Annotated in this window: 56 protein-coding genes, 1 tRNA gene and 1 pseudogene (1 of these 58 only partly in view); 32 read left to right on the top strand and 26 right to left on the bottom strand. The window is 69.5% G+C overall.

Annotated features, from left to right (window positions below):
• Together QMO76_RS09315 and QMO76_RS09310 are read right to left on the bottom strand one after the other, a co-directional pair.
• Positions 1-484, bottom strand: the start of a protein-coding gene (locus QMO76_RS09315; RefSeq protein WP_372341934.1) for a PH domain-containing protein. 1,148 nt of this gene lie to the left of the window's left edge; the window shows 484 of its 1,632 coding nt (coding positions 1-484); its start codon is at positions 482-484; its stop codon lies off the left edge, out of view.
• A complete protein-coding gene (locus tag QMO76_RS09310; protein ID WP_306360792.1) occupies positions 481-987 on the bottom strand; it encodes a PH domain-containing protein in 507 nt (168 codons plus the stop codon). Before QMO76_RS09310 ends, QMO76_RS09315 begins: the two co-directional genes overlap by 4 nt.
• Before the next feature lie 127 nt (positions 988-1,114).
• On the opposite strand from QMO76_RS09310, the gene QMO76_RS09305 reads away from it, so the two are divergent.
• The 8 genes from QMO76_RS09305 (at position 1,115) to QMO76_RS09270 (ending at position 10,829) form a co-directional block, all read left to right on the top strand.
• Entirely contained in the window at positions 1,115-3,775 is a 2,661-nt protein-coding gene (locus tag QMO76_RS09305) for a bifunctional FO biosynthesis protein CofGH (RefSeq protein ID WP_306360791.1), read from the top strand.
• Between the two features lie 373 nt (positions 3,776-4,148).
• Positions 4,149-4,586, top strand: a complete 438-nt coding sequence (locus QMO76_RS09300; RefSeq protein ID WP_306360790.1) for a MarR family winged helix-turn-helix transcriptional regulator — start codon at positions 4,149-4,151, stop codon at positions 4,584-4,586.
• A gap of 152 nt (positions 4,587-4,738) precedes the next feature.
• Complete coding sequence (gene fdxA / locus QMO76_RS09295; protein WP_306360789.1) at positions 4,739-5,062, top strand: ferredoxin; 324 nt, start codon at positions 4,739-4,741, stop codon at positions 5,060-5,062.
• A 9-nt stretch (positions 5,063-5,071) separates the two neighbouring features.
• Positions 5,072-6,178: a succinyldiaminopimelate transaminase gene (gene dapC, locus QMO76_RS09290; RefSeq protein WP_306360788.1), complete on the top strand. Its 1,107-nt coding sequence runs from the start codon at positions 5,072-5,074 to the stop codon at positions 6,176-6,178.
• Positions 6,179-6,268: 90 nt separating this feature from the next.
• Positions 6,269-6,342, top strand: a tRNA-Asp gene (locus tag QMO76_RS09285).
• A 347-nt stretch (positions 6,343-6,689) separates the two neighbouring features.
• Positions 6,690-8,213 (top strand): GMC oxidoreductase, encoded by a 1,524-nt coding sequence (locus QMO76_RS09280; protein ID WP_306360787.1) that lies wholly within the window; start codon positions 6,690-6,692, stop codon positions 8,211-8,213.
• 40 nt (positions 8,214-8,253) lie between these two features.
• Positions 8,254-9,888 carry an L-glutamate gamma-semialdehyde dehydrogenase gene (gene pruA, locus QMO76_RS09275; RefSeq protein ID WP_306360786.1) on the top strand — a complete coding sequence of 545 codons (1,635 nt, stop codon included), beginning with the start codon at positions 8,254-8,256 and terminating at the stop codon, positions 9,886-9,888.
• Entirely contained in the window at positions 9,888-10,829 is a 942-nt protein-coding gene (locus QMO76_RS09270) for a proline dehydrogenase family protein (RefSeq protein ID WP_306360785.1), read from the top strand. The genes pruA and QMO76_RS09270 overlap by 1 nt, the downstream gene beginning before the upstream one ends.
• Positions 10,830-10,977: 148 nt before the next feature.
• Here the strand turns inward: QMO76_RS09270 and QMO76_RS09265 are convergent, their stop codons facing one another.
• Both QMO76_RS09265 and QMO76_RS09260 read right to left on the bottom strand, forming a co-directional pair.
• Entirely contained in the window at positions 10,978-11,514 is a 537-nt protein-coding gene (locus QMO76_RS09265; RefSeq protein WP_306360784.1) for a hypothetical protein, read from the bottom strand.
• 201 nt (positions 11,515-11,715) lie between these two features.
• Positions 11,716-12,582: an oxygenase MpaB family protein gene (locus tag QMO76_RS09260; RefSeq protein WP_306360783.1), complete on the bottom strand. Its 867-nt coding sequence runs from the start codon at positions 12,580-12,582 to the stop codon at positions 11,716-11,718.
• A 159-nt stretch (positions 12,583-12,741) separates the two neighbouring features.
• Here QMO76_RS09260 and QMO76_RS09255 point away from each other — a divergent pair, with 159 nt between their 5' ends.
• Positions 12,742-13,374, top strand: coding sequence for a TetR/AcrR family transcriptional regulator (locus QMO76_RS09255; RefSeq protein WP_306360782.1), 633 nt, complete (start codon positions 12,742-12,744; stop codon positions 13,372-13,374).
• A gap of 56 nt (positions 13,375-13,430) precedes the next feature.
• On the opposite strand, the gene QMO76_RS09250 is transcribed toward QMO76_RS09255, so the two are convergent.
• The gene (locus QMO76_RS09250; RefSeq protein WP_306360781.1) at positions 13,431-14,282 is read right to left on the bottom strand and encodes an oxygenase MpaB family protein; all 852 of its coding nucleotides are present in this window, start codon (positions 14,280-14,282) and stop codon (positions 13,431-13,433) included.
• 134 nt (positions 14,283-14,416) lie between these two features.
• Between QMO76_RS09250 and QMO76_RS09245 the strand changes: the two genes are divergently transcribed.
• A complete protein-coding gene (locus QMO76_RS09245; protein ID WP_306361132.1) occupies positions 14,417-15,826 on the top strand; it encodes an acyl-CoA synthetase in 1,410 nt (469 codons plus the stop codon).
• Between the two features lie 52 nt (positions 15,827-15,878).
• Entirely contained in the window at positions 15,879-16,250 is a 372-nt protein-coding gene (locus tag QMO76_RS09240) for a PPOX class F420-dependent oxidoreductase (protein ID WP_306360780.1), read from the top strand.
• A gap of 59 nt (positions 16,251-16,309) precedes the next feature.
• Here the strand turns inward: QMO76_RS09240 and QMO76_RS09235 are convergent, their stop codons facing one another.
• Both QMO76_RS09235 and dapD read right to left on the bottom strand, forming a co-directional pair.
• Complete coding sequence (locus QMO76_RS09235) at positions 16,310-16,969, bottom strand: hypothetical protein (protein WP_306360779.1); 660 nt, start codon at positions 16,967-16,969, stop codon at positions 16,310-16,312.
• Positions 16,970-17,027: 58 nt separating this feature from the next.
• Positions 17,028-17,984: a 2,3,4,5-tetrahydropyridine-2,6-dicarboxylate N-succinyltransferase gene (gene dapD, locus QMO76_RS09230; protein WP_306360778.1), complete on the bottom strand. Its 957-nt coding sequence runs from the start codon at positions 17,982-17,984 to the stop codon at positions 17,028-17,030.
• Between the two features lie 365 nt (positions 17,985-18,349).
• On the opposite strand from dapD, the gene dapE reads away from it, so the two are divergent.
• The 6 genes from dapE to QMO76_RS09200 all read left to right on the top strand — a co-directional run bounded on the left by dapE (position 18,350) and on the right by QMO76_RS09200 (position 24,920).
• Entirely contained in the window at positions 18,350-19,453 is a 1,104-nt protein-coding gene (gene dapE / locus QMO76_RS09225; protein WP_306360777.1) for a succinyl-diaminopimelate desuccinylase, read from the top strand.
• Between the two features lie 401 nt (positions 19,454-19,854).
• A complete protein-coding gene (locus QMO76_RS09220; RefSeq protein ID WP_306360776.1) occupies positions 19,855-20,655 on the top strand; it encodes a TIGR00730 family Rossman fold protein in 801 nt (266 codons plus the stop codon).
• Positions 20,649-21,221 carry a TIGR00730 family Rossman fold protein gene (locus tag QMO76_RS09215; protein WP_306360775.1) on the top strand — a complete coding sequence of 191 codons (573 nt, stop codon included), beginning with the start codon at positions 20,649-20,651 and terminating at the stop codon, positions 21,219-21,221. Before QMO76_RS09220 ends, QMO76_RS09215 begins: the two co-directional genes overlap by 7 nt.
• Positions 21,222-21,279: 58 nt before the next feature.
• Positions 21,280-23,049, top strand: a complete 1,770-nt coding sequence (locus QMO76_RS09210) for a long-chain-acyl-CoA synthetase (protein WP_306360774.1) — start codon at positions 21,280-21,282, stop codon at positions 23,047-23,049.
• A gap of 81 nt (positions 23,050-23,130) precedes the next feature.
• The gene (gene folP, locus QMO76_RS09205; RefSeq protein ID WP_306360773.1) at positions 23,131-24,003 is read left to right on the top strand and encodes a dihydropteroate synthase; all 873 of its coding nucleotides are present in this window, start codon (positions 23,131-23,133) and stop codon (positions 24,001-24,003) included.
• Positions 24,000-24,920 (top strand): glucosyl-3-phosphoglycerate synthase, encoded by a 921-nt coding sequence (locus QMO76_RS09200; protein ID WP_306360772.1) that lies wholly within the window; start codon positions 24,000-24,002, stop codon positions 24,918-24,920. Before folP ends, QMO76_RS09200 begins: the two co-directional genes overlap by 4 nt.
• A 300-nt stretch (positions 24,921-25,220) precedes the next feature.
• On the opposite strand, the gene QMO76_RS09195 is transcribed toward QMO76_RS09200, so the two are convergent.
• From QMO76_RS09195 to sigE, 5 genes are all read right to left on the bottom strand, one after another.
• On the bottom strand, positions 25,221-26,057 hold the full coding sequence (locus tag QMO76_RS09195) for a hypothetical protein (RefSeq protein WP_306360771.1): 837 nt from the start codon (positions 26,055-26,057) through the stop codon (positions 25,221-25,223).
• Between the two features lie 59 nt (positions 26,058-26,116).
• Entirely contained in the window at positions 26,117-26,518 is a 402-nt protein-coding gene (gene tatB / locus QMO76_RS09190) for a Sec-independent protein translocase protein TatB (RefSeq protein ID WP_306360770.1), read from the bottom strand.
• A 76-nt stretch (positions 26,519-26,594) separates the two neighbouring features.
• Entirely contained in the window at positions 26,595-28,178 is a 1,584-nt protein-coding gene (locus QMO76_RS09185; RefSeq protein WP_306360769.1) for a S1C family serine protease, read from the bottom strand.
• 10 nt (positions 28,179-28,188) lie between these two features.
• Positions 28,189-28,599, bottom strand: a complete 411-nt coding sequence (locus QMO76_RS09180) for a hypothetical protein (RefSeq protein WP_306360768.1) — start codon at positions 28,597-28,599, stop codon at positions 28,189-28,191.
• Positions 28,600-28,663: 64 nt separating this feature from the next.
• Entirely contained in the window at positions 28,664-29,332 is a 669-nt protein-coding gene (sigE, locus tag QMO76_RS09175; protein WP_306360767.1) for an RNA polymerase sigma factor SigE, read from the bottom strand.
• 235 nt (positions 29,333-29,567) lie between these two features.
• Here sigE and QMO76_RS09170 point away from each other — a divergent pair, with 235 nt between their 5' ends.
• From QMO76_RS09170 to QMO76_RS09145, 6 genes are all read left to right on the top strand, one after another.
• Positions 29,568-30,215, top strand: a complete 648-nt coding sequence (locus QMO76_RS09170) for an O-methyltransferase (RefSeq protein ID WP_306360766.1) — start codon at positions 29,568-29,570, stop codon at positions 30,213-30,215.
• A 212-nt stretch (positions 30,216-30,427) separates the two neighbouring features.
• Positions 30,428-31,156, top strand: a complete 729-nt coding sequence (locus QMO76_RS09165) for a phosphodiesterase (RefSeq protein WP_306360765.1) — start codon at positions 30,428-30,430, stop codon at positions 31,154-31,156.
• A gap of 199 nt (positions 31,157-31,355) precedes the next feature.
• On the top strand, positions 31,356-32,024 hold the full coding sequence (locus tag QMO76_RS09160; protein ID WP_306360764.1) for a TetR/AcrR family transcriptional regulator: 669 nt from the start codon (positions 31,356-31,358) through the stop codon (positions 32,022-32,024).
• Positions 32,025-32,056: 32 nt separating this feature from the next.
• Complete coding sequence (locus QMO76_RS09155) at positions 32,057-32,986, top strand: ABC transporter ATP-binding protein (protein WP_306360763.1); 930 nt, start codon at positions 32,057-32,059, stop codon at positions 32,984-32,986.
• Complete coding sequence (locus tag QMO76_RS09150) at positions 32,983-34,635, top strand: ABC transporter permease (protein ID WP_306360762.1); 1,653 nt, start codon at positions 32,983-32,985, stop codon at positions 34,633-34,635. Before QMO76_RS09155 ends, QMO76_RS09150 begins: the two co-directional genes overlap by 4 nt.
• Positions 34,636-34,859: 224 nt before the next feature.
• Positions 34,860-35,081, top strand: coding sequence for a hypothetical protein (locus QMO76_RS09145; RefSeq protein ID WP_306360761.1), 222 nt, complete (start codon positions 34,860-34,862; stop codon positions 35,079-35,081).
• Between the two features lie 139 nt (positions 35,082-35,220).
• Here the strand turns inward: QMO76_RS09145 and QMO76_RS09140 are convergent, their stop codons facing one another.
• Positions 35,221-36,426 carry a hypothetical protein gene (locus tag QMO76_RS09140; protein ID WP_306360760.1) on the bottom strand — a complete coding sequence of 402 codons (1,206 nt, stop codon included), beginning with the start codon at positions 36,424-36,426 and terminating at the stop codon, positions 35,221-35,223.
• Positions 36,427-36,500: 74 nt separating this feature from the next.
• Entirely contained in the window at positions 36,501-37,715 is a 1,215-nt protein-coding gene (glgC, locus tag QMO76_RS09135; protein WP_306360759.1) for a glucose-1-phosphate adenylyltransferase, read from the bottom strand.
• 302 nt (positions 37,716-38,017) lie between these two features.
• On the opposite strand from glgC, the gene glgA reads away from it, so the two are divergent.
• Together glgA and QMO76_RS09125 are read left to right on the top strand one after the other, a co-directional pair.
• Positions 38,018-39,187, top strand: a complete 1,170-nt coding sequence (glgA, locus tag QMO76_RS09130) for a glycogen synthase (protein ID WP_306361131.1) — start codon at positions 38,018-38,020, stop codon at positions 39,185-39,187.
• 43 nt (positions 39,188-39,230) lie between these two features.
• Positions 39,231-39,353 carry a hypothetical protein gene (locus QMO76_RS09125; RefSeq protein ID WP_306360758.1) on the top strand — a complete coding sequence of 41 codons (123 nt, stop codon included), beginning with the start codon at positions 39,231-39,233 and terminating at the stop codon, positions 39,351-39,353.
• Here the strand turns inward: QMO76_RS09125 and QMO76_RS09120 are convergent.
• The 10 genes and pseudogenes from QMO76_RS09120 to QMO76_RS09075 all read right to left on the bottom strand — a co-directional run bounded on the left by QMO76_RS09120 (position 39,350) and on the right by QMO76_RS09075 (position 49,655).
• Complete coding sequence (locus QMO76_RS09120; protein ID WP_306360757.1) at positions 39,350-39,865, bottom strand: nitroreductase family deazaflavin-dependent oxidoreductase; 516 nt, start codon at positions 39,863-39,865, stop codon at positions 39,350-39,352. The two genes, QMO76_RS09125 and QMO76_RS09120, sit on opposite strands and share 4 nt — an antisense overlap.
• Positions 39,866-40,175: 310 nt before the next feature.
• Positions 40,176-41,321 carry a putative RNA methyltransferase gene (locus QMO76_RS09115; RefSeq protein ID WP_372341930.1) on the bottom strand — a complete coding sequence of 382 codons (1,146 nt, stop codon included), beginning with the start codon at positions 41,319-41,321 and terminating at the stop codon, positions 40,176-40,178.
• Positions 41,322-41,336: 15 nt separating this feature from the next.
• Entirely contained in the window at positions 41,337-41,504 is a 168-nt protein-coding gene (locus QMO76_RS09110) for a DUF3117 domain-containing protein (RefSeq protein WP_306360756.1), read from the bottom strand.
• Positions 41,505-41,677: 173 nt separating this feature from the next.
• A complete protein-coding gene (locus tag QMO76_RS09105; protein ID WP_306360755.1) occupies positions 41,678-42,244 on the bottom strand; it encodes a DNA-3-methyladenine glycosylase I in 567 nt (188 codons plus the stop codon).
• A gap of 866 nt (positions 42,245-43,110) precedes the next feature.
• Positions 43,111-43,407 (bottom strand): annotated as a pseudogene (locus tag QMO76_RS09100) (DivIVA domain-containing protein); the annotation flags it as partial.
• A 581-nt stretch (positions 43,408-43,988) separates the two neighbouring features.
• Positions 43,989-45,125, bottom strand: a complete 1,137-nt coding sequence (locus QMO76_RS09095; protein WP_306360754.1) for an Mrp/NBP35 family ATP-binding protein — start codon at positions 45,123-45,125, stop codon at positions 43,989-43,991.
• Positions 45,126-45,192: 67 nt separating this feature from the next.
• On the bottom strand, positions 45,193-46,065 hold the full coding sequence (locus QMO76_RS09090; protein ID WP_306360753.1) for a lytic transglycosylase domain-containing protein: 873 nt from the start codon (positions 46,063-46,065) through the stop codon (positions 45,193-45,195).
• A gap of 114 nt (positions 46,066-46,179) precedes the next feature.
• Positions 46,180-47,580: a lytic transglycosylase domain-containing protein gene (locus QMO76_RS09085; protein ID WP_306360752.1), complete on the bottom strand. Its 1,401-nt coding sequence runs from the start codon at positions 47,578-47,580 to the stop codon at positions 46,180-46,182.
• A 162-nt stretch (positions 47,581-47,742) separates the two neighbouring features.
• The gene (locus QMO76_RS09080; protein WP_306360751.1) at positions 47,743-48,327 is read right to left on the bottom strand and encodes a DUF1003 domain-containing protein; all 585 of its coding nucleotides are present in this window, start codon (positions 48,325-48,327) and stop codon (positions 47,743-47,745) included.
• Positions 48,324-49,655, bottom strand: coding sequence for a magnesium transporter MgtE N-terminal domain-containing protein (locus QMO76_RS09075; RefSeq protein ID WP_306360750.1), 1,332 nt, complete (start codon positions 49,653-49,655; stop codon positions 48,324-48,326). Before QMO76_RS09075 ends, QMO76_RS09080 begins: the two co-directional genes overlap by 4 nt.
• A gap of 68 nt (positions 49,656-49,723) precedes the next feature.
• Here QMO76_RS09075 and QMO76_RS09070 point away from each other — a divergent pair, with 68 nt between their 5' ends.
• The 3 genes from QMO76_RS09070 to QMO76_RS09060 are packed head-to-tail and all read left to right on the top strand — an operon-like array spanning position 49,724 to position 51,772.
• Complete coding sequence (locus QMO76_RS09070) at positions 49,724-50,680, top strand: CoA ester lyase (RefSeq protein ID WP_306360749.1); 957 nt, start codon at positions 49,724-49,726, stop codon at positions 50,678-50,680.
• Positions 50,681-50,692: 12 nt separating this feature from the next.
• A complete protein-coding gene (locus QMO76_RS09065) occupies positions 50,693-51,193 on the top strand; it encodes a general stress protein (protein ID WP_029931477.1) in 501 nt (166 codons plus the stop codon).
• A gap of 3 nt (positions 51,194-51,196) precedes the next feature.
• On the top strand, positions 51,197-51,772 hold the full coding sequence (locus tag QMO76_RS09060) for a suppressor of fused domain protein (RefSeq protein WP_306360748.1): 576 nt from the start codon (positions 51,197-51,199) through the stop codon (positions 51,770-51,772).
• A gap of 9 nt (positions 51,773-51,781) precedes the next feature.
• On the opposite strand, the gene QMO76_RS09055 is transcribed toward QMO76_RS09060, so the two are convergent.
• Positions 51,782-51,925: a hypothetical protein gene (locus QMO76_RS09055; RefSeq protein WP_306360747.1), complete on the bottom strand. Its 144-nt coding sequence runs from the start codon at positions 51,923-51,925 to the stop codon at positions 51,782-51,784.
• A gap of 96 nt (positions 51,926-52,021) precedes the next feature.
• Here QMO76_RS09055 and QMO76_RS09050 point away from each other — a divergent pair, with 96 nt between their 5' ends.
• Both QMO76_RS09050 and QMO76_RS09045 read left to right on the top strand, forming a co-directional pair.
• Positions 52,022-52,885 carry a PHP domain-containing protein gene (locus QMO76_RS09050; protein ID WP_306360746.1) on the top strand — a complete coding sequence of 288 codons (864 nt, stop codon included), beginning with the start codon at positions 52,022-52,024 and terminating at the stop codon, positions 52,883-52,885.
• Positions 52,882-53,151: a hypothetical protein gene (locus QMO76_RS09045; RefSeq protein WP_306360745.1), complete on the top strand. Its 270-nt coding sequence runs from the start codon at positions 52,882-52,884 to the stop codon at positions 53,149-53,151. The genes QMO76_RS09050 and QMO76_RS09045 overlap by 4 nt, the downstream gene beginning before the upstream one ends.
• 193 nt (positions 53,152-53,344) lie before the next feature.
• On the opposite strand, the gene QMO76_RS09040 is transcribed toward QMO76_RS09045, so the two are convergent.
• A complete protein-coding gene (locus QMO76_RS09040) occupies positions 53,345-53,785 on the bottom strand; it encodes a MarR family winged helix-turn-helix transcriptional regulator (protein ID WP_306360744.1) in 441 nt (146 codons plus the stop codon).
• 51 nt (positions 53,786-53,836) lie between these two features.
• Here QMO76_RS09040 and QMO76_RS09035 point away from each other — a divergent pair, with 51 nt between their 5' ends.
• The gene (locus QMO76_RS09035) at positions 53,837-54,859 is read left to right on the top strand and encodes a hypothetical protein (RefSeq protein ID WP_306360743.1); all 1,023 of its coding nucleotides are present in this window, start codon (positions 53,837-53,839) and stop codon (positions 54,857-54,859) included.
• Between the two features lie 102 nt (positions 54,860-54,961).
• Positions 54,962-56,521, top strand: a complete 1,560-nt coding sequence (locus QMO76_RS09030; RefSeq protein ID WP_306360742.1) for an FAD-binding protein — start codon at positions 54,962-54,964, stop codon at positions 56,519-56,521.
• Positions 56,522-56,636 lie beyond the last annotated feature (115 nt).

Raw genomic sequence — 56,636 nt, 5'->3', positions numbered from 1 at the left:
CGATCTGCAGGACGGCCAGGCCCAGAATCCGGTGCAGCACATCGGCTTCGATATCCACCGAGCGGATCCGCGAGCGCGGCACCGCGAGCTTCTTGCGTTCGATCAGGCCCGTGCGCAGTTCCACATTGTCCGGGCCGATGCGGTAGGTGGTGGTGAACCAGCGGGTGACGGCGATGCCGACGATGAAGGTCAGCGCCAGCAGCGCCCACATCGGATTCTCGCTCTGCGCACTGCCGATCACCGACGCGATGAGCACCGGGATGTATCTCACCGTCTCGGTGAGGGGATGCACCAGCAGCATGCGCTTGTCCAAACGCTGCCACGGGGTTTCGAGCGGGGAAGCCACCACGGCGGATGCGGCTGTGCCCGCCGGACTCTCGCTGCGCTCGGCTGTGCGCGCCGGACTCTCGGCGCGCTCGGCTGTGCTCTGCGAGCCCTCGCCGCGCTCGGCTGTGCCGTCCACCCGCTCGCTGCGTTCACTCATGTCGCGTCCCCGCGATGTCTGGCCGCGATCTCGGTCAGCTTCTCCACCGTCTCCTCGGCGACGGGCAGGTCGAGCGCGTCGATGGTGACCGCGCCCGCCGAGGAGGCCGTGGTGACCGTGACCGTGGCCAGTCCGAGTAGCCGCTCCAGCGGTCCGCGCTGGGTGTCCACCGTCTGGATACGGGTGATCGGCGCGACCCGGCTCTCCTGCGTCAACCACCCGGTACGGGTGTACACGGCCTCGTCGGTGATCTCCCAGCGGTGCACGGTGAACCGCCACAGCGGCACCACCGCGATATTGAAGGCGGCGGCGAGCACGATCACGATCAGCGCCGCCGACTGCCAGCCGCGGCGGTCGGGATCGAGCACCGCCCACACGATCAGGCCGAGCAAGGGGAATGCCCAGCTCAGGGCGGCTGCCAGGGACCACAGGAGTTTCGCACGCGGGCTGGGACGCCACGCGGGGTCGGCCATGACGCCGCCGGTGCGCAGGGGCTGGGACATGTCCGCCATGCTTCCATGTCCGCGTGCGACGGGGGCGGACATCTTTTGTTCGGTGGAATAGTGCGCCGTGGCCCCCGGTTGTCCCCCCGCATAGACACCCGAGTCGGACCACGCGGACGGATGGCGCATGATCGAGGACGTGACGGATCTACCGAACCCGAGTCTCCCCTCGGTACCGCAGGGCTCACCGGCCGCGGGACCCGGCGGTGCCGCAGGATCGTCCCCGGTGGCGCCGAGCGCCTCCGCCATGCGCCGGGCGCTGCGCCGCGCCCGCGACGGGGCGACGCTCAATCTCGACGAGGCCGTGGTGCTGCTGCACGCGCGCGACGCCGACCTCGACGATCTGTGCGCCACCGCGTCGCGGGTCCGGGACGCGGGGCTGCGCGACAGTGGGTACGCGGGCGAGGTCCTGCCGATCACGTACTCGCGCAAGGTGTTCATTCCGCTCACCCGCCTGTGTCGGGACAAATGCCACTACTGCACGTTCGTGACCGTGCCGGGCAAGCTGCGCGCCGCCGGCCACGGCATGTACCTGGAACCCGACGAGGTGCTCGACATCGCCCGTCGTGGGGCCGAATTGGGTTGCAAGGAAGCGCTTTTCACCCTCGGCGACCGTCCGGAGGAGCGCTGGCCGGAAGCGCGGCAGTGGCTGGACGAGCGCGGCTACGACTCCACCCTGGACTACGTGCGCGCCATGTCCATCCGCGTGCTGGAGGAGACCGGCCTGCTGCCGCACCTCAATCCCGGCGTGATGACCTGGGCGGAGCTGTCGCGGCTCAAGCCGGTCGCGCCGTCCATGGGCATGATGCTGGAGACCACCTCCACCCGCCTGTTCACCGAGAAGGGGCAGGCGCACCACGGCAGCCCGGACAAGGATCCGGCGGTGCGGCTGCGCGCGCTCACCGACGCGGGCCGCCTGTCGGTGCCGTTCACCACCGGCATTCTGGTGGGCATCGGCGAGAACCTGACCGAGCGGGCCGAATCCATTCTGGCGATTCGCAAGGCGCACAAGGCATTCGGTCATGTGCAGGAGGTGATCGTGCAGAACTTCCTGGCCAAGTCCGATACCGCCATGCGCGACACCCCCGACGCCGATCTCCAGGAGTTCCGGGCCACCATCGCGGTGACCCGCATTCTGCTCGGACCCAAGATGCGGGTGCAGGCGCCGCCGAATCTGGTCTCGCTGGACGAATGCCGCGCACTGCTGGCCGCCGGGGTGGACGACTGGGGCGGGGTGTCGCCGCTGACCCCCGACCATGTGAATCCGGAGCGGCCGTGGCCGAATCTGGAGGTGCTGGCGCAGGTCACCGCCGACGCCGGGTACGAACTCACCGAGCGCATCACCGCGCATCCGAAGTACGTGCTGGCCGGGCATCCGTGGATCGATCCGCGGGTGTCGGCCCATGTGGCGGCGCTGGCCGATCCGAAGACCGGGCTGGCGCGCCCCGACACCACGCCGACCGGGCTGCCGTGGCAGGAACCCGACCACGACTGGGAGTCGGTGGGCCGCATCGATCTCAACACGGCCATCGACTCCGAGGGCCGCAATACCGAATCCCGCAGTGACTCCGCGCTGTCCGACGACGGGCTGGGGGCGTTCGGCGACTGGGAGACCATTCGCGAGCAGGTGCACGAACTGGCCGCCGTCGCGCCGGAACGCTTCGACGCCGATGTGATGGCGGCGCTGCGGGCGGCCGAGCGCGATCCGGCGGGGCTGACCGACGACCAGTACCTGGCGTTGGCCACGGCCGACGGTGCGGCATTGGAGGCGGTCACCGCCTTCGCCGACCAGTTGCGCCGCGATGCCGTCGGCGACGATGTCACCTACATCGTCAACCGCAATATCAACTTCACCAATATCTGCTACACCGGCTGCCGGTTCTGCGCCTTCGCGCAGCGCAAGGGCGACGCCGACGCCTTCACCCTGAGTTCGGACGAGGTCGCCGACCGCGCCTGGGAGGCGTGGGTGGAGGGCGCGTCCGAGATCTGCATGCAGGGCGGCATCGATCCGGAGCTGCCGGTCACCGGGTACGCGGATCTGGTGCGCGCCATCAAGCGCCGGGTGCCGGAGATGCATGTGCACGCCTTCAGCCCCATGGAGGTGGTCAACGGGGCCTCGCGTGGCGGGCAGAGCATTCACGACTGGCTCGCGGCGCTGAAAGAGGCTGGGCTGGACACGATTCCGGGGACCGCCGCCGAGATCCTGGACGACGAGGTGCGCTGGATTCTCACCAAGGGCAAGCTGCCCACCTCGGCCTGGATCGAGGTGATCACCACCGCGCACCGGCTGGGCATCCGCTCCAGCTCCACCATGATGTACGGGCACGTGGACAATCCGAAGCACTGGGTCGGGCATCTGCGGGTGCTGCGCGGAATCCAGGACGAGACCGGCGGTTTCACCGAATTCGTGCTGCTGCCCTTCGTGCACCAGAGCGCACCGCTGTACCTGGCGGGAGCCTCGCGCCCCGGCCCCACGGTGCGCGACAACCGCGCCGCGCACGCCCTGGCCCGCATCATGCTGCACGGCCGCATCGCCAATATCCAGACCAGCTGGGTGAAGCTCGGCACCACCGGCACTCAGCTGATGCTGAACGGCGGCGCGAACGACCTGGGCGGCACCCTCATGGAGGAGACCATCTCCCGCATGGCCGGTTCCGAGCACGGCTCGGCCAAGACGGTGGCGGAACTCACCGAGATCGCGACGGGCATCGGCCGCCCGGTGCGCGAGCGCACCACCACCTACGGCACCCCGCCGCGCCGCTCCCCGGTGTCCCTGCCGGTGAGCTGACCCGCCGTGCTGATACCGGTTTCGCGGCCGTGCGCCGGTGTCAGCGGCATTCGTTGCGGCAGGACGGATTTCGGTCGGTGGCGGTCCGCGGGACAGTGGGAGATCCGGGTCGGGCCGTGACCAGCTCGGTCCGGTCCCGGTTCCGCAGGTACACCGCGACCCCGACACCCGCCAAGGTGAGGGCCGCGCCGATCAACGGGAGTGCCCGCAGGCCCGGACCGTCGGCGATGACCCAGCCGCCGACGCGTCCGGCGAGGGACGACGAGTGTGAGGGAGAGAACAGGAAGTCGCACAGCCGCCCCAAGTAGTTATAACTCGAATGATTTGAACTAGAACTATCACAGTTCGAATGAATGGCGCTAGACTCGACGGCATGGGTGGGCGAGAGACCGGCGTGGATCGGGAAATCGACCGTGACGTGTGCAAATTGGTGCACTCGTTCGCCCACCGGCTCGACGTTCACGTGCGCCGCGCGGCGGAGGACCTCGGGCTGACTCCCACACAGGTGATCGCCCTGCGGGAGCTGTCCGAACCCGTCACCGCGCGCGAACTGGCCGTTCGAATGTCGTGCGAGCCGTCGAATGTGACCTTCGTGGTGGATAGGCTGGAGGCGCAAGGATTGGTCGAGCGCACCCCGCACCCGACCGACAGGCGAGCCAAACGACTCGAACTCACCGCCGCCGGGCAGCGCAGCCGGAACGCGGTGCTGACACGACTGGAGAGCGGATCGCCACTGACCGGACTCGGCGTCGAGCAGCAGCGGGAATTACGCGAACTGCTGCGACTGTTGGTGGCGTCGGAGGACCCGTGACGAGTACGACCGTGCCGGTCGGCTCACCCGAAGTCGGTGGGATAGCATTCGCGCCAAGTTAGGGCAGGCTGGCCAGTAGTAATGTTGGGGCGCCGGGATACTGTTTCGCGGGCGGAGTATCCCGCATGTGAGGACAGACTAGGAGAACGGCAGTGCCGTACATCATCGCTGAACCGTGCGTTGACGTGAAGGACAAGGCGTGCATTGAGGAATGCCCCGTGGACTGCATCTACGAGGGCGGCCGCATGCTGTACATCCAACCGGACGAGTGCGTGGACTGTGGTGCATGTGAGCCGGTGTGCCCGGTGGAGGCGATCTTCTACGAGGACGACACCCCGGATCAGTGGAGTGGCTACGTCAACGCCAATGTCGAGTTCTTCGACGATCTCGGCTCGCCCGGTGGTGCGACCAAGGTCGGCAAGGTCGACTACGACCCGCCGTTCATCGCCGCGCTACCGCCGATGGCCAACGAGTAGGCAGCCCACTTGAGCGCGCGTGGCCGGGTCAGCTCGCTGCTGCCCGATTTTCCCTGGGACACCATCTCTTCCGCCAAGGCTCGGGCCGCCGAGCATCCCGGCGGCATCGTCGACCTGTCGGTGGGCACGCCCGTCGACCCGGTGGATCCACTGATCCGCGCGGCGTTGTCCTCGGTGGCGGAGATACCGGGTTATCCGACCACGCACGGCACCCCCGAATTGCGTGCGGCCGCCGTCGAGGCGCTGAAGCGGAGGTTCGGCGTCACCGGCGTCGGACCCGCCGCCGTGCTGCCCGTCATCGGCACCAAGGAGCTGATCGCCGGGCTGCCGCGCCTGCTCGGGCTCGGCGCGGCGGACTTGGTGGTGATTCCCGAGGTCGCGTACCCCACCTACGAGGTGGGCGCGCTGCTGTGCGGCACCCGAATCCTGCGCGCGGACGGCGTGACTCGGCTCGGCCCGGAAGCGCCCGCCCTCATCTACGTGAACTCGCCGTCGAATCCGACCGGCAAGGTGCTCGGGGTCGAGCATCTGCGCAAGGTGGTGCGATTCGCGCGGGAACGCGGTGCGATCGTGGCCTCGGACGAGTGCTACCTGGGCCTGGCCTGGGAGGGGCGGGCGGTATCCATCCTCGATCCCGACGTGTGCGATGGCGACCACACCGGCCTGCTGGCCATCCATTCGCTGTCCAAGACCTCTAATCTGGCCAGCTACCGCGCCGGATACGTGACCGGTGACCCGGATCTGGTGGCGGAACTGCTGGAGGTGCGCAAGCACTCCGGCATGATGCTGCCCTACCCGATCCAGGCCGCCATGACCGCCGCGCTGGCCGACGACGAACACGAGGCGCGGCAGCGGGAACGCTACCGGGTGCGCCGCGAGGTGCTGCGAAAGGCTTTGGTGGAGGCGGGATTCCGCATCGACCATTCGGAGGCCGGGCTGTACCTGTGGTGCACGCGCGGGGAGCCGTGCCGGGTCACCCTGGACCGGCTGGCCGAGCGCGGCATTCTGGCCGCTCCGGGAGAGTTCTACGGTCCGCTGGGCGCCGAATACGTGCGCATCGCGCTGACCGCGACCGATGAGCGCGTCGCGGCCGCCGCGGCACGTCTCGTCGAGTAGCGGTCTGGTCTTCCGACCAGCTGATTTCCTCCGGTGTCGGCCGGCGTGATAGCGTTTCCACGCGGTCGGCCCGAGGGTCGGCGCGAGTAAGGCCCTGTGGCGCAGTTGGTTAGCGCGCCGCCCTGTCACGGCGGAGGTCGCGGGTTCGAGTCCCGTCAGGGTCGCTGCGCCGCCTCTCCGCATATTTTGCGGGCGGCAGAGAGCCGCTGCTCGTTCCGCACCCGTGCCTGCGGTCGAATTCACCCCGATTCTGGGCGTGCCCGACGAGTTACCCTCTCCTTCCGAAATCAGGCGTTGCGTCGGAATATTTCCGGTTTGTCCGGATAAGGTCACGCGCCGGTGTTTCGCATCGCTATAACAGGTTCCCATCTACGACTCGATGAGGAGCCTGGGTTTGTCTGTTCGCACCTATGAAATGCCTGTTGGTGGTCGGTTTGGGCGGGGGGTGAGCAGGCGCGGGTTTCTAGCTGCAACGGGTTTCACTGTTGCTGCCGCGCTGGTGGGGAGGTCCATGACGCGGGCGCTGGCCGCGCCGCTGGCGGACGGGGAGACGATTCCCGCGCTCGTCATCGGCAGTGGATACGGGGGAGCGGTGGCCGCGCTGCGGCTGGCGCAGGCGGGAGTGGAGACCACCGTGGTCGAAATGGGGAAGTCCTGGGATACGCCCGGATCCGACGGCAAGATCTTCTGCCCGGTGCTGAAACCCGACGGCCGCTCGTACTGGCTGCGCGACCGCACCGACCAGCCCATCGGCTATTTCGTCGGCGGCGACTACAACAAGGACATCGAAAGGTATACCGGCGTCCTGGATTCCGAGCACTTCGGCGGCATCCGCGTCTACCAGGGCCGGGGTGTGGGCGGCGGCTCGCTGGTCAACGGCGGCATGGCGGTGACGCCCCGGCGGGAGCACTTCGCGGACATCCTGCCCTCGGTGAACGCCGATGAGATGTACAACGTCTACTACCCGCGCGCCAACAGCGGTCTGGGTGTGAACCACATCGACGAGAACTGGTTCTCCTCCGCCGAGTGCTACCAATTCGCACGGGTGGGCCGCAAACACGCGGAGCGCTCCGGCTTCGCCTGGACCTTCGTGCCCAACGTATACGACTTCGAATACATGAAGAAGGAGCAGGCGGGCACCGTCACCCGCTCCGCGCTGGACGGCGAGGTCATCTACGGCAACAACCACGGCAAGCGGTCACTGGACAAGACGTATCTGGCCGCGGCCACCGGCACCGGAAAGGTCCGCATCACCCCCCTGCACGTGGTGACCGCGGTATCCCCGACCGAGGGCGGCTACCGGGTCGAGATGAACCAGATCAACACCTCCGGCGCGACGGTGGCGACCAAAGCCGTTGTGGCGCAGAAGGTGTTCTTCGCGGCGGGCAGCATCGGCACCTCGAAGCTGCTGGTCGCCATGAAGGCGCAGGGGAAGCTGCCCGACCTGCCCGACGCGGTCGGCGAGAAATGGGGCAACAACGGCAATGTCATGGTGGGCCGGGCCAACCACATGTGGGACGGCACCGGGAAACTGCAATCCAGCATGCCGTGCCTTGGCATCGACAACTGGGCCGACACCGGCGGTCCGGCCTTCGCGGAGGTCGCGCCGTTCCCGGCCGGGCTGGAGACCTATGTCAGCCTCTATCTCGCCATCACCAAGAATCCCAACCGCGCCCGGTTCACCTTCAACTCCGGCACCGGCAAGGTCGATCTGAACTGGCAGACCTCGCAGAACCAGTACTCCATCGACGCCGCCAAACGCATCTTCGACAAGATCAACAAAAAGGAGGGGACGATCTACCGGACCGACCTCTTCGGCGTGTACAAGACCTGGGGCGACGATCTCACCTACCACCCGCTGGGCGGTTGCGTGCTCGACGAGGCCACCGACAATTACGGCCGCCTGCCCGGCTACGCCGGTCTCTACGTCATCGACGGATCGCTGATACCGGGAAATACCAGTGTGAATCCCTTCGTCACCATTACCGCACTGGCCGAACGCAATATCGAGAACATCGTCGCGAACGACCTGTGAGTCGGGAGCGTCCACGGCCGGGTTCGCGTTAGCCTGGGATATGGACGCTGTCACGGTTGTCCCCCTGCCCGGTAACGAACCGGTGCACTCCTACGCACCGGGGAGCCGCGAACGCACGCTGCTGCGTGATCGACTGTCCGAGATCTCCGCCGAGACGGTGGACGTGCCGCTGGTGATCGGCGGCAAACACCAGCCCGGCGGCGGCGAGCGGCATCACATCGTGATGCCGCATCGACACCGGCACGTGCTGGGGACCTACACGAACACCACTCACGACGAGGCCGGGGCCGCCGTCGAAGCCGCGACGGCCGCGGCGGCGGACTGGCGGGCGCTGCCCTTCGACGAACGGGCGGCCGTCCTGCTGCGAGCGGCCGATCTGCTGGCCGGGCCGTGGCGGGAGACGGTCGCCGCCGCCACCATGCTGGGCCAATCCAAGACCGCGCAGCAGGCGGAGATCGACGCACCCTGCGAACTGGTGGACTTCTGGCGATTCAACGTGGCCTTCGCCCGCGGCATTCTGGAGCAACAGCCGCAATCCTCGGCGGGGGTCTGGAATCGCATGGACTACCGGCCGCTGGAGGGGTTCGTCTACGCCATCACTCCCTTCAACTTCACCGCCATCGCCGGAAATCTGCCCACCGCGCCCGCTCTCATGGGCAATACGGTGGTGTGGAAGCCGTCGCCCACCCAGACGCTGTCGGCCTACTGCGTCATGAAGCTGCTGGAGGCCGCCGGGATGCCGCCGGGCGTCATCAATATGGTGACCGGTGACGGGGCGCGGCTGTCGGAGGTGGCGCTGGCCGATCCGCGCCTGGCCGGTATCCACTTCACCGGCTCCACCCGCACCTTCCAGCACCTGTGGCAGCAGGTGGGCGCGAATATCGGCAACTACCGGGGCTATCCGCGCCTGGTGGGCGAGACCGGCGGCAAGGACTTCATCGTGGCGCACGCCTCCGCCGATCCGGATGCGTTGCGCACCGGGCTGATTCGCGGAGCCTACGAATACCAGGGGCAGAAGTGCTCGGCGGCCTCACGCGCCTACATCGCCGAATCGGTGTGGCGGCGCATGGGCGACGAATTCCTCGCCGAGGTCGAGGGGCTCGCCTACGGTGATGTGGCCGATCTGTCGAACTTCGGTGGGGCGGTGATCGATCGACGCGCCTACGACAAGAGCGTCTCGGCCATCGAACGTGCGCGAGAGCGCGGGGTCACCATCGCCGCCGGCGGCACCTACGACGACAGCGAGGGGTACTTCATCCGGCCCACGGTGCTGCTCACCGACGATCCGACCGATGAAGCCTTCGCCACCGAGTACTTCGGCCCCATCCTCACGGTGTACGTCTACGACGACGGCAATCCGGACGCCTACGCCGACGTGCTCGCCGAGGTCGATTCCGCCGCGCCCTACGCGCTCACCGGGGCCGTCTTCGCCACCGACCGCCAGGCCGTCGACCAGGCGTCGGCCACACTGCGATTCGCGGCGGGCAACTTCTACGTCAACGACAAGCCCACCGGCGCGGTGGTCGGTCAGCAGCCCTTCGGCGGAGCTCGCGCCTCCGGGACCGACGACAAGGCCGGGTCCTATCTCAACCTGTTGCGCTGGGTCGCGCCGCGCTCACTGAAGGAGACCTTCGTTCCGCCCACCGAGTACCGCTACCCGCATATGGAGGTGTGATGAACCCCCTGCGTCCGGTGATCCTCGCGGCGGCCGGATCGGATCGCCTGCGGCGGACGATCGCCTCGGCTCCCGTCACCTCCGGGGTGGTGCGGCGGTTCGTGGCGGGGGAGACGCGCGCGGAACTGGCCCCGGTGGTGCGCGCACTGCTCGGCGACGACCGCGCCGTCAGCGTCGACTTCCTGGGCGAGTACACCACCGAACGGGCCATGGCGGATGCCGCCGTGGCGGAGTACGTGGCGCTCATCGACGATCTGGCCGCGCTCGGCGGCGGGCAGGAAGCCGTTCCGCGCGTGGAGGTCTCGGTGAAGCTTTCCGCCTTGGGGCAGGCGCTGGGCCAGGACGGGCCCGCCATCGCCATCGAGAATCTGCACAAGCTGTGTGCCAAGGCAGAGCAGTCGCGGGTGTGGGTGACCGTGGACGCGGAGGACCACACCACCACCGAGGAGACCCTGGCGGCGGTGCGTCAGCTGCGGGCGGAATTCCCGTGGCTGGCGGTCGCGGTGCAGACCTATCTGCGGGCGGCCGAGGGCCGCTGCCGGGAGTTGGCGGGGGCGCGTATCCGGCTGTGCAAGGGCGCGTACCAGGAGCCCGCGACGGTGGCGTACCAGAAGCGCGCCGAGGTGGACGCCTCGTATCTGGAATGCCTGGACGTGCTCATGCGCGGCGACGGCTACCCCATGGTGGCCTCGCACGATCCGGCCATGATCGCGGCCGCGCTCACCGAGGCGGCCGAACACGGCCGGGACGCGGGGGATTTCGAGTTCCAGATGCTGTACGGGATTCGCGACGCCGAACAGCGTCGGCTGGTCGAGGAGGGACACACCGTGCGTGTGTACGTGCCCTACGGCGGCCAGTGGTACGGCTACCTGATGCGGCGACTCGCCGAGCGCCCCGCCAATCTGGGCTTCTTCCTGCGGGCGCTCGCCGAACGGAGCTGACGGGCGGATCACCAGGATCGACTCGTGTTCGGCGACGGAGCCAGCATCCGGTGGTGATGCAGCCGTATCTCGATGTCCTCGGAGGTCGTCTCGGCACCGGTTCAGCGGTCACACGGACCACGCGACGCACCCGCGACCTGTCGGGGTGTCACCACCGGTGCGCCACGTCGATCACCACGCGCCCGGGGGATTCCAGGGTGAATACGCGGAATGGCAGCCGGGCCCGCACACCGAGCCCGATCGTGGTCTGCCCCTCGAAACTGCCCGCCCAGGCGACCTGCCGGAAGGTCCGGTAGTTCCGCACGTCCACCAGACAGGTGCGGTCGGCGGGCAGCGAGTACGTGGGGCGGAACTCGCTGTCGTAGGCCGGGGCATGCACGAGGATGCTCAGGAATGCGCCTCCCTGCAGCGGTACCGGCTGTCCGGAACCGTCCGCTGTCACCTGATCCGCGTAGCGCACCGTGTAGCCGGCGGGCGAATGGTTCAGGTCGAGAACGAGGCGGTCGAAGCATTCATGGCGTCCCGACCGGATATCGGTGAGTTCCGTGTATCCCCACCCCGAATCGCTCTCGTCCAGAGACCCCCAGTAGATCCCGCAGTAGGGTTCGGCGGCCGCTCGGGGCGCGAGCAGGAGCAATCCGCTCAGCAGGGCGAATATGGAGAACAGGACGGCCGGGCGGCGCATGGCGAATCCTTCGACACGGTGGGAGCCTTCCCCCCGTTCATCGGGCGAACATGAGCACGCGGTACGCCCCGCACCTGTCGGGGGGCGATTCGAGGCCGAACCGTCGCCTGGCCGGGACCGGATCGCCGTCGTGTGATCCCACGGTGACCAAATCGTGGCCACGCCCATGCCCGGTCGGGTCGGAGCTTCGGACCCGGTCGTCTAGACCAGCGGCAGGCCCAGCCGTCGACGCAGCCGCATATCGGCCAGGTAGAAGTTGAACGGGAACATGCGCAGCGGGACCGGCAGGCGGGTCCACACCGTCGCGATGGCGCGCAGCATGACACCGAAGACGCGCTCGTCGCGGGCGGTCCAGGTCATGTGCATCTCATCGCGCAGGTGCTGGGGCAGCAGGGCCGTCACGATGAAGCGGTGCGGGCGGCCGAAGATCAGCTGGAGCGGGCGCGGCAGCATCTTCAGGTCGGTGAGGTCGTTGAAGTAGCGCCGGGTCGGCTCGTCGATGGTGTGGGTCGGCAGGGTCGCGTCCCAGTAGGCGTAGAACTCCTCGCGGGTGGCGGGCCACATCTCCTGGCGCATCTGCAAGGTGGTGCCCAGGCGGGCGCAGTACTGGTAGAACGTCTCCGCGACATCGGGTTCCATGGGGCCGCGCATCCGGTGGTAGAGGTCGTCCACCCCCCAGTAGAGGCAGGCCGCGACCCACAGCTGGAGTTTCGGATCGAAGGCGTTGTACTTCACCGGGCTGGTCGGCTTGGTGCGGATGGTCCGGTGCGAGCGGTTGACGGCCTCGCGGTAGTCCGCGCGGTCGCGGTCGTCGCCGAGCCAGGCGACGGCGAGGTAGGTGAGCGTGGTGCGCAGCCGCTTGATCGGGTGCACGGTGATCGCGCCGCTGTGCACATCGCTCTCCATGACGCCGTAGGCGACCGGCTTCAGCGACAGCTGCATGATCACGTTGGCCGCGCCGCCGAGGAAGGCCGCCACGCCGTCGATGTGCTCACGCACTGTTTCGGGGGTGAACGATGCGGGTACATCGACCGGTTGGTACTCCGATTTGCGCAGAGGGGCGGTCATCGTTGACTCGTCTCCTTGTCCTCGCTCCCCAGCATCGCAGCCGCGGTGTGGAGAGAGTATGAGAATTATCTCCTCGCACCTTCTCACTCCGAGCGGGCGGTGTCAATGTGCGATGATTTGTGTGTCATCGTGTCGCCGCACCGGAAGGGGATCGGGTACATGGCCAAGCTGGCCAAACTGCTGCCGTTGGTGCGCGGATCGGGGCCCGAGGATCGCAATCAGGCCAAAGTGCTCGATGCCGCCCTGCTGGCCTTTCTGGACTTCGGCATCAAGCGCACCAGCATGGTCGAGGTGGCGCGGCGCGGCGGACTGTCGCTGGCCACCCTGTACCGGCGCTTCGCGGGCAAGAACGACCTCATCCAAGCCGTCGGATTGCGGCAGACCCGGCAGTTCATCGACTCCGTGGACGCCGCCATCGCCAGCGAGATCGAGCGCGACGCCAGCGCCGAGGATCAGATCGTCGCGCTGTTCACCGCCTTCATCGAAGGACTGCGTGGCAACAAGCTGCTGGTGCGGCTGCTCAATACCGAGCCGGAGATGGTGCTGCCGTATCTCACCGTGCAGGGTGCGCCGGTGATCGAACTCGGCCGCGACTACCTGGCCGAGTTCATCACCCGCCTGCAATCGGAAGGCAAACTGCCGCAATATGATCCGATGCCGCTGGCCGAGATGATCGCGCGCACCGCGCTGTCCATGGCGCTCACCCCGCAGACGGTCATACCGCTCGACGATCCGGCGAAGCTGCGCGAATTCGCCGCCGAACACGTGGTTCCCGGGTTCCGGCTGGTCTGACGGGCCGGTGTGCCGGACTCCGCCGGACGTGCCCGCTCGGCGGATACGCGGTCCGCTCAGACGAGCCGCAGGCCCAGGCGGCGGCGCACGCGCATATCCGTCAGGTACAGATTGAGCGGGAAAGTGCGCACGGCCGTGGGCATATGGTCTTCGACCCGGCCCAGCGTCCGCAACATGCGGGCCAGCGCGCGGTCTTGGCGCGGCGACCAGGTCATCCCCATCTCGTCGCGCAGATGCTGCGGCAGCAGGCCGGTGACGAAGAAACGGTGCGTCGGCCCGAAGGCCAGCTGGAACGGGCGCGGCAGCATCTTCAGGTCGATCAGGTCGTCGAAATAGGCGTGCACCGTCGGATCGATGGAGGTGCGGGCCAGATTCTCGGTCCAGTAGCGGTCGAAGTCCGCGCGCGTGGGCGGCCACATCGCCGGGCTCATCTGGAGCGTGGTGCCCAGCCGGGCGGAGTAGTGGTAGAACGCGTCGGCGGTGGCGTCGTCCATGGGGCCGTGCATGCGCTCGTAGAGATCGCGCGCACCCCAGTAGAGGCAGGCCGCCACCCAGAGTTGGAGCTTCGGGTCGAACGCGTTGTACTTCACCGGACTGCCGGGGCGGGAGCGGACCTGGCGATGCGAGGTGTCCACGGCGGCGCGGTAGGCGGCCCGCTCGTCTTCGCTGCCCAGCATGGCCACGGCGAGATAGGTCACGGTGGTGCGCAACCGCTTCACCGGATGCTTGAAGACATTGCCGCTGTCGACCGGACTCTCCACCACGCCGTGGCCGACCGGCGGCTGGGAGAGTTGCATGATCACATTGGCCGCTCCGCCGAGCAGGCCCGCGGCACCGTCGACGAACTGCCGGATGTCGAGCGGCGGCAGGTCCGGTTCGTGCGTGGGCAGGCGCAGGGGACTGGTCATCGTTGACCCCGTTCTCGATGAGAAGGTTGTATACATACCCTCTTACCAACTCAGAGGGGTGTCAACCCTTCCGGCCGAATCGTGATGACCCCGGGCCGGGCAGTACCGTTGGCGGCGTGTCGTATGGGTCGCCGCTGCTGCTGAGCTCGTTGAATCCCGCCGCCGTCGCCGCCGGGGACGATATTCCGAATGCCGTCACCATCGACGGCGTGACGCTGTCGCGCGGCGATCTGCTGGGCGCGGCCACCTCCGTCGCCGAACGGGTGGCGCGGGCGCAGCGGGTGGCGGTACTGGCCGAGCCGACCGTCACCACCGTGCTCGCCGTGGTCGGCTGTCTCATCGCCGGAGTCACCGTGGTGCCGGTGCCGCCGGACGCGGGCACCGCCGAACTGGCGCACATCCTGTCGGATTCGGGGGCGCAGGCATGGCTGGGGAAGGCCCCGGAGGGCAGCGTGCTGCCGGTGGTGCCGGTGCGCAAGCACGCGCGATCCTGGCACACGTACGCCGAACCCGATCCCGGCGCGACGGCTTTCATCCTGTACACCTCCGGCACCACGGGCGCGCCCAAGGGTGTGATGCTGAGCCGCCGGGCCGTGGCCGCCGGGTTGGACGCACTCGCCGAGGCGTGGGGTTGGACGGCGAACGACACACTGGTGCACGGGCTTCCGCTGTTCCACGTGCACGGGCTGATCCTCGGTGTGCTGGGGCCGCTGCGGGTGGGCAGTCCGCTGATCCACACCGGCAAGCCGACCCCCGAGGCGTACGCGCGGGCGCGGGGGACCATGTACTTCGGCGTCCCCACCGTGTGGTCGCGGGTGGTCGAAGCACCCGAGGCGGCACGGGAACTGGCGTCCGCGCGGGTGCTGATCTCCGGGAGTGCGCCGCTGCCGGTGCCGGTGTTCGAGCGGCTGCGTGAACTCACCGGGCACGCGCCGATCGAACGCTACGGCATGAGCGAAACCATGATCACCCTCTCCACCCGGCACGATGGGGAGCGGCGGCCCGGCTGGGTCGGCACCCCGGTCGCCGGGGTGCGGACCCGGCTGCGTGACGAAGCCGGGAACCCGGTACCGCACGACGGGGAAAGCGTTGGCGGCCTCCAGGTCCGCGGACCCATGCTGTTCGACGGCTATCTGAACCGGCCCGAGGTGACCGCCGGGAACTTCACCGCGGACGGCTGGTTCGCCACCGGGGACGTGGCGGTCATCGACCCCGACGGCTTCCACCGGATCGTGGGCCGGGAATCGGTGGACCTCATCAAATCCGGCGGCTACCGAATCGGGGCCGGAGAGATCGAGACCGCGCTGCTGGGGCATCCCGCCGTCGCGGAAACCGCCGTGGTCGGCGTGCCGGACGATGATCTCGGACAGCGCATCGTCGCGTTCGTGGTGTTGCGCGACGGGGACTCCGAGACCATCGGGCAGCGGCTCATCGACCATGTGGCGGGCGAACTCTCGGTGCACAAACGTCCGCGCGAGATCCGGGTGGTCGCATCCCTGCCACGCAATGCCATGGGCAAGGTGCAGAAGAAACTGCTGCTGTGAAATATGGCGCGGGGTTGACCTCGAGCCGGCTCGAGGTTCTACCGTCGGAGTCATGGTCGCACAGTTCACTCCCGCCCAGATCGACTATCTCCGTAGCCAGCGGATCGGTCGCCTGGCCACCATCCGCCCCGACGGCTCCCCACAGAACAATCCGGTGGGCTACCGGTACGACGAGATCCTCGGCGTGATCGACATCGGCGGTAACCGCATGGGATCCAGCCAGAAGTTCCGCAACCTCGGCAAGGAGGAGCGGGTGTCCTTCGTGGTCGACGACATCAAGTCGGTCGACCCGTGGGAGGTTCGCTGCCTCGAAATCCGCGGTACCGCTGTGGCATTGAGCGATGTGGAGCCGTACGGTCCCGGCATGTCTCGGGAAATCATCCGGATTGTTCCCGAACGGGTGCTCGCCTTCGGTATCGACTGATGCTGGTTCATGTGGTTCCGCTGGGATCGAGATGTGAAGTGTGGTGGCGTTGAGAGCCTTCAGCCCACGGGGGTCACGATCAGCCGGTCCTGTAGTAGCGGTAGCAAACCGGGTGGGAGAGAGCAGAATACGGCGATCTCGTCCACCGACAGGAAGCCGCGGCGGCGGTCCCGCTCGCCGATGATCTGAGCTGCCAGTTCGGGGCTCAGTTCGAGTTCTCGGGTGAGTACCCAGCCCGGGACCTGATTGATATCGATCAGGCCGCCGTCATCGAAGGAGCGTTCGGGCAGATCGGGACGGCCGATTCGCAATTCTCTTGCCAGCGAAGGGTTCTCCGACAGCAGCGCCTGCGCCGCACGTCGCTGTTCCATGCGCGCGTAGGCGTCTTCGACGGCGGCCTCGTTTCCGGGGCCGGTCGCTGACAGCGACGGCCCGCCGGAGTGCGGATACAGGGCGCGCGTGAGGGTGAAGGCGTGGCCGGCGCCGATCAGGAAGAGAATTGCGACGGCAACGGCGAACAGCGGGGATTCGTCCCGTTCCGTGGAGGACAGGGCGACGGCGGTCACCAGAGCGAGCGTGTACACCACCGCGCCGATCCGCACATCCGGGCGGCGGGTTCGGAAGGCCGCCCACCAGAACAGCGGTGCGGTGCCGAAACCGGCTGTGGCGAGCGGGATCAGGCCGAGCAGATAGGGCCAGCGCGGGGTAGGGCGAGTCACGGATGTGATCTTGGCACAGGGGCGGCGCGTCGTCGCCCCATTGCCCAGGGTTCCCGTGTCAGTCGTTGGCGTGCAGGGCGGCGTTGAGTTCGATGCCGGTGCCCTTGCGGGGCACCACCTCCACCGCGCCGGAGACCGAGTTGCGGCGGAACAGCAGGTTCGACTTGCCGCTCAGGTCGGCGGCCTTGATGGTGCCGCCGTCGGGGAGGGTGACCTTGGTGCCGGCGGTGACGTAGAGGCCCGCCTCCACCACGCAGTCGTCGCCGAGGGAGATGCCGATACCGGCATTCGCGCCGAGCAGGCAGCGCTCGCCCAGCGAGATGATCTGCTTGCCGCCGCCGGACAGGGTGCCCATGATGGACGCGCCGCCGCCGATATCGGAGCCGTCGCCCACCACCACACCGGCGGAGACGCGGCCCTCGACCATGGAGTTGCCCAGGGTGCCCGCGTTGAAGTTCACGAAGCCCTCGTGCATGACGGTGGTGCCGGAGGCCAGGTGCGCGCCCAAGCGGACGCGGTCGGCGTCGGCGATGCGCACCCCGGACGGGACCACGTAGTCGACCATGCGCGGGAACTTGTCCACGCCGTACACGGTGACCGGGCCGCGGGCGCGCAGGTTCAGGCGCACCAGCTCCAGCTCCTCCAGCGAGCAGGGGCCGTGGTTGGTCCACGCCACATTGGCGAGGTGGCCGAAGATGCCGTCCAGGTTCAGGCCGTGCGGCTTGACCAGGCGGTGCGAGAGCAGGTGCAGGCGCAGGTAGACGTCGTGGGTGTCCACCGGCGCGGCGGCCAGGTCGGCGATGGCGGTGCGCACCACGACCACCTCCACGCGGCGGGCCTCGTCCGGGCCCGCGACCTGGGCGAACTTGGCGTACTCGACATCCGAGGCGTCCAGGCGCGTGGTGCCGGTCTCGGCGACCTCACCCAGCTCGGGGTACGGATACCAGGTATCCAGAACCGTCCCGTTCGCGGTGATGGTGGCGAGGCCGACTGCTGATGCTCCCTGAGTGCTCACGTCCCCAGAGGTTACCCGGAGGCAGCGCCCGGGTGGGTGGCCACACCCCGCCCCGGCACCCCCGCACGCTCGCGACGACCGCCGAACCCCCCTGGAGCGGTGCCCGCGGTGCGTGGACGGCGAGTGGATCGAGCGGTGAATCGCTCCGCCCGCGGTGAGTGGATCGAGCGGTGAGTCACCCGCCTGCCGTGAGTGGATCGAGCGGTGAGGCACCCGCGTGCGGCGAACAAGTCGAGCGGCGAGTCACTCCGCGTGCGGTGAACAAGTCGGGTGGTGAGTCGATGTCGGGCGGTAGGTCGATGTCGGCGGTGAGTCGGTGTCGGGTGGTCGATCACTGTCGGGCGGTGAATCAATACAGTGGGGGCGTGACCATCGATCTGCGCGCCGACCCCATCGCCCTCACCGCCGCTCTCGTGGATATCCCCAGCGTGTCCAAGGACGAGGCGGTCATCGCGGACACCGTCGCCTGGGCGCTGCGGGAGCAGACCGAGGGGTTCGAAATCCTGCGGCACGGGAACACCGTGCTGGCGCGCACCAATCGCGGACTGCCGACCCGGGTGATCCTCGCCGGGCATCTGGACACCGTGCCGATCGCCGACAATGTGCCCGGGCACTTCGTGGAGGGCGAGAACGGGGAGCGGCTGCTGTACGGCTGCGGCAGCGTGGACATGAAATCCGGCGACGCGGTGTTCCTGCATCTGGCCGCGACCGTCGCCGAACCGGTGCACGATCTGACCCTCATCTTCTACGACTGCGAGGAGATCGCCGCCGAGTTCAACGGTCTCGGGCGAATCGAGCGGGAACTGCCGGAGTGGTTGGACGGCGACCTCGCGATTCTCGGTGAGCCGTCCGGCGGCTGGGTGGAGGCGGGCTGCCAGGGCACGCTGCGGGCGCGCATCACCACCGCCGGGATGCGGGCGCATTCGGCGCGGGCGTGGTTGGGCGACAATGCCATTCACCGGCTCGCCCCCGTGCTGGAGCGGATGGCGGCCTACCGGGCGCGGGACGTCGACATCGACGGCTGCGTGTACCGCGAGGGCCTGTCGGCGGTGCGGATCTCCGGCGGGGTGGCGGGCAATGTGGTGCCCGACGCCGCCGAGGTGGACGTGAACTTCCGCTTCGCCCCCGACCGCACCCTGGACGAGGCCACCGAGCACGTGCGCGCGATCTTCGACGGACTGGATATCGCCTTCGAGCGCACCGACGGCGCACCCGGAGCCCTGCCCGGCCTCTCCGCCCCCGCGGCCAAGGACCTCATGCGGATCGTGCACGCCCACGGCAGCGGCGGCGTCCGCGCCAAATACGGCTGGACCGATGTCTCCCGCTTCGCCGCCCGCGGCATTCCCGCCGTCAACTTCGGCCCCGGCGACCCCAATCTCGCCCACAAACGCGACGAACACCTCCCCGTCACCCAGATCACCGAGGTCACCGCCATGCTCCGCAGCTACCTCACCGGCGACAGGCAGTAGCCCGCTTTCCGGACGGCCGCCGCGACCGAGACGCTGCTAGTAGCGACGCCCAGTTCCCTGACCGCCGTGACAGTAGGACGCTGTGTGCAGGGGTGCTGTGACAGTAGGACGCTGTGTGCAGGGGGTGTCGTGGCGGCCACTCCTGTACGTGCGGACTCCAGTGACACGACCACTTGGGGAGCAGCGCGCCCCGACCCCACGTGATCCTGAACGAGAACTCTCCTGGGCTCGCGGCGCGTCCCGGTTCTGGACTGACCGGAGCGGAGGAGCGAAGCGGGGGAGCGGAGGGAGGGAAGAACCGGGACCTCCAGCGCCGCGAGCCCGCCCGGAGCGAAGCGGAGGGCAAATCGAACACAGCCCCCGCCCGGAGCGCAGCGGAGGGCGAATAAGATACTGCCCCTATGTCTGCTGACGCCGAATTCGGTGCTCGCTCGTCCAAGACTCCTCGTTTCCGGGGTCCGATAATGCTGCGCCGTGATCGCAAGAAGGGGATAGGGACCACCGACGAGCATTTGCTCGACGAACACGGGACCGGTGGCTGGGTGCATACCGATCCGTGGCGGGTGCTGCGGATTCAGGCCGAATTCGTCGAGGGCTTCGGCACTTTGGCGGAGGTGCCGCGCGCCGTGGCGGTGTTCGGGTCGGCGCGCACGCCCGCCGATCATCCCGAGTACCAGGCCGGGCAGGCCATCGGCGCGGCGCTGGCGCGGGCCGGGTTCGCGGTGATCACCGGCGGTGGGCCCGGAGCGATGGAGGCCGCCAACCGCGGCGCGTCCGAGGAGGGCGGGTATTCGATCGGGCTCGGCATCGAGCTGCCGTTCGAGCAGCACCTCAACGAGTGGGTGGATCTGGGGATCAACTTCCGCTACTTCTTCGTCCGCAAGACCATGTTCGTGAAGTACTCGCAGGCATTCGTCTGTCTCCCCGGCGGTTTCGGCACCCTGGACGAGCTGTTCGAGGCGCTCACCCTGGTGCAGACCCGCAAGATCACCCGTTTCCCGATCATCCTGTTCGGCACCCGCTACTGGGCGGGCCTGGTGGACTGGCTGCGGGATTCGCTGCTGGGCTCCGCCAAGATCTCCCCCGGCGACCTCGGTCTGCTGCATGTCACCGACAGCGTGGAGGATGTGGTGAATATCGTGACGCGGGCCGCCGAGGCCCGCGCCGAACTCGAAGCGGCGGAGGTGGAGGAACAGTGGTGAGCGACGGCACTCCCGACAGCACCGCGTACGGGGTGTGCGTGTACTGCTCGGCCAGCTCCGCCGATGCGGCGGTGCTGGAATTGGCGGCGCGAGTGGGCGCCGAGATCGGCCGCCGCGGTTGGCGACTGGTGTCCGGCGGCGGCAATGTGTCCATGATGGGCGCGGTGGCGCAGGCGGCGCGGGCGGCGGGGGCACACACCCTCGGCGTGATCCCGAAGCACCTGGTGCACAAGGAGGTCGCGGATGTGGACGCCGACGAGCTGATCGTCACCGACACCATGCGGCAGCGCAAGCAGATCATGGAGGACCGCGCCGACGCCTTCCTCACCCTGCCGGGCGGTATCGGCACCCTCGAGGAGTTCTTCGAGACCTGGACCGGGGCGTATCTCGGCGTGCACGACAAACCGGTGGTGGTGCTGGATCCCGACGACCACTACCGCGGCATGTTCGACTGGATCGACGAGCGGTTGGGCGGACGGGGCTTCGTCGGACGCGAGGCGGTCGACCTGGTGACGGTGACCAAGGATCTGCCCGCGGCGTTCGCCGCCCTGCGGCCCGACGCCTGAAGCGCCCGATTTCGCGTTCTCCTCGACAACTCGGGCGTCATCGGAAAGGCTGGAAGATGTGACGACCGATGGACGTTCGACGGTGAGCCTGTTCGACCTGGCGCGCGCCCTGCCCGGGATGGCGGTGCGGGCACCGCAGATGGCGCGAAATGCCTTGGGCCTGTTGGTGAAATCTCAGGACAGAGCCTCGATCGGCCTGTTCTTCCAGCGCGCGGCCCGGCGGCATCCGGACCGGCCCTTCCTGAAATTCGAAGGCCGCGTGTACACCTGGGGCGAGGCGAACGCCGAGGTGAACCGGTACGCGCACGTGCTGGCCGAGCGCGGGGTCGGCCGCGGTGACGTGGTCGGCGTGCTCATGACCAACCGCCCGGAGACGCTGTTCACCGCGTTGGCCACGGTCAAGCTCGGTGCGACGGTCGGGCTGCTCAACCACAACCAGCGGGATACCGTGCTGGCGCACAGTTTCGGCTTGCTGAACAGCGTGGTGGACGTGGTGGGGGAGGAGTGCCGGGAGGCGCTCGACTCGCTGGCCGAGCCGCGCCCGGCCGTGCTGTGGTCGCAGCGGCTGGCCGAGGCCGCCCGGACCGCCGACACCGCGAATCCGGCGGCGACGGCGGAGGTCACGGCGGGCGAGCGGGCATTCCTGATCTTCACCTCCGGCACCACCGGCATGCCCAAGGCGAGCGTCATGACGCATCTGCGGTGGACCAAGAGCATGGCGGGCCTGGGCGGGCTCGGCGTGCGGCTGCGCGGTGACGACACCATGTACTGCTGTCTGCCGCTGTATCACAACAACGCGCTCACGGTGGCGCTGTCGTCGGTGGTGTCGGCGGGCGCGTGCCTGGCGCTGGGACGGCATTTCTCGGCCTCGCGGTTCTGGGACGAGTGCATTGCCGCCGAGGCCACGGCCTTCATCTACATCGGCGAGTTCTGCCGGTACCTGCTCAACCAGCCGCGCAAGAGCACCGACCGGTCGCATCGGGTGGCCATCGCGGTGGGCAACGGACTGCGGCCGGAGCTGTGGGACGAGTTCCGGGATCGCTTCGGCATCCGGCGCATCGTGGAGTTCTACGGTGCGAGCGAGGGGAACGTCGCCTTCATCAATGCCTTCGGCGTGGACCGCACCGCCGGATTCACACCGCTGCCCTTCGCCATCGTCGACTACGACGACGAGACCGGCCGGGCCCGGCGCGGCCCCGACGGCAAACTCCGCAAGGTGCGGCCCGGCGGCGTCGGCCTGCTGCTGGCCAAGGTGACCGGCCGTTCCCCCTTCGACGGTTACACCGACGCGGCCGCCACCGAGTCCAAGCTGGTCCGCGACGGCTTCTCCGACGGGGACTGCTGGTTCGACACCGGCGACCTGGTCCGCGATCAGGGCTACCGGCATATCGCCTTCGTGGACCGTCTCGGCGACACCTTCCGCTGGAAGGGTGAGAACGTGGCCACCACCGAGGTCGAGGGCGCCTTCGACGGCCTCGACGCCGTCTCCCAGGCGGTCGTCTACGGCGTCGGCATTCCCGGCACCGACGGCAAGGCGGGCATGGCCGCCGTCACCCTCGCCGAGGACGCGAAATTCGACGGCCACCAGGTCGCGGCCCACCTGTACGACCGCCTCCCCGGCTACGCCGTCCCCCTCTTCATCCGGGTCGTCGGCGAACTGGAACAGACCTCCACCTTCAAAAGCCGCAAGGTCGACCTGCGTAAACAGGGCTACACCCCCGACGACCACAGCGAGCTCTACGTCCTCGCCGGCCGCACCGGCGGCTACGTCCCCGCCTACCCCGACTATCCCGAGGATGTGGCCAACGCCCGCGCCCCCCGCGACTGACCGCCGTCGCGGGGCCGGACCCGGGGTGTTGTCGATCTCCTGACGGGCAGGGTGGGTACAGGGCTGGGTACAGTCGAGGGCATGTGTGCGCCGTTGCCGACATTGTGCGGGAAGCCGGTGGCGACGGATCGGGCGCTGGTGATGGCGATCGTGAATCGGACGCCGGACAGCTTCTACGATAAGGGTGCGACCTTCGGTGACGAGGCCGCCCTGGGGGCGGTTGCCCGGGCGGTGCGGGAGGGGGCCGATCTCGTCGATATCGGCGGGGTGAAGGCCGGGCCCGGTGTCGAGGTGGACGCCGCCGAGGAGGCGCGGCGGGTGGTGCCGTTCGTGGCGGCCATTCGGGAGGCGCATCCGGACCTGTTGATCAGTGTGGACACCTGGCGGGCCGAGGTGGCCCGGGCCGCGGTGGCGGCGGGCGCGGATCTGATCAACGACACCTGGGCGGGAGCCGACCCGGAACTGGTGGGGGTGGCCGCCGAACTCGGTGTGGGAATCGTGTGCAGCCACACCGGCGGAGCCGTACCGCGCACCCGCCCGCATCGGGTGCGCTACACCGATGTGGTGGCCGAGGTCACCGACTCCGTGGTGGGCGCGGCCGAGGCCGCCGCCGCGGCCGGGGTGGCAAAAGATTCGATACTCATCGATCCCACGCACGATTTCGGCAAAAACACCTACCACGGGCTGGAATTGTTGCGGGCCGTAGACGTTCTCGTTAACTCCGGCTGGCCGGTCTTGATGGCGTTGAGCAATAAGGATTTCATCGGAGAGACTCTTGGTGTCGGCCTGTCCGAACGATTGGAGGGCACATTGGCAGCAACCGCTTGGTCCGCCGCCGCGGGCGCCCGGGTTTTCCGGGTGCACGAGGTCGCCGCCACCCGTCGTGTGGTCGACATGATCGCCGCCATCCAGGGTCTCCGCCCGCCCGCCCGAACCCTGCGAGGTCTCGTATGACGGACTGGAACTTCACCCACACCTGGGATCGTCCCGACTGGACGGTCGAAGAGCTTGTCGCCGCCAAGAAGGACCGCACCGTCTCGGTGGTCCTCCCCGCCCTCAACGAACAGGACACCGTCGCCGACGTTGTCGCCAGTATCAGACCCCTGCTCGGCACCCTGGTGGACGAACTGGTGGTGCTGGATTCCGGCTCCACCGACGCCACCATCGAACGTGCCCGTGCCGCCGGGGCCACCGTGTACACCCGCGAACAGGCCGTACCCGAGCTCGAGCCCGTGCCGGGCAAGGGGGAGGTGCTGTGGCGGTCGCTGGCCGTCACCGACGGGGACCTGGTGGCGTTCGTGGACTCCGATCTGATCGATCCGGACCCCATGTTCGTGCCCAAACTGCTCGGCCCGCTGCTCACCGTGCCGGACGTGCAGCTGTCCAAGGCGTACTACCGCCGCCCGCTGCGTCACGACACCGGCATCGACGAGCACGGCGGCGGCCGCGTCACCGAACTGGTGGCCCGCCCGTTGCTGTCGGCGCTGCGGCCCGAACTGTCGAAGGTGTTGCAGCCCCTCGGCGGTGAGTACGCGGGCACCCGCGAACTGCTCACCTCGGTGCCCTTCGCACCGGGCTACGGTGTCGAAATCGGCCTGCTCCTGGACACTTTCGACCTGTACGGCCTGCACGCCATCGGCCAGGTCAACCTCGGCGTCCGCACCCACCGCAATCGGCCGCTGTCCGACCTGGGTGTGATGAGCCGCCAGATCCTCGGAACGGTGCTGGGCCGCAGTGGAATTCCGGATTCGGGCGCGGCCCTGACCCAATTCCCGCTCGTCGGAGGCGAATTCACCGCGCTGACCACCGAGGTGTCGCTCGTGGACCGCCCGCCCATGAAGGAGCTGCGCCCGGCCTGGGCAGCCGCCTGACCGAGTCCGTCGAGAGGCGGGCCGACCGGATCACCGGAGCGGCCCGCCTTCTCCGTGCCGTGCCGCTGTCGCCGGTTACGGCCGAGCCGTGCCGTAGCCACCGATCCGCCCCGCGCCGTCGATGCCATGTCCGACGACTCGGTGATGTCGTGGTCGTCGGGTGTCGCGGCGCACGCGTACCGCCCTGCCCGAGGGGCTCGTGGGCGGGCATGCTGCGCAGGGCGTCAAGCGTTCGCATCGCGCGCGCAGGCCGGACCCGCGAGGGGCGTCCGGTCGGCCGCCGGTCACGCGCGAGAGCTGTCAGCGGTCGTGACGATAGATGGGGGTGAGCAGGTCGGCCTCGATGGGTTCGCCGGTGGAGCGGTCGTAGCGGACGCCAACGACGGCCGAGAAGGGGTGCAGGCCCGCGCGCTCGTGCAGGGTCGCCAGGCGGGTGGCCAGCAGCCGGATGGCACCGAGGGAGGCGGGCGGGTGCAGGCCGTCGATCACCAGGACATGGCCGCGGCCGTCGGGGCGGGGGAGCCGGGCCAGGTAGGCGATGTCGTAAGGTTCGGTGCCGCCCGGTCGGTATACCCGGCGGGCGGCGCGATCCTCGATACCGCGGCGCACCCGTCCGGCCCGCGCCACCGTGCGCCGCAGGCGCGGGTCCGCCGCCACCAGGTAGCGCAGGCTGGGTGAGAGTTCGGGCCCGCCGAGCACGATCAACCCGTCGCGGTCGAGATTCAGCGGGCGTCCGGGCAGGAACCGCTCGATGGTGCCGGTGAAGCCGAGTTCCCGCAGCAGTTCCAGCAGCCGGTGCGGCCCGGCCGGGTCCGGCGCGCCGACCAGCGCCATGGCGCGCGTGGTGGACCGCACGTCGGGGGTGAGGACGGTGAGCGGTCCGTGTCCGAAGAACAGACCTTCCGGTACCGGTCCCTGTGTGCTCACCTGATGGATGCGTGCCCGGGAAAGTCCGGCCGCCGCACCGATTCTCGCGAAGGTCCAGCCCTCCGCGTGCAGTTCTCTGATCACCGCACGCCGAATTCTGGTGAGTTCGTTGATGGTCTGTTGGGCTGCGGCCACACCTTCGGTGGCCGCCTTGAGGCGTTCGACCTTGTCCTCGATCGCGAACACCCGTGCCACCTCATCGGCCGACATAACCGAAGTCTAGGTACCTGAACAGCTCTCGGCGTCTACTCCGGTTTACTTGGCCCGAATTAGGTCGCGTCCGGATCCAGCGGCGGGCGTTCGTTGCGCTCCAGCGGTTTAGCCGGTTCCGGCATCGAATAACTGCCGTAATCGCTGCTCGGAGCGCTGACGGGTTTGTCGAATTTTCCGGTGAAGATGGAATCGTCGCCGTCGAGAAGGTGTTTGGTCACCACCGACCGCGGATTCATACCGCGAAGTTCGTTCAGCTGCTCGAGCGGTTTGCGGATCTCATCGAATTCCGGTCCGAGTTCCTGCTTCAATGACGTCGTCGCACCGGTGGCGTAATCACGCACCTGCCGCAGCGTTCTACCGGTCCAGCGGATAGCGCCGGGCAGCCGCTCCGGTCCGAGGATGACGAGGGCGGCGACGATCAGAATCATCATCTCGCCCCAGCTGATATTGCTGAACACGAAACCAGGCTACCGGTGGGTGGCGCTTCCGGCCCGCCGTGGGGCCGCGAAAAACGCCACACCGGCATCACTGTGGCTAATCCGACTCCAGCGTGACCTCGACGTCCACCTCGCGGCCGTCGCGAATCAACCGGACCGTCACCGTCCGGCCGATTTCCTGCGACTGCACGGCCACGGTGAGCTCCTCGGGGCCGGTGACCTCGCGGTCACCCACCGCCACGATCACGTCGCCCTCCACGATGCCCGCCTTGGCGGCCGGACCGCCGGCCTGCACATCGGCCACCTCGGCGCCGCTCATCACGTCATTGGCGACGATCTTGGTCCTGGCGCTCACACCCAGCCGGGCGTGGTGCACCTCGCCGTTGTCGATCAGCGCCTGCGAGATCCGCTTCACCTGATCCACCGGAATAGCGAAACCGAGGCCGACCGAACCCCCGCTCTCCGATTTGATGGCGGTATTGATGCCGACCAGTCGGCCCTGCATATCGACCAGCGCACCGCCGGAATTGCCGTGGTTGATGGCGGCATCGGTCTGCACGGCGTCGAGCGTGGCATCGGTGTCGGTGCCCTCGCCGCCGACCTTGACCGGCCGATTCAGCGCCGAGACGATGCCGGAGGTGACCGTCTCCTCCAGGCCCAGCGGCGAACCGATCGCCAGCACATTATCGCCGACCTTCACATTCTCCGATTCCCCGAGCTGGATGACCGACAGATTCTTGACGTCGACATGCAGCACCGCCAGATCGGATTTGGGATCGCGACCCACGATGGTGGCCGGGACCCGCGTGTTGTCGGAGAACACCACCTGCAATTTGGCCTGGCCGGTCTTGTCGTTGGCGGCCAGCGAGATCACGTGGTTGTTGGTGACGATATGGCCCTCACCGGAGATGACCACACCGGAACCGGAGGAGCCGCTGTCGCCGACCCACGCCCGCACCGTGACCATGGCGGGCATGACGGCCCCGACCACCCGGCCGATCTCACCCGCCGGAATCTCGCCGCCGCCGGCGGTCTGCAACTCCACCTTGCGCGCGGTGAGCGAGGAGGCGGACTGACCGGCGAACAGGCCGATCACACCGCCCAGCAGGCCCGCGAGCACGCCGAGCACCACCGCCACCGCACCCAGCTTGAGCAGGGCCTCCGGCTTCACCTTGCCGCCGAACAGCACCTCGCGGGCGGTCAGCTGCTCCCCGGGCGCGAGCGGTTCGGGCCGTGGAACGGCGATCGCGGGCGAGCCCAGGCGCGCGGCCGAGTCCGGGTCACGCCACGGATCGGCGGGCGGGGCCGCGCCCGGGGCGTCCCGCACCTCGTCCGGATCGCGCTGCAACAGCTCGGTGGACCCCTCGGGACGCGAGAACGCCTCGGCCAGTACGGCATCCGGCGGGCGGTTCTGCACCTCGGGCGCGGCCGCGGGCGGCGTTGCCGAGCTGCCGCCGGGCCGCGGACCGAAGGAACCGGCCTGTCCGTTCGGGCGGCGGAAGGCGCGGGCGGTGTGGGAGTCCACATGCGGGCGGTAGACCGGGCGCGGCCCCAGGACCGGTGCGTCCGACGGCCTCAGGTTCCCCCTGCTGGTCGCCGAATCGGGCGTCTCCGCGGGGTGCGGCGGCTGCTGGTCCCCGGCACCCGATGCCGCCGGAGTGTTCTTCGATTCGGAGGTCACGCGATGAACTCTACTTGCGCCACCACGCCGTCCACCGCCTGCTGTCGAGCGAATCTTGGCGCATGCCGAAGGAACTCGCTCCCGCGGCGAACATGCCGTGGTCGGCGGACGGGCCGGGGGCGGGGCGCTGCGGCGGGGTGGGCTCCGCGCCGGGCAGCTCCGAAATGGGGATACGGCTCAGAGTGTCGTGCAGCCGCAGCGGCGCGGTGATGTGGCTCGACTGCCGCAGCGCGATCCGCGCCTGCTGCTGGGACTCCACCTCGGCCGCGCATTCGGGGCACACCGACAGGTGGTGCGAGGCGCGCAGATACGCGTTCATCCGCAGCTCACCGTCCACGTACGCGGCAACGGCCTCGGTGGCCAGATGCTCGGTGGGGGCGAATCGAGGCGGACGCTTCGGCGTTCTGTCCTCGCCATTCATGTGGTGCACACCCTTCCGGAACGACCTCGGCAGTGCCGGGAACAACGGACACAGCCCGCAAGGTTTACCCGACCTTCGCGGCGTCGAAACGCCGCTGTGTCCCATTATGCTCGAGGTATTCGCGCAGTGCTTGCCGTCCCCGGTGGATTCGGCTGCGCACGGTGCCCAGTTTCACACCCAGGGTGGCGCCGATCTCCTCGTAGGACAGTCCCTCGATGTCACAGAGGACGACCGCCGCGCGGAACTCCGGCGCCAGCGCGGCCAGCGCCGACTGCAGGTTCGGGTCCAGGTTCGCGTCGTGGTAGAGCTGCTCCGGACCCGGACCCTCGGACGGCACCCGGTCGTAGTCCTCCGGCAGCGCCTCCATCCGGATGCGGTTGCGGCGGCGAACCATGTCGAGGAACAGGTTGGTGGTGATGCGGTGCAGCCACCCCTCGAAGGTCCCCGGCTGGTAGTTCGACAGCGAGCGGAAGACGCGGATGAAGGTTTCCTGGGTCAGGTCCTCGGCGTCCTGCGGGTCACCGGTCAGCCGATAGGCGAGGCGATAGACGCGATCGGCATGCTCGCGCACCAGATCGTCCCAGGAGGGCATCATGGTGCGGTCGCCGGTGGCGTCGAAGGCGGCCGTCCCGCTGAGGGGCTCGTCCGCGAAGGATTCGCCGTCCAGCGCGATATCGCTGTCCGGCGGGATCTGCTCGGGAAGATTGGCGTGTTCACGCGCCGCGTCGACCATGTGGATGGGGTTACCTCCTACTCGGGACCGTGAACGTCGGTACGGGGTACAACCGAAGGGTTGGCTCGAGTTGTTCCCGAACCGGGCTCGCGGTCGCTGGCCTGGCGTTGGCGATTACTCTTCCCGGTCCCGATGTGGCAGCCGTATGCGCAGGCTGAGGGACACCTGAGAAAATTCGCCACACCGGTCGGTCACCGGCACGCGATAGGGGCGTCGCGCCGTTAGCCTCATATCCGTGAGCCAGACTCCCGCGGCATCGAACCTGCAGCGCAACCTCGCATACGTCGAGGAATCCGTGGCCGAGGACGAAATTCTCGTCGCCGCCCGCGAACGCGCCGTCGAACTGGGTGCGTCTCCGGTGCCGCCCGCGGTCGGGGCGCTGCTCAGCATGTACGCCCAGCTGCTGGGGGCCAAGGCCGTGGTGGAGGTGGGTACCGGTGCCGGGATCAGCGGGCTGTGGCTGCTGGACGGCATGCACTCCGAGGGCACCCTCACCACCATCGACTCCGAACCCGAACACCAGCGGGCCGCCCGGGAGGCGTTCCGCGCCGCCGACATCGCACCCGCCCGCACCCGGCTCATCAACGGCCGTGCCCTGGACGTGCTGCCGCGCCTCGCGGACGGGGCCTACGACCTGGTGTTCATCGACGGCGCGCCGTTGGAGCACCCGCAGTATGTGGAGCAGGGTGTGCGCCTGCTCCGCGAAGGCGGCGCGATTCTGCTGCACAATGCCCTGCTCGGCGGACGCGTCCCCGACCCGGCCCAGCGCGACCCGGCGACCCAGGCGGTCCGCGCCGCCACCCGCGCCGTCGCGGAGGACCCACAGCTGACCAGCGTCCTGATCCCGGTCGGCGACGGGCTGCTCTGCGCCTCCCGCGGCTGAGCCCGCGGGCGAAGCGCCGCGCCGGGTGTGTGGAGTGCCGTGCTGGCTCGGCTCGCGGCGTGCCGGTCGTGTCCGGGCTCGCGTCGGTCGGCGACTCCCGCACGGTGCGGCGGTCGGCCGCGCGTGGGCAGGTTGGGCGGTGGGGGGACGGTTCGGGGCTGCGTCTGCGGGTATTGCTCGCGAGAGCCGAGTGATTCGAGAGGTGCAGACGAATGGCTATAGCCGACGGCATGATCCGCGGAGTGTTCGCGGCGGCCGCGCGTGTGCGCGACGCCCGTGTCTTCCATCCGATCGGGCTGCCGTTGACCGGCGCGCTGCACGCCGTGGACGGTACCTACAAGCAACTGCTGGGTAGCGCGGATCGTCCTGTGCTGGCGCGGATTTCGAAGGGCGTCGGATTGCCCGACGGTGTGCCGGATGTGCTCGGATTGGCGGTGCGCGTACTCGATCGGCACGACCGCCCGTGGGATCTGGCGCCGGCCACCACGGGCACCGGCGCACTGAGCCGCTTCCTGATCACGCCCGCGCTGGGGTGGTCGAGTGCGTACTACGGCAGTCTGATGGCCTATCGCTTCGGGGGCGGACCGGTCGAGTGGATATTCGCCGAACCCGATGCGGCCCAACCCGAATCGCCGTCGCTCGGGGCGATGTCCACCCATGTGCGGGGGCACCGGCTCGGCTTCACCCTCCAGGCCGCGCCGCTGTTCGGTCCCAAACGGACCCTCGCCGAGATCACCGTCGCCGAACCGGAGATCGGCGAACACGCCGGTCCGGGATTCTTCGATCCGGTCCGCAATCTGCCGCCGGAGGTGGAGTTGCTGCCGCGCCCGGTGACCGCCGTGCGTGAATGGGCCTATACGGGCAGCCGCCGCGGCCGCCACGAGACCGTCGCCGTAGCGACCAAGGGCGTGGCCGGATTGCAGGGCATGCCCGAGCACTGACGGGCGGGGTGCTGCGATGCCCTGTGGCGGGACGCCTCGCGATGGCTGCCCGCGCTATTCGAACTTGCGGAATTCTGCTGTGCGGAACAAAGCCGCCGAGCTGAACTTGCTGTGCGGAATGTCCGCGCGGGGCAGGCGGCGACCGGGAGCGCGTCGGGTCTTGCGGAGGCATTGAACGCCTGTTTAGTATGTTGAACGTGTGTTCAACCGATCAGCCGTACCGCAAGGATCCGCCGCGGATCTGAGTACTCGCGCCCGTATCCGGGACGCCGCCATCGCCGTATTCGGTGAGCAGGGCTTCGGGGTAGGCGTACGCGCGATCGCCACGGCCGCCGGCGTCTCGCCCGGCCTCGTGAACCACCACTTCGGATCGAAGGACGGGCTGCGCGAGGCGTGCGACGAGCACGTCCGCGCGGTGGTGCGGGCGGCCAAGGTCGTGTCCATGGAACGGCCGTCACCGTCGGGGCTGCTGCGGCAGATCGCCGAGATCGAGGAGTACGCGCCCCTCATCGCCTACCTGGTGCGCAGCTTTCAGGCCGGAGGCAGTCTGGCCGCCGCCTTCTTCGAGCATATGGTCGAGGACGTCGAGCACTATCTGAGCGCCGGTATCGCGGCCGGAACCCTGCGCGCCCCCAGCGATCTCACGGCCACGGCCCGCTTCCTGGCGACCACCACCGGCGGCGGCATGATGATGTTCCTGCAGCTCTACGCGACCGAGCAGCCCGGCCCCGTCGACTACCGGAAGGCCCTGCGCGAGTACGCCGACCGCATGATGCTGCCCGCCCTCGAGCTCTACACCCACGGTCTGCTGACCGACTCCATGATGCTCGACACCCTGCTCGCGCAGCGGCAGGACCACCCCCCGTAACTACCGGATCCTGCTTCCGGCAAGGAGATTCGATGAACGCCTCGACCACCCCGGCCATCTCGGTCCGGGACCTGCACAAACATTTCGGGCAGGTGCGCGCACTGGACGGCCTCGACCTCGAGGTCACCGCGGGGGAGGTGCACGGCTTCCTCGGACCGAACGGGGCGGGCAAGTCCACCACCATCCGCGTCCTGCTCGGCGTGCTGTCCCGCACCTCGGGCGAGGCCCGGGTGTTCGGCCGCGACCCCTGGGCCGACGCCGTCGCCCTGCACCGTGACATCGCTTATGTGCCAGGCGATGTCACGCTCTGGCCGACACTGAGCGGCGGGGAGACCATCGACCTGCTCGGGCGGATGCGCGGCGGCATCGACGCCGCCCGCCGCGCCGAGCTGATCGAGCGCTTCGAACTGGATCCCGAGAAGAAGGCCCGCACCTACTCCAAGGGCAATCGGCAGAAAGTCGCTCTCGTCTCCGCGTTCTCGTCCCGCGCCAGCCTGCTCCTGCTGGACGAGCCCACCTCCGGCCTGGACCCGCTCATGGAGCAGGTGTTCAACGACTGCGTGGCCGAGGCGTCGCGTCGCGGCTGCACCGTCCTGCTGTCCAGTCACATCCTGTCCGAGGTGGAGAAGCTGTGCCAGCGCGTGACCATCATCCGCGCCGGACGCACCGTGGAAACGGGCAGCCTGCGCCAGCTGCGGCATTTGAGCCGCACCTCCATCACCGCCGAATTGACCGGTGAACCGGGCGATCTCGACCGCCTGCCCGGCGTCGCCGACGTGAGCCTCGACAACCACACGCTGCGCTGCCAGGTGGACGCCGAGCACCTCGGCGAGTTCGTCCGCGTGCTGGGCGCGGCGGGCGTGCGCAGCCTGGTCAGCCAGCCGCCGACGCTGGAGGAACTGTTCCTGCGTCACTACTCGCACAATGGCGAGCGGGCGTCCGAGGCGGGGGCGGTGCGATGACAACCGCCGCGCCGCCGCGCCCGCGCGCCACCGAAACGGTGTTCCGCGCGGCCGATTTCGCCGGTACCGGCCAGATGCTGCGATTGTTCCTGCGCCGCGACCGCATCGTGCTGCCGCTGTGGGTGCTGCTGCTGTCACTGCCGCTGGGCAGCGTGTACATCGAGAGCATCACCTCGGTGTACCCCGACGAGGCCGGGCGGGTCGGCTTCGCCCGGTCGATTCTGGCCAGCCCCGCCCAGCTCGCCATGTACGGCCCGGTCTACAACACCAGTCTCGGCGCGGTCGGGATCTGGAAGGCGGGCATGTTCTTCACGCTGCTCGGAATCGCCACGATTCTCACCGTTGTCCGGCACACCCGGGCCGAAGAGGAAACGGGGCGCGGGGAACTGGTGGCCTCCACCCGGATCGGCCGGTTCGCCGGGCTCACCGCGGCGCTCGTCCTCGGCTTCGGCGGCGCGCTCGCCACCGGTCTGCTTGGCACGCTGAGCCTGTTGGGCACGTCGGTACCCGCTTCGGGTTCACTGGCTTTCGGGCTGGCACTGGCCGGTTCCGGCGCGGTCTTCGCGGCCGTGGCGGCGGTGGCCGCACAGGTGTCGCCGAGCGCCCGCACGGCGCGCGGTATCGCCTTCGCGGTACTGGCCGCCGCCTACACGCTGCGGGCCATCGGCGACGCCCGGGCCGGGGACGGGCCCACCTCGGTGCTCACCTGGCTGTCCCCGCAGGGGTGGTCGATGCAGGTGCGGGCGTACGCGGGTGACCACTTCGCGGTGCTGCTGCTGCACCTGGCCACGGTGATCGTGCTGACCGTCGTCGCCTACACCCTGCTGGCGCACCGCGATCTCGGCGGCGGTCTCATCGCCGAACGGATGGGCTCGGCGCAGGCCGGGCGCGCGCTGTCCGGCCCATTGGGGCTGGCGTGGCGGTTGCAACGCGGCTCGCTGCTGGCATGGACCGTCGGACTCGGGTTGTACGGGTTGGTGTTCGGCAGTGTGGTGCACGGCATCAGCGACGAACTCGGCGACAGCGACACGGTTCGCGAGCTGATCCAGCGCATGGGCGGTTCGCAGCTGCTGGAGGATTCGATGCTCAACTACGGATTCACCATGTTGAGCGTGGCCGCCACCGCCTACGCCATCTCGGCGGCGCTGCGCCTGCACGGCGAGGAAGCCGCCCAGCACGCGGAGGCGGTGCTCACCGTCGCGGTGTCCCGAATCCGCTGGGCCGCATCGCATCTGGCCTTCGCCCTGTTGGGTCCGGTGGTGGTGCTGGCCGTGGCCGGGACCGTGGGCGGGCTGGTGTACGGGCGGTCCGCCGGAGATGTGAGCGGCAGGTTCGGCGCCGTGCTGGGCGCGGCCCTGGTGCAGCTGCCCGCCATCTGGTTGATGGTCGGCGTCGTGATCGTCCTGTTCGGCCTCGCGCCGCGCTGGACTCCGGTCGCCTGGGGCGTATTCGTCTCCGCCGTGGCGGTATTCCTGCTGGGCGCGATTTCCGGAGCCCCGCAATGGTTCCGCAATCTCGACCCCTACCAGCATGCGCCGAAACTCCCGGGCGCGGAGTTCACGGCCACGCCGCTGGTGGTTCTCACGCTGCTGGCGGCGATCCTGATCGCGGTGGGGCTGCTCGGGTTCCGTCGCCGTGATCTGCGATAGGGCGCACCGGCGCTGATCCGAGACGCGTGCCGCCGATGCCCGGACGAAGCATCGGCGGCACGTGGCGCTGTGGGGTCGCTGGACGCGGAATCCCTGGCGCACCGTGGATTTCCGACCGGTCGGTAAGCCTCAGAAGTCTGTGAACTCGTGCGGAACCCTGGATTTCCCCGCGCGCCCGGTGGTACACGAATGGTGGGGGAATGGAAGGATGAGGAGGTGCGGCAATGTACGAAGGAGCGCTGCTCGGCGCACATCTGCCGTCGGGATGGCTGTGGCCCGCGCTGATCCTGTTCGGCGGTGTGGTTTTCGTGGCACTGCTGGTGCTGCTGCTCGTCAGCGGGGCGCGGTTCGACGACCATCAGGGCGGCATCACGCCGAGCCCGTCACCGGGATCGTGCGCCCCGTTCTGCACCGAACCGGTCTACGCCCCCGCTCCCCAGCGTTGAGTCGCCGTGCGGCCGGACCACCGCACCGTGGCATCGGGTCCCGCGTGAATGTCGAGGGGCACGCCATATTTCGCGCCATCGAGCCGGTCGCCCGCGTTCGGCTCCAGCGGGGTGCCGACAATCTTCGGTGCGCAGCGCGCTAGAGACTATTGGCCAGCAGCGCGTATTGCGCGGTCGCCTTCTGCTGCACCGACGCCTCCGAATCCGTATTGACCAGCGCCACATAGCGCTTGTAGGCCACATAGCAGCGGTACACGCCGTCGCCGCTGCTCGAGCGCGGCAACCGCATGCACTTCGTATCCGGCACCTTGTCCGGCGCCGGACCGCTCACCCAGCGCTCGCCCAGGCTGCCGATCAGCCCGTCGACCAGACTCCGTCCGGCCGCGGCGTCGCGCACGCGGAACAGGACGTTCTCCTCGGTCACGCTCATGGCGTCCAGTCCGACGTCGTCGACCAACTGCTGCCGTTCGGCCTGATCGGGCGCACCCAGCACCAGCACGTTCGAACCGTAGACCGCGAAGTCGTTCGGATCCGGGGTGCGCCCGTCGCGGCTGTCCACCAGGGTCCGCGCCAGCATGCGGCCCGGGTCGGCGGGCAGCTCGTCCACCCGGTCGGCGGGCGTGGGCTCGAAGGCGTCCACCAGCGGCACCTGGGCGTCCAGGGTCTTGCGCGCCCACGACACCAGATCCTGCTCGTCGGCGCGCGGCCGGGACACGAACACCGCGATGACGAACTCCTTGCGCGGCATGGTCATTCCGATATTCGGCACGCCCGGCCGCCAGTGCGCGAAGGCATCGGGATACTCGGCGATGGTGAGCTTGCGGTTCTGCTCGCGGGCCACGTCGAAATCGGCGTCCTCGAGTTCCCGCGCGGCCAGTTTGGCGGCGTCCTCCGACGGGAAGCGCAGCAGTCGAACGGTCACCGTGGTACTCGTCGGATCGGGGGCGTCCGAACCCGCCGGGTCGGGCCGGTCGGAACCACTGGCCGCATAGCCCGCTATGAAGCCGCGATTCTCCAGAATCGGCCGCGACACCCCCGACAGATTGCTCACCTCGATCACCGTGTCCGCATCGGGCAGCACGATGCCGCCGCGACCGACCGTGAGCGACGGATCGATCCGCACCGCGGGCGTGACCGCCTCGGCCATGCGTATTCCCTCCAGCACCGCGCCGGAACCGGCGGCGCGCTCCGCATAGGTGTAGCGGTCGACCGGGTAGGAACCGGTGTCGAGAGTGCGGACGTCGATCTCGCCCGGCGTCGGCGTGCCGGACACACCGCATCCGGCGAGTAGCGCCGTCACGGCCAGACAGGTCGCGGCGGTGGCGGCACGTGCGGCGCGTCCCATGATGCTCCCTCCCGCGCGGCCGAGCGGCGCGCGTCACCCCCTCGATTCTCTGGCCCGTGCGGGCGGCTGTCCACCTATACCCAGATGCCCTTGCCGACGGTCACCACACCGCCGTTGCTCACCGCGAACCGTTCCCGGTCCCGCTCCAGATCCACGCCGATGATCTCGCCCTCCGAAACCACCACGTTCTTGTCCAGAATGGCGTGCCGCACCACCGCGCCGCGCCCGATCCGCACACCCGGCATGAGCACACTGCCCTCCACCGTGGCGCCGTCCTCCACGAACACATTCGAGAACAGCACCGAATTGCGGACGGTGGCCGCCGACAGGATGCTGCCCGCGCCCACGATCGACTCCTGCGCCAGCCCGCCGCGGCCGAACTTGGCGGGCGGGAGGTTCTCGGCCGCGCCCCGAATCGGCCAGTGCCGGTTGTACAGATCGAATACCGGATCCACCGACACCAGATCCATATGCGCGTCGTAGAAGGCGTCGATGGTGCCCACATCGCGCCAGTAGCCCCGATTGCGCTCGGTGGAGCCGGGCACGTCGTTGCGGGCGAAGTCGTAGACCGACGCCTGCCCGGCGCGCACCAGCCCCGGAATGATGTCGCCGCCCATATCGTGATCGGAGTCGGTGTTGTCGGCGTCCGCGCGGATGGCGTCCACCAGCACCTTGGTGGTGAAGACGTAATTGCCCATGGAGGCGAAGGTGGAGTTCGGGTCGTCCGGGGTGCCCGGCGGGTGCACCGGCTTCTCCAGGAATCCGATAATGCGGCCGGACTCGTCGGAGTCGATGCAGCCGAAGGCGCTGGCGGCGCTGCGCGGCACCCGGATTCCCGCGACCGTCACGCCCGCGCCGGATTCGATGTGGTGCGACACCATCTGCTCGGGATCCATGCGGTACACGTGATCCGCGCCGAACACCACGATGTACTCCGGGTCCTCGTCGTAGATGAGGTTCAGCGACTGCATGATGGCGTCGGCGCTGCCGGTGTACCAGCGCGGCCCCAACCGCTGCTGCGCGGGCACCGGGGTGATGTACTCGCCGCCGAAACCCGACAGCCGCCAGGTCTGGGAGATGTGGCGGTCCAGCGAATGCGACTTGTACTGGGTGAGGACACAGATCCGCAGGTATCCGGCGTTCACCAGGTTCGACAACACGAAGTCGATGAGGCGGTATGCCCCGCCGAACGGCACCGCGGGCTTGGCCCGGTCCTTGGTGAGCGGGAAGAGTCGCTTGCCCTCGCCACCGGCGAGCACGATCCCGAGTACGTGCGGCTGGCTCCTCACATCCCCCAACTTACTGTGTCGATTTGCCCTGCGCTGTGCTGATTGCCCTCCGCTGCGCTCCGGGCGGGTCCGCTGCGCCGGAGGTCTCGGTGCTTCCCTCCCTCCGCTCCTCCGCTTCGCTCCCCCGCTCCGGTCAGTCCGGAACCGAGACGCGCCGCGAACCTGGGATCTGGGGGTTTGTGGTTCGCGAGCTGGGGTTCGGGCTGGGAGGTGTGGGGCCGTTCGTGGCGTTGGGTGTGTCTCGAGGGCGCGCAGCGTTTAGGTTGGAGCGCGTGGAATACGGCGCGGACGGTGGACGCGAACTGCGCGTTGCCATGATGACCCGCGAATACCCGCCCGAGGTGTACGGCGGGGCGGGCGTGCACGTCACCCAGCTGGTGCCGCGATTGCGGCGGCTGTGTGACGTCACCGTGCACTGCATGGGGGTGCCGCGCACCGACGCCGTGGTGCACCAGCCCGATCCCATGCTGTACGCCGCCAATTCGGCGTTGCAGATGATGTCGGCGCAGCTGCGCATGGCCGATGCCGCGGGCGGAGCCGACGTGGTGCACTCGCACACCTGGTACACCGGGCTGGCCGGGCATCTGGCCGCCGAGCTGTACGGCATTCCGCATGTGCTCACCGCGCATTCGCTGGAACCGAGGCGGCCGTGGAAGGCCGAACAGCTGGGCGGGGGATACCGGCTCTCGTCCTGGTCCGAGCGCAATGCCATGGCCGCCGCCGACGCGGTGATCGCGGTGAGCTCCGGCATGCGGGCCGACGTCCTCGACGCCTACCCGGACCTCGATCCCGAGCGAGTGCACGTGGTGCACAACGGGATCGACGCGCAGACCTGGCATCCCGGCGGACCGCCCGAGGGCGTGCGCGACGTGCTGGCCGAACTGGGGGTGCGCCGGGACCGGCCGATCGTGGCCTTCGTCGGGCGGATCACCCAGCAGAAGGGCGTCTCGCATCTGCTGGCGGCGGCGCGGAGGCTGGACCCGGAGATCCAGTTGGTGTTGTGCGCGGGCGCGCCCGATACGCCCCGGCTGGAGGCCGAGGTGGCGGATTCGGTGCAGGACCTGAGTCGTCGGCGCGGCTCGGTGTTCTGGGTGCGGGAGATGCTGCCCACCGAGATGGTGCGGCAGATCCTCTCCGCGGCAAGCGTTTTCGTCTGCCCCTCGGTGTACGAACCGCTGGGGATCGTGAATCTGGAGGCCATGGCCTGCGGGACCGCGGTGGTGGCGTCGGATGTGGGCGGCATCCCGGAGGTGGTGTCCGACGGGGTGACCGGGCGGCTGGTGCCCTACCACGCGCACGACACCGTGGGCTTCGAGGAATCCCTGGCCCGCGTCATCGAGGCCGTCGCGGGCGATCCGCTGACCGCCGAGGCCATGGGCGCGGCCGGAAGGGCCCGCGCCATCGCCGAATTCGACTGGAACCGGATCGCCGCGCAGACGGTGCGGATCTACGACGGGGTGCGCAAGAACTAGGCCGCGCCGCGGTGCCGGGCCACGCGCCGCCGGGGAACGCGCCGTGACGCCGAACCCGGTCGGCACGCTCGGCGCGGCGGTCATGCACGGCGCGGTGGTGGCGGCGCGGTGGTGGCGGCGCGGTGGTGGCGGCGCGGCAGGTTCCCGCGGCGGTGCGAACGCCTAGGCGTCGGTGCGGCGCAGGGCGAACAGGCGCAGTTCGCGGCTGGTGCGGCCCTTGTAGGCGGTGTACGCCTGCGTGGTCTCCTCGAAGCGGGCGAAGACGGCCGCCTGCCGCTCGGGATCGGTGACGCGGGTGGCCGTCACCGGGATCCGCTGCCCGGCGATGGTCACCGTACCGGTCGGATCGGCCAGCAGATTGCCCGTCCACGCCGGATGGGTGGCCTGACCGAAATTGCTGCCGATCACGTACAGCACATCGCCGTCGTGCACATACAGCAGCGGCGTGGTGCGCGGCTGACCCGACTTGCGGCCGGTGGTGGTCAACAGGATCACCGGGGCGCCGATCGGACCCAGCACGGTGTACTTGCCCGCCGTGCGCTCCAGCACCCGCCGATCCAGCGGCGTGAGCTTGCGGATCACCGTCGACCCCACGGCCGTCGCCGCGAAAGAACTTGCCGCCCGCCGAAGCAGACCTGTCTGCGGACCCCACCGCCGATCCGGGAACTGAGCGCTCATGCGGAGAACCGTACCGACACACCCGGGTACGGCGGTACTTCGAGGAGTGGCGGGCCACGAGCCCGCCGGTGATGACGAGCGCCGGACTCGGCGGCGGTGACGGGTAGGCATCACGGCCGGGCGGCGGGGTACGTGGGCGACACGGCAGTGTCGGCAGGAGTAGTTGGGCGGCGCGGAGGGGACCAGTAGGGATAGGTGGGCGTCACGGCCGTGGCGGCGGGGCAGGTGGGCGACACGGCAGGACCGGTAAGGGTAGATGAGTGGCACGGCCCCGGCCGCGGGCGATCCGCTCGCACCGGCTCCGGGCGCGTCAGGCGCGCGGGCGGTATATCGACACCGTGACCGAGGCGGTCACCGGGTACGGCTCGGGCAGTGTCGCGATGCGCTCGGCGCGGGTGTCGGCGGCGTGGAAGGCCGACGGGCCCATTTGCACCACGTGGCGGATATCGGCGTGGCCGAGTGTCATCGCGTACTCCACCTGCGTGCGCTCCAGCAGTTCGAACCGCGCGCTCAGCGATTCCGTCAGCCGATCCTGTTTGTCCGCGTCCACCCGCACCATCCGGAGCGGCTCGATGAGCTCACCCAGATGCCGCTCGGTCGGCGTGACCACCACGAACCGGCCCTCCGGCGCCAGCACCCGCGCCACCTCGTCCGCATTGCGCGGCGCGAAGACGCACAGCACGGCATCGAGCACCTCGTCGCGCACCGGCAGTCCCCGCCAGGCGTCGGCCAGCACCGCCGCCGCCCGCCCATGCGCCCGCGCACACCGCCGCACCGCCGGTTTCGACACATCCATCGCGATCCCGCGCGCGGCGGGCACCGCGTCCAGCACCGCACCCAGGTAGTAGCCGGTTCCCGCGCCGACCTCCAGTACCGCCGTGGACGGTCCGTTCCGACGTGTCGGCACCGCCGGGTTCGCACGGCCGCCGCGGGCGATGTCGCGCGGTGTCGCGTCGGGCAGCAGGGTGGCCACGAGTCGGGCCGTCGACGCCATACGGGCGGTCCCGGGCCGGGCGAGTCGTGGGCTCGCGCTGTCCGCCGGATCACCTGCGATCGATCCGCCGGGAGGTGCCGGGCGGGCAGCGGGAGGGCGCGGTCGAATGCTCATCTCCACCGCACCGGCCACGACCGCGGCTATCGGCGCGAAATGGCCCGCGGTCTGGAAGGCGGCGCGGGCCTCCAGCATGGCCGGCGTGTCGCCGGTCATCTTTGTGGATGATCCGGTGAGGAGGCTGACGTAGCCCTGTTTGGCGAGGTCGAAGGAGTGGCCCCGGGGGCAGCGCAGGGTGCGGTCCCGGCCGGCGAGGTCCCGGCCGCACTCCGGGCAGGAGAGTAGGTCGGCGCATGCGAAGAGCCGCTCGGCCGGGCCCGGTGCGGGACCGGTGAGCGGTTCGGTGTCGCCGAGTTGCGTCGTCGCGGTGCCGGCGAGCCGGTCCACCGGGTCGGTGTGGCTCACCGGCGGGTCAGGCTGCTAGCCGGTGACACTCTTGAGTTCGTCACCGAGCGCCGCGGCTTCCTCCGGCGTGAGCTCGACGACCAGACGCCCGCCACCCTCGAGTGGAACCCGCATGACGATTCCACGCCCTTCCTTGGTTGCCTCGAGGGGACCGTCCCCGGTGCGGGGCTTCATGGCCGCCATCCTCTGCTCCCTCCAGATCTGCGCGGTCTGCTGCGCACTTTCATGGAACTCCAGTTGTCACCAACTGGCAGCCCGCGCGTATGTGGCGGGCCGCACCGCACCCATTCTTCCCTATCGCCGATCGGGGCGGGTACCTGAGTTCCAAAAACCGACCGTTGTGGCGCGTGCGGGTGCTATGGGCGTACCCAGCAATCGGCCACGTGATCGTCCACCATTCCGGTCGCCTGCATCAGTGCGTAGGTCGTCGTGGGACCGACGAAACGGAAGCCGCGCTTCTTCAGATCTTTTGCGAGAGCGGTGGATTCGGCTGTGACCGCGGGCACATCGGCCAGCGTCGCCGGGCGCGGACACGGCCCCGGCGCGTACGACCAGAGCAGTTCGTCGAGGCCGGTGTCGAGCTCCCGGGCAACCTTGGCGTTGGTGATACAAGCCTCGATTTTGGCGCGATTGCGTACTATGCCCGGATCTCCGAGCAATCGTTCCACGTCGGAATCGCCGAACGTCGCCACCCGCTCGATCTCGAACCCGTCGAACGCCGCCCGGAATGCGGGCCGCTTCCGCAGAATCGTGATCCAGGAAAGCCCGGACTGAAACGCCTCCAGACACATCCGTTCGAACAATGCGTCATCCCCGTGCAGCGGCTTTCCCCATTCCTGGTCGTGGTAGTCCCGATACAGCTGCGATCCGGTCGACCAGCCGCAGCGAACCAGGCCGTCACCGGTGGATTCCAGCTCGGTCACCGCTCGTCCGCCTCCGCGTCCGGAGTGGAGATACCGGGCACGATGCCGGGCATCCCCCGGCCGTCCGGCGGGCCCGCCGCGGGCGCGGGGTCCGGGGATTCGGCCGCGGATTGCGCGGGCGTAGTCCGGTTCAGCGAACTGGACCCGGCCGCAGCGGACCCGTCGCCTGCCGCGGCACCGCCCGCCGGGCCACCGTACGGATGCCCGACCGGTGGAACCGCCCGCGAGTCCGCGGCGGTCGGGGATCCGCCGACGGGTGCGCCCCTCGTGGTGTCGGTCGGTGCGGAGAACCGGACGTCATGGGCTCCACCATGGGGTGGTTCGCCGGGGGTCGGCCGGGCGGTGTGGGTGTCGAAGCGGCTCGCCGCCGTGCCGGGGACGAAGGGTGCGGCGTAGGGAGTCGCGCCCGCCGGGGGAGCGGCGGTCCCGTTCGCGTGCTCCCCCGAGTGAGCGGTGCCGTAGCCGAGGTCGCCGCGGGAAGAGTGGGTGCCGTGGCCGAGGTCGCCGTGGGAAGAGTGGGTGCCGTGGCCGAGGTCGCCGTGGGAAGCGCTGGTGCCGTCGTAGTGATAGCCCGCGTGGGTGCCGCCCGGATCGTCGCGGCGATCGTCCGAGTGCGTGCCGTTCGTCTCTCCCGGTCGGATGGCGCGGTCGCCGGATTCGCGGGAGTGGGGGGCGTCGCCGGGAACGGGGCCGAGCGGCGGGGTGCTGGACTCTCCCGAGTGTGTGCTGCGTTCGGGGTGGCTGCCCGGCTGAGCGGTGCCATTGGCGGCATCGCGCTGCGGGGTGGTGGGGTGCTCGCGCTGCGGGGTGGTGGGGTGCTCGCGCTGCGGGGTGGTGGGCAGCTCGCGCTGCGGGGTGCCGTTGTCGGGTACGGGGTGGCCCGCGCGGGCCTGGGCCAGCTGCCATTCGAGTTCGTCGATGCGGGCGGCGAGACGGGTCAGGGCCCAGTCGACCTCACCGGCCTTGTAGCCGCGCAGCACCTGCTGGAAGCGCAGGGCGCGCACGTCGCCGCCGGTGATGCCGTCGACGGGGAGCACGGTGGCGGTGGTGCCCTCGGGGAGGGGGCCCAGCTCCTCGGACCGGCCGAAAACCGCGCTGGCGACCAGGAAAAGCAGCGCGGCCACCAGGCCGACGATCAGCACGTACAGAAGCAGCGTGAGCATGGGTTCGAGCTTAGGTGGCGTCCGGAGGCGGGGGTTGGCGCGGTCCCGGCGGAATTCGGTCGTCGAATTCGGTTGCGGGAGGGGGGCGTGGCGGTGGGTGCGGTCCCGCGCCTGGGTGCGGTGGCGCGGGACCGCGGTGGCTGTCGGTACACGCTGTCCGACAGCGTCAACGGTACACCGAAGTTAAATGTTCGGGTGGGCGAAACAGGTGGGCGTGTTGTGGTGCGCCGAGGTGGTCCGTTGGGGAGGTGCCGGGGGAAGCGCCTGTTCGAAGTGTGCTGCGCTTGCCCACCCCGCGCTCTTGGCGCATGACTGCCCGAGCGCAGCGGCGCACCGGCCCGGCCCGGTATGGCGGCCGGATGCGTACGGGCACGCGCGGGGCGGGGTGCGGGCCGTCCGGCGGCAGCGGTCGGCGGGGACGGGGTGTGGTCCGACTCGGGCGGTATGCCTGTGTTCCGAGCCGGGCGGACGGTCGCGGGCGCGGTGCGGTGTGGCGGGCGGCGGGCGCGGTGCGGTGTGGCGGGCGCGGTGTGGCGGGCGTGGTGTGGCGCGGCTGTTCGAGGGGTAATCGGTGGGGTGGGTCAGAGGTGGCGGGTGGTGTCGATATTGAGGGACATACCGGCCAGGCCGCGGCGGCGGACGGCGAGTTTGTCGGCGATGTCGCGGAGGGCCTTGCCGGAGACGCTGTCGGGGGCGCGCAGGACGATGGGGGTGCCCTCGTCGCCCGCCTCGCGCAGGGACTGCTCGATCGGGATCTGGCCCAGCAGGGGCACGTTCGCGCCGATGGCGCGGGTGAGGTTCTCGGCGACGGTCTGCCCGCCGCCGGAGCCGTAGAGGTCCATGCGGGTGCCGTCGGGCAGATCGAGCCAGGACATGTTCTCGATGACGCCCGCGATGCGCTGGCGGGTCTGCAGCGCGATGGAACCCGCGCGCTCGGCCACCTCGGCGGCGGCCAGCTGCGGGGTGGTCACCACCAGGATCTCGGCATTGGGGATGAGCTGGGCCAGCGAGATGGCCACGTCGCCGGTGCCGGGCGGCAGGTCGAGCAGCAGTACGTCCAGGTCGCCCCAGAACACGTCGGCGAGGAACTGCTGCAATGCCCGGTGCAGCATGGGCCCGCGCCACACCACGGGCGTATTGCCCTGGGTGAACATGGAGATCGAGATGACCTTCACGTCGTGCGCGACGGGCGGCATGATCATCCGCTCCACCTGTGTGGGCCGCTGGTCGGTGCCGAGCATGCGCGGTACCGAGTGGCCGTAGATGTCGGCGTCGAGCACACCGACCGAGAGCCCGCGCGCGGCCATGGCGGCCGCGAGATTCACGGTGACACTGGACTTTCCGACACCGCCCTTGCCGGAGGCCACCGCGTACACGCGGGTCAGCGATCCGGGCTGGGCGAAGGGGATGACCGGCTCGGCGGCATCGCCGCGCAGCTTGCGGCGCAGCTCGGTGCGCTGCTCGTCGTTCATGACGTCGAGGGTCACGTTGATCGCGCCCACGTGCGGCACGTCGGCGACCGCCTTGCTGACCCGCTCGGTGAGCGTGGTCTTGAGCGGGCACGCCGCCGTCGTCAGATAGATCTCGACGTGGACACTGCTGTCGTCGCCGATCTCGACGCTCTTCACCATGCCCAGTTCGGTGATCGGCTTCCGGATCTCCGGGTCGTCCACCTTCGCGAGCGCGCCCCGCACATCCGATTCCGTTACCACTGGCATGTACGCCAGTCTATGGGCCTCGGATGCGCGGCATCCATGCGCCTCGGATGCATGGCATCCATGCGCCTCAGATGCGCGGCAACTGGGCGGGCTGCGGTGCGACACCGCTCTGGTAGGCGACCTGCCAGGCCATCACGTTGGCGACGTAGGCCATGGAGTTGTTGTACCGGAGGATGGCGCGGGTCTGTTGAGCCCGGTCCCGCATATCGAGTCCGCCCGAGCACAGGTACTTGCCCGCGGTGAGGGTGGCGTCGAAGAGGTTCTGCGGATCGGCGATGCCGTCGCCGTTGCCGTCGGCCGCGTAGTGCTTCCAGGTCTCGGGCAGGAACTGCATGGGCCCGACCGCGCGGTCGTAGCCTTGCAGCCCGTCCAGCGAGCCGCCGTCGGAATCGTAGATCACGTGGTTGCCGTACAGGCTGCCGTCCAGCACCGGTCCGTAGACCGGGGTGAGCGGATTGCCGCCGTCGTCGGCCTTGCCGCCGAACACGTGCCGGGATTCCACGCGGCCGATGCCGGCGAGCATGGACCACGACATGCCGCAGGTCGGATTCTCCGCCGCCAGTACGCGTTCCGCGTTCCGGTAGGCGGCCTCGGCGATGCCGGGCACACCGAGCGGCCCGGCGGGGGCGGCGGCCGGAACGCGACCGTCGGGTTGCGCGACCGTGCGCACCTGCGGCGGTGGTGGCGGCGCGGCCTGTACGGCCTCTCGCAGCAGGGGTTCCGGGGCGGCGGCTACCGGTGCGGCGGCCGCCTCGAGTCTGGGGAGGTGATCGTCGGCCTCGGATGAAATCCGTTGCTGCACAGAGCTTGCCAGCTTGTCGGCCAGACTGCCGTCGGCCGCCCCGGTGACGGTGGCGAGTCCCGCGGGAACGAGGCCGGTGAGTGCGATTACAGACTGCCGGCGCACATTGACAACCGGCGGCTTGCGGTGACGTCCCACGGTGTGATGGCCCTCCATTGCTGTCCGGATGTGCCCTCGGTAATGCAATGGAGATCACGGTACCGCATTCGAGACCTGTTCGTTACTCCTTCGTGATCCTTTTTCTCGTTTGCGTCACGGAGCCGGGGCCGGGGGCGGCGGGGGCAGGGGAATCGTGATGCCGAAGGGCAGCGTGATGGCCGGTGGCGGCGGTGCGGCGGGCTCCTCCGCGGGCGCGGGAGCGGAGCCCTCGGCCGGGGCGGGCGGCGCGGATTCGGTTGGCTGCACCGGGTTCCCGGGCTGGGGCTGGGCTTGCGGCTGCGGCGCGGGCTGCGGCTGCTGGGCCTGCGGGGCGGCCTCCGGGGCGGTGCAGGACGCCGGGGTCGGCAGCGGCTGCCCGTCCGGACCGAACTGCTGTCCGGAAAGGTCGGGATTGGCCGATTCCTCCGCTTTGCCGACTTCCGGCGCCGCGTTCGCCGCGCCCATCGGATCCGGCATCGGCGCCGGAACCACCTCTTGTACACAGGGGTTCGGCGGGGGCGGCGGGCAGAAGATGCCGCACGGGATCGGCGGCAGCCCCGGAATGGTGATCATCACCTGGGTCGGCGTCTGCTGCTGCGGCGCAACGGTGTTCGACGGCGGCTGCTCCGCGGTGGTCGGGGCCGGGAGCGTGTTGTTGGCCAGCGTCATATCCGGTCCGGTCGCCGCCGGAATGCTGCCCGGGGCAATGAGATCCGGCGAGATGCTGACCTGGGTGGGCGCGCCACCGGTCTTGTAGGCATGCGACCAGCTCAGCACCTGGGCCGCGTACGACATGGAGTTGTTGTAGCGCAGCACGGCCCGCAGCTGCTGCTGCTGATCGCGCAGGTCCATATTGCCCGAGCACAGGTACTTGCCCGCCGCCAGCGCGGCGTCGAAGACATTGTGCGGATCGGACACGCCGTCGCCGTTGCCGTCGGCGGCGTACAGCGCCCAGGTGCCCGGCAGGAACTGCATGGGGCCCAAGGCGCGCACATAGCCGCCGTCGGCGGCCTTGATGATCTCGTTGCCCGGCAGGGTCCCGTCCAGCGCCGGGCCGTAGATGGGCGTGACGGTGGTGCCCGCGGCGTCGGTGCGGCCGTTGCCGGCATGTCCGGATTCGATGCGCCCGATGCCGGCCAGCAGATTCCACGACAGTCCGCAGCCGGGCATGGAGGACTCCAGTGCCAGCTCGGCATTGCGGTAGGCGGCGAGCACGATCTCCGGAATGCCGAGTGCGCCCGCGCCCCCCGGCAGCGCGATGTCCTGGAGCGGCACGGTGCCGTTGAACATGCCGTCGGCGGGCGGGGTCAGGGCGCGCAGCTTGCGCGGTGGCTCCGGGGCGGCGGGCACCAGGCCGACGAGTTGGTCCGAGTCGGGCTCGTCGGCGGCGACGGCGTCGACCGCGCTCGCGGCCAGCAGCGCGTCGGGGGCCTGGGGCGCTTCGGTTCTGTGGGTCGTGTTGGTGGCCGATCCGGCGGTGACGAGTCCGGCCAGGATGAGAGCCGACGCTGTCACCGGAGCTGCTATTCGTTTTGGCACCACACAATCCCCTCAACAGTCGTGGAGCAGCCGGTAGCGCGGTGACACCCACCTCAGTGGAAGGTGTCTGGGTCGGTTGCTCGGAACAACGTGATCCAGGTTACCCATCCGTAAGCTTGTTGTGTGCAACTTGTGCCGTCATTCGCCATCTTTTTGCGGCGAAACGGCGACCCCGGACCTCTTTCTCTCGATACCCTTCTTCTTTTTGTGTTCGGCTGACTGGCCCGATTTGTCCGCTCCACCTGCGGATTCATCGTCCAATCGGGTGAGCAGATCCTTGATGTCCTCGAGCTCGCGCCGCAGATAGTCGCGGGTCGCGACCTCGCCGACGGCCAGCCGCAGCGCCGCCAGCTCCCGAGCCAGGAACTCGGTGTCGGCCTTGGTCTGCGCGGCACGCAGCCGGTCCTCCTCGAAGGCCACCCGGTCGCGATTGTCCTGCCGGTTCTGCGCCAGCAGGATGAGCGGCGCGGCGTAGGCGGCCTGGGTGGAGAAAGCCAGGTTGAGCAGGATGAACGGGTAGGGATCCCAGCGTAGGCTGATCGCGAAGACATTGAGCGCGATCCACACCACCACCACGACGGTCTGGATCGCCAGATAGCGGCCGGTGCCCAGGAACCGGGCCGCCCGCTCGCTGGACCGGGCCAGGGCCTCGGCGTCCCAGTCGAATCGGAAGCGTGACTCCGACGGCGTCTCCAACCGCCCCCGGGGGCTGTGATCGGTCATCGCTTGCCTCCTGGAAGCTTGTGCGCGACAACGGTTCCGGTCGCCTCGGCGAGCTCGTGCTCATCCTGTTCGCGCCAGTCCTCGGGCAGCAGATGGTCCAGCAGATCGTCCACCGAGACCGCGCCGAGCAGGTGGTTCTCGTCGTCGACCACCGGCCCGCACACCAGGTTGTAGGTGGCGAAATAGCGGGTGACCGCGGTGAGCGACGCCTCCGGGCGCAGCGGGCTCAGATCGGTGTCGAGAATGCCGCCGACCAGGTGTGCCGGAGGTTCGCGCAGCAGTTGCTGAATGTGTACACAGCCCAGATACCTGCCGGTGGGCGTCGCGGTCGGCGGGCGCACCACGAAGACCATGGAGGCCAGTGCCGGGGTGAGGTCGGGGTCGCGCACCCGGGCCAGCGCCTCGGCGATGGTGGTGGAGGCGGTGAGCACCACCGGCGAGGGCGTCATCAGGCCACCGGCGGTGTAGGGCGCGTGCTCGAGCAGCCGTCGCACCGGTTCGGATTCCTCCGGATCCATCAGGGCGAGCAGCGATTCCGCCTCTCCCGCGGGCAACTCGCCGAGCAGGTCGGCGGCGTCGTCGGGGTCCATGGCCTCGAGCAGGTCGGCGGCGCGTTCGGTGCCGAGCTGTTCCAGCAGTTCGATCTGGTCGTTCTCCGGCAGCTCCTGCACCACATCGGCGAGGCGCTCGTCGTCGAGGGCGCGCACCACCTCGATGCGCCGCTTCTCGGGCAGTTCGCGCACCAGATGCGCGACATCCGCCGCCCGCATGCCCTCGAATTGCTCGAGCAGCTGGGTGACGTCCTGCCCCGGCAGATTGAGCTCCGTCTGAGTCAAACCGCGCACATGCGACCACGCGACCACGCGCACGGCCCCGCGACGGCGGAACGCCGAGCCGAGACGGCGGCGTTCGCGCACCGCCACCCGGGACACCACCCAGTCGCGGGTGCGGGTCTGCTCCAGACCGAGATCGGTCACCACCACATCGGTATCGTCGAGTTCCGGCAGTTCCGGATCGTCCACGCGCACGGTGGAGTCGATGACCTGGGCGATGGCGAGCATCTCACCGTGCCGCTGCTCGAAGCGGCGCACGCTGATGGTGCCGGTGTTCAGGGTGATCGCGCCGGGTTCGATCGAGGTCACCCGCAGCATGGGCACGAAAATTCGCCGCCGGGTGGGCAGTTCGACGAGGATGCCGAGGATGCGCGGCTGCTGCCGGTCGTACCGGATGGAGATCACAAGATCCCGGAGGCGGCCGATAGACTCGCCGTCCGGTCCCAGTACCACCAGGCCCGCGAGCCGGGCGGCGAATACCTTCGTCGCTGCCATAACTGTCAGGCTAGAGGGTCTGGCTGCCCGAATTGTCGCGCCACGAGCGCGGATGTGAGAGGTGACGCATGACATCGCGCCGTTCGGTACTCGCCGTACCCGGCAGCAATCAGCGCATGATCGAGAAAGCCAAGGGACTTCCCGCCGACGAGGTGTTCCTGGATCTCGAGGACGCGGTCGCACCGGCGGCGAAGGCGGCGGCACGGGCGAACATCGTGGCGGCGCTGAACTCCGGTGGCTGGGGTGAGCAGATCCGCGTGGTGCGGGTCAACGACTGGACCACCGAGTGGACCTACGCCGACGTGATCATGGTGGTGGAGGGCGCGGGCGCGAACCTGGACGCCATCCTGCTGCCCAAGGTCACCGACGCGGGGCAGGTGCGCGCCCTGGACCTGCTGCTGACCCAGCTGGAGAAGGCCAACGGCCTCACCCCCGGCGGGATCGGCATCGAACCGCAGCTCGAGAACGCCCTGGGCTTGCGCAATATCGACGAGATCGCCACCGCCAGCCCCCGGGTGCGGACCCTGGTCTTCGGCCCCGCCGACTTCATGGCCAGTATCAATATGCGCACCCTGGTGGTGGGGGAGCAGCCCGAGGGCTACGAGCCGGGCGACGCCTACCACCACATCTATATGACCATCCTGCTCGCCGCCCGCGCGCACGGTCTCCAGGCCATCGACGGCCCCTATCTGGCGGTCCGCGATATCGAGGGCTTCCGCCGCAATGCGGCCCGCACCGCCGCGCTCGGCTTCGACGGCAAATGGGTGCTGCATCCGGACCAGATCGCCGCGGCCAACGAGATCTTCAGCCCGCGCCAGGCCGACTACGACAAGGCCGAGGAGATCCTGGACGCGTACGCCTTCCACACGTCGGCCGACGGCGGCGCGCGGGGCGCGGTTATGCTGGGTGACGAGATGATCGATGAGGCCAGTGCGAAAATGGCGCAGGTCATCGCCGATAAGGGACGGGCGGCCGGAATGACGCGAACCACGCGTTTCATTGGCCCCGCCGACGAGCAGAAATAGCATGATATGGCTATGACCAATCCCATGGGGACTCCGAACAACCGCAACCGGCCGGGGCTGCCGACGCCGCCGTCGGGCTGGCCGGTCGGCTCGTACCCCACCTACGCCGAGGCACAGAAGGCCGTCGACTATCTGGCGGACAACCACTTTCCGGTCGAGAACGTCACCATCGTCGGTGTCGACCTCATGCAGGTCGAGCGCGTGCTGTACCGGCTCACCTGGGGCAAGGTCATCGGCGGCGGCATGGTGTCGGGCGCGTGGCTCGGCCTGTTCATCGGCCTGCTGCTGAGCCTGTTCCGGCCCGAGGGCAGCAGCAGCCTGGGCATCATCGCGGTCGGCCTGGTCGGCGGCATCATCTTCGGCCTGATCTCGGCGGCCATTCCGTACGCCGCCACCCGCGGCCAGCGCGACTTCGCCTCCACCATGCAGCTGGTGGCGGGCCGCTACGACGTGCTGTGCGAACCCAAGGCGGCCGAACAGGCGCGGGACATGCTGGCGAGGCTGGCGATCTAGCGGATGGATGTGATCGACGACGTCCGGGCCGCGGTGCTCGGACATTTCGGGGTGGCATCGGCCGATTCCGCCTCGGTGACCTTCCTCGGGCTGGAGCCCATCGAGATCCTGCGCGTCCCGGCGGGCGACCTCGTGCACTACGTGACGCTGGGCGGCTCCCGCCACCCCATGACCGATCCCACGGCGGCGCTGGCCGATCCGCTGCGCGGCCCGCGCGCGGAACTGGTGCTCACCCAGCTGGGCGGTGCGGGCGCGAGTTCCGGACTGGTTCGCAGCCTGGGCGTCCTGGTGGCCGCGCCCGATGTGGAAGGCGTTGTGCTGCAACCCGATGCGCTGCTGGATCTGGGTGAACCGCTGTGGCACAACGCCCGTTTCACCGCGGCGCTGCTCGGGGAGAGCGATATGGCGGAGGTGAAGCTGCCGGAACCCGCTGAGCCGGTACGCTTTCTGACCGTCACCCCGATCACCGCGACCGAGGCGGCGTGGGTGCGCATCCGGGGTGCGGCGGCCCTGCGCGACGCCTGGACCGAAGCGGGCATCGACGTGCGCGACCCCAACCGCGGCGCGGCCGACCTCTGACCGGAGCGCTCACAACCACTTGTTGCGCCGGAACAGCACCACCAGCACCCCGCAGTCCACGACGTCGCGCGCGGTCGGCACCGGGTTGCGCGGGCGTTCCCCGTCGGCGGGGCGGCGCGGCGCGCGGAACGACGGCGGCGGGATGGTGGGCACGGCCCGATGCTATCGGCGAGCGGTCCGGGGTCGGTGGAACCGCGCGCGACGGGCGGGGGCGTACAAGATCGATACCGGCGCAGGCAAGATGGATCCGTGCGCATCGATCTTCACACTCATTCCACCGCCTCCGACGGCACCGACACCCCGGCCGAACTGGTCCGCAATGCCGCGGCCGCCGGGCTGGACGTGGTGGCGCTGACCGACCACGACACCACCTCCGGCTGGGCGGCTGCGGTCGAGGCGCTGCCGCCGGGCATGTCGCTGGTGCGGGGGATGGAGCTGTCGTGTGTTGGCATGGGGGAGGACGGGTATCCGGTGCCGGTGCATCTGCTGGCATACCTGTTCGATCCGTCCGACGAGTCGTTCGCGCAGGAGCGGGAGCGGCTGCGCGCCGAACGCGTGGTCCGGCTGCGCGGGATGGCCGAGCGCATGGCGGCCGACGGCCTGCCCGTCGACCCGGAGGAGTTGATGGCCTCGGTGGGGCCGTCGGCGGGCCGGCCGCATCTGGCGCGGGCGCTGGTGGCGGCCGGGGTGGTGCCGAGCGTGGACGCGGCCTTCCAGGATCTGCTCGCCTCGCACGGCCGGTACTACGTGGAGAAGGCCGATACCCCGCTGCGGCGCGCGGTGGAAATGGTCGCCTCGGCCGGGGGCGTGAGCGTGGTGGCGCACGCGCGCGCCCGCAAGCGCGGACGGCTGCTGGCGCTGGACGATATCCGCGATCTGGCCGCCATCGGCCTTGGCGGCCTGGAGATCGACCATCCCGATCACAATGCCGCCGATCGCGCCGTGCTCTCCGAACTGGCGGCGGAACTGGGCCTGCTGACCACGGGCTCCTCCGACTACCACGGCAGCAACAAGACCATCCGCATCGGTGAGTTCACCACCGACCCGGAGCAGTTCGAGGAATTGGTGGGCAAGGCGACGGGTGTGCCGGTGATCTCCAAGGGGACTTCATGAGGGTGGTGCGGGGGTTGAGCGGCGTCGTCGTCGGGGGGACGGTGGTGCTGGCGGCGACGGTGTTGGGGGCGGGAATCCTGGGGGCGCGCAGGGGATTCCCGGGGCCGGGCGCGGGCGTGATCGCCTGGCATATCGCGGCGGCGGTGCTGGCGGTCGGTGTGCAGGTCTACGCCGATCGTCGACGGACCTGGGGTGCCACGCTGGTCGGCGCGGTGATCGTACTGGCGACGGTCTCGGCGCTGCTGTGGACACAGTGGTGGGATTAGGCGCGGTGTGACGGTGGGTCTCCGGCGCGGCTATGCGATCGTGCGCTGCGTCGGCGTCGGCTGTCGCGGAGCCCGGTGTCGCGGGAATGACGCGGCGGCCCGGTATGGACGTGCGCGGCGGAAGACCGGCGCGTCGGCCGATCGGCATGGCGGGGGGTGCACGGGTGCGGGTGGTGGCGGCCCGAGTTCGGCGTCAGTCGCTGTCGTTGTAGCGGCGCAGATAGTCCGCGAACCGGGCGACGTCGGCGTCCTCCCAGTCCAGGAAGCGCAGGGTGAACGCTTCCCGCCGTCGTTCGTCGGCCTCCCGCGCGATCTCGCGCCCGGCCGCGGTGGCGTGCAGTACGTGATTGCGCCGGTTGGTCGGATCCACTTCGCGCCGTAGGTAGTTCGCTTGCTCGAGGGCGCTGACCTGGCGGCTCACGGTGGATTTGTCCAGGGCGAAGTGCTGGGCCAGGTCGGAGGCCAGACAGCCGTCGCGTTCGATCACCAGGTCCAGGATGGTGAACGCCACCAGGGACAGTTCCGGATGCAGCTCCGCCGATCTGCCGCGGGCGCGGCGGGCGAAGGCGGTGAGTTCGCGTTGAATGCTCTGAATGGCCGCCGCGCGGGTGGGGTAGGCGGGCTCGGAATTCATGGTTGTATCATACAACGATAATAGTTGTATTTACCAACCATTGGAGAGTGTATGGCCTCGCCCCAGCTGCGGCATCTCGCCGGTCACCTGCTCACACCCCTGCTCATGTGCCTCGGCATGGGCCTCGCCTACCTCGGAGCGTTCCATCAGCCCGAACCCAACCACCTCCGGGTCGCCGTCATCGGTGACAGCCCGGAGGTGAAGGTCCTCGCCCAGACCCTGAAGGACGGCGGCGAAACCGCGCTCGAGGTGGTGACCCTGCCCGACCGGGGCCAGGCCGTGGCGCGACTGCGCGACCGCGAACTCTCCGGCGCGTACCTGCCCGCCCCCGGACGTCCCGAACTGCTGGTCGCCAAGGCCGGATCGGACACCACCGCCATGGCCGTCGAGGCCGTCTTCGGCCAGGTCGCCGCGCGGCAGGGCGCACCCCTGACCGTCACCGACGTGGCCGCCCCCGCCGCGGGCGATCCCACCGCGCAGGGTCTGTTCTTCCTGCTGGTCGCGCTGAGCATCGGCTCCTACACCAGCGTCGCGGTGATCGGTGCGGCCGGTGCCGCGCTGCCGATGGGAGTGCGCGCACTGATCGGACTGGGCATGTCGCTGGCGGTGAGCGTGATCGGCATCGTGTTGGCCGGGCCGGTCTTCCACATCGTGGACCACGGCTACGCCGGAGTCTGGGGCCTGGGGCTGCTCTACAACGCGGGCATCGTGGCGGTGGGCCTCGGCCTGCACACCTTCCTACAGCGGTGGACCACGCTCGCACTCATGGTGCTGTTCGTCATGCTCAACTTCACCACCGCGGGCGGTGTGTACGGCCCCGAACTCCAGAACGGTTTCTTCGGTGCGCTGCACGCCTTCTGGAACGGCGCGGGCTTCGTGGAGGGAGCGCGCGGGCTGCTCTACTTCGACAACGCCGGACTGGGCGGACGGCTGCTGAGCCTGCTGCTGTGGCTGGCCGCCGGGCTGGCGTCGGTGGTGGTGGCGGCGCGCTACGAACGCGCGCGATCCGAGCGGTCGCGGCAGCCGACCGAGGACGAGATCGAGGCGGAAATCGAGGAAGCCGTCGGCGTGTGAAATCTATTTCCCGAGTAATCGATAACAACTGCGTCTCGGTGCGGAAATCGGAATGCCGATAACGGTTGCGGCCAGTTGAACTGTGGTCGAACATTTGTCGATATGACCGAATTCGAGGCCGATGTGCTCGTGCTGGGCGGTGGCCCGGCCGGGTGCTGGGCGGCACTGGCGGCGGCCGCGCGCGGCGCTCGGGTTCTCGTGGTCGACAAGGCGCGCGCGGGGGCCAGCGGCCCCACCGCCTGCGGCACCGTCTCGCTCTGGAATCTGCCGCCCGGCCCGGCCCGCGACGAGGCGGTGCGGCAGGGCTTCGCGGGCGGCAAGGGTCTGGGCGATCCGGAATGGATGTACCGGGTGCTCGACGAGACGCACCGGCGCGTGGACCAATTGGTGCGCCGCGGGTTCCGGATCGGCGGCGAAGCGGCGGCCGGGCCGACCCGGGTGGTGCTCGACGGCGCCGCGTACCTCGGCCGCATGCGGCGCAGCATGGTGATCGCGGGCGTGCGGATTCTCGACCAGCATCCCGCCCTGCAACTGCTCGCCGACCGTGACGGCATGGTTTCCGGCGCCGCCGGGATCGCCCTGGCCAGGGAGCACCGCGCCTGGACCGCCCGGGCCGCCGCCGTGGTGGTGGCCACCGGCGGCTGCGCCTTCCTGTCCGGCGGTGCGGGCACCGACGTGGACACCGGCGACGGACTGCTCATGGCCGCCGAGGCCGGAGCCGAACTCTCGGGGATGGAATTCTCCAGCGCCTACGCCCTGGCCCCCGCCGGGCCCGGCGGCGCGCCCGCGGTCTTCGCGCCGGATCTGCTGATGTACCTGGCGACCGCGCACGCCGACGGCCGGGCGGCGGGCCGCGGTCGCGAATTCGGTTCCCGGGCCGAGGCGTTCGCCGCCATCGCGGACGGCCGCCGGGTCTTCGCCCTCGCCGACGACCTGCCGGACGCCCTGCGCGCCCAGCTGATCCGCGCGGGCGGCCTGGACGCGGCCGGGCGGGTGCCGCTGCGGGCGGTGCTGGAGGGGACGGTGCGTGGAACCGGCGGTCTGCGGCTGACCGGACCCGACTGCGCCACCAATCTGCCGGGCCTCTACGGCGCGGGCGATGTGACCACGCGGGAGCCGATCACCGGCGCGGTGAGCGGGTTCGGCGGGCAGAACGGGGCGTGGGCGATCTCCTCCGGAGTGTGGTCGGGTGCCGCCGCGGCCAGGTTCGCGCTGGAGCGGCGCAAGATCGGCAAGACGCGCGCGGTACCCGGGGCCGGGCTGGGCGAGCGGCCCGGCATCGATCCGCGCGCGGTGATCGGGCTGGTGCAGGAGCACACCCTGCCGCTGCGGCGCTCGTACTGGCGCAGCGAGGGCAGCCTGCGCGACAGCATCGGCGAACTGGACGGCGTATGGCCGGGCGCGCGGTTCGATCTGGGCGGCGGCGGTGCGGCCCGGTTGCGCGCCCGGCAGGCGGCGGCGCTGCTGGCGGTGGCGCGGTGGACCAAGTACAGCGCGCTGGCGCGCACCGAGACCCGCGGCATGCATCGCCGGACGGACCATCCGGGCCGCACTCGCGCGGGGCGGGTGCGGCTGGTGTCCGGCGGGTTGGACTCGGTGTGGGTCCGATCCGACCGGTCGCCCGCGAACGCGTCCGCGGGGGAACTCACCGCGGCCGAGTAGACCGCATTGCGATGTCTCACCGAATCGTGACGCGGTCGTGCGAGTTCTCCCTTACCTCCGGTTAATTACCGTCCACTAAGCTCTGAAAATGGTGAATGAGCGGACGGGCCGACGG

The sequence above is a fragment of the Nocardia sp. CC227C genome, assembly GCF_030767025.1.
GTDB lineage: Bacteria > Actinomycetota > Actinomycetes > Mycobacteriales > Mycobacteriaceae > Nocardia.
The sequence above is the reverse complement of the archived record's forward strand: the minus strand, read 5'-3'. Positions and strand labels throughout refer to the sequence as shown.

Excerpts from the sequence above, each read along its gene's own strand:
- QMO76_RS09310 (WP_306360792.1), bottom strand. The coding sequence starts at position 987 with ATGTCCCAGCCCCTGCGCACCGGCGGCGTCATGGCCGACCCCGCGTGG.
- QMO76_RS09305 (WP_306360791.1), top strand. The coding sequence starts at position 1,115 with ATGATCGAGGACGTGACGGATCTACCGAACCCGAGTCTCCCCTCGGTA.
- QMO76_RS09300 (WP_306360790.1), top strand. The coding sequence starts at position 4,149 with ATGGGTGGGCGAGAGACCGGCGTGGATCGGGAAATCGACCGTGACGTG.
- QMO76_RS09280 (WP_306360787.1), top strand. The coding sequence starts at position 6,690 with ATGACGCGGGCGCTGGCCGCGCCGCTGGCGGACGGGGAGACGATTCCC.
- pruA (WP_306360786.1), top strand. The coding sequence starts at position 8,254 with ATGGACGCTGTCACGGTTGTCCCCCTGCCCGGTAACGAACCGGTGCAC.
- QMO76_RS09270 (WP_306360785.1), top strand. The coding sequence starts at position 9,888 with ATGAACCCCCTGCGTCCGGTGATCCTCGCGGCGGCCGGATCGGATCGC.
- QMO76_RS09265 (WP_306360784.1), bottom strand. The coding sequence starts at position 11,514 with ATGCGCCGCCCGGCCGTCCTGTTCTCCATATTCGCCCTGCTGAGCGGA.
- QMO76_RS09260 (WP_306360783.1), bottom strand. The coding sequence starts at position 12,582 with ATGACCGCCCCTCTGCGCAAATCGGAGTACCAACCGGTCGATGTACCC.
- QMO76_RS09255 (WP_306360782.1), top strand. The coding sequence starts at position 12,742 with ATGGCCAAGCTGGCCAAACTGCTGCCGTTGGTGCGCGGATCGGGGCCC.
- QMO76_RS09250 (WP_306360781.1), bottom strand. The coding sequence starts at position 14,282 with ATGACCAGTCCCCTGCGCCTGCCCACGCACGAACCGGACCTGCCGCCG.
- QMO76_RS09240 (WP_306360780.1), top strand. The coding sequence starts at position 15,879 with ATGGTCGCACAGTTCACTCCCGCCCAGATCGACTATCTCCGTAGCCAG.
- QMO76_RS09220 (WP_306360776.1), top strand. The coding sequence starts at position 19,855 with ATGTCTGCTGACGCCGAATTCGGTGCTCGCTCGTCCAAGACTCCTCGT.
- folP (WP_306360773.1), top strand. The coding sequence starts at position 23,131 with ATGTGTGCGCCGTTGCCGACATTGTGCGGGAAGCCGGTGGCGACGGAT.
- QMO76_RS09200 (WP_306360772.1), top strand. The coding sequence starts at position 24,000 with ATGACGGACTGGAACTTCACCCACACCTGGGATCGTCCCGACTGGACG.
- QMO76_RS09195 (WP_306360771.1), bottom strand. The coding sequence starts at position 26,057 with ATGTCGGCCGATGAGGTGGCACGGGTGTTCGCGATCGAGGACAAGGTC.
- QMO76_RS09180 (WP_306360768.1), bottom strand. The coding sequence starts at position 28,599 with ATGAATGGCGAGGACAGAACGCCGAAGCGTCCGCCTCGATTCGCCCCC.
- sigE (WP_306360767.1), bottom strand. The coding sequence starts at position 29,332 with ATGGTCGACGCGGCGCGTGAACACGCCAATCTTCCCGAGCAGATCCCG.
- QMO76_RS09165 (WP_306360765.1), top strand. The coding sequence starts at position 30,428 with ATGGCTATAGCCGACGGCATGATCCGCGGAGTGTTCGCGGCGGCCGCG.
- QMO76_RS09155 (WP_306360763.1), top strand. The coding sequence starts at position 32,057 with ATGAACGCCTCGACCACCCCGGCCATCTCGGTCCGGGACCTGCACAAA.
- QMO76_RS09150 (WP_306360762.1), top strand. The coding sequence starts at position 32,983 with ATGACAACCGCCGCGCCGCCGCGCCCGCGCGCCACCGAAACGGTGTTC.
- QMO76_RS09145 (WP_306360761.1), top strand. The coding sequence starts at position 34,860 with ATGTACGAAGGAGCGCTGCTCGGCGCACATCTGCCGTCGGGATGGCTG.
- QMO76_RS09140 (WP_306360760.1), bottom strand. The coding sequence starts at position 36,426 with ATGGGACGCGCCGCACGTGCCGCCACCGCCGCGACCTGTCTGGCCGTG.
- QMO76_RS09120 (WP_306360757.1), bottom strand. The coding sequence starts at position 39,865 with ATGAGCGCTCAGTTCCCGGATCGGCGGTGGGGTCCGCAGACAGGTCTG.
- QMO76_RS09110 (WP_306360756.1), bottom strand. The coding sequence starts at position 41,504 with ATGGCGGCCATGAAGCCCCGCACCGGGGACGGTCCCCTCGAGGCAACC.
- QMO76_RS09095 (WP_306360754.1), bottom strand. The coding sequence starts at position 45,125 with ATGCCAGTGGTAACGGAATCGGATGTGCGGGGCGCGCTCGCGAAGGTG.
- QMO76_RS09080 (WP_306360751.1), bottom strand. The coding sequence starts at position 48,327 with ATGACCGATCACAGCCCCCGGGGGCGGTTGGAGACGCCGTCGGAGTCA.
- QMO76_RS09075 (WP_306360750.1), bottom strand. The coding sequence starts at position 49,655 with ATGGCAGCGACGAAGGTATTCGCCGCCCGGCTCGCGGGCCTGGTGGTA.
- QMO76_RS09070 (WP_306360749.1), top strand. The coding sequence starts at position 49,724 with ATGACATCGCGCCGTTCGGTACTCGCCGTACCCGGCAGCAATCAGCGC.
- QMO76_RS09065 (WP_029931477.1), top strand. The coding sequence starts at position 50,693 with ATGACCAATCCCATGGGGACTCCGAACAACCGCAACCGGCCGGGGCTG.
- QMO76_RS09060 (WP_306360748.1), top strand. The coding sequence starts at position 51,197 with ATGGATGTGATCGACGACGTCCGGGCCGCGGTGCTCGGACATTTCGGG.
- QMO76_RS09045 (WP_306360745.1), top strand. The coding sequence starts at position 52,882 with ATGAGGGTGGTGCGGGGGTTGAGCGGCGTCGTCGTCGGGGGGACGGTG.
- QMO76_RS09040 (WP_306360744.1), bottom strand. The coding sequence starts at position 53,785 with ATGAATTCCGAGCCCGCCTACCCCACCCGCGCGGCGGCCATTCAGAGC.
- QMO76_RS09035 (WP_306360743.1), top strand. The coding sequence starts at position 53,837 with ATGGCCTCGCCCCAGCTGCGGCATCTCGCCGGTCACCTGCTCACACCC.
- QMO76_RS09030 (WP_306360742.1), top strand. The coding sequence starts at position 54,962 with ATGACCGAATTCGAGGCCGATGTGCTCGTGCTGGGCGGTGGCCCGGCC.